The organism is Planctobacterium sp. AWM4_229 (genome assembly GCF_056160305.1).
Genome location: NZ_JBSWWX010000003.1, coordinates 454,854 through 512,524 on the forward strand (window position 1 = coordinate 454,854; position 57,671 = coordinate 512,524).

The 57,671-nt window shown below is 44.5% G+C and carries 53 protein-coding genes, 2 tRNA genes, 2 pseudogenes and 1 riboswitch (1 of these 58 only partly in view); of the genes and pseudogenes, 43 read left to right on the forward strand and 14 right to left on the reverse strand.

Annotation, left to right across the window (positions count from 1 at the left end; translation table 11 throughout):
* Positions 1 to 115: 115 nt before the first annotated feature.
* Together ACXAGP_RS08535 and ACXAGP_RS08540 are read left to right on the forward strand one after the other, a co-directional pair.
* A complete protein-coding gene (locus ACXAGP_RS08535; RefSeq protein ID WP_475260770.1) occupies positions 116 to 814 on the forward strand; it encodes an AAA family ATPase in 699 nt (232 codons plus the stop codon).
* Positions 774 to 1,091 carry a ribbon-helix-helix domain-containing protein gene (locus ACXAGP_RS08540; RefSeq protein WP_475260771.1) on the forward strand — a complete coding sequence of 106 codons (318 nt, stop codon included), beginning with the start codon at positions 774 to 776 and terminating at the stop codon, positions 1,089 to 1,091. The genes ACXAGP_RS08535 and ACXAGP_RS08540 overlap by 41 nt, the downstream gene beginning before the upstream one ends.
* A gap of 45 nt (positions 1,092 to 1,136) precedes the next feature.
* Here ACXAGP_RS08540 and ACXAGP_RS08545 read toward each other — a convergent pair whose 3' ends face one another.
* Together ACXAGP_RS08545 and ACXAGP_RS08550 are read right to left on the reverse strand one after the other, a co-directional pair.
* Entirely contained in the window at positions 1,137 to 2,291 is a 1,155-nt protein-coding gene (locus ACXAGP_RS08545) for a DUF4785 domain-containing protein (protein ID WP_475260772.1), read from the reverse strand.
* Between the two features lie 9 nt (positions 2,292 to 2,300).
* The gene (locus tag ACXAGP_RS08550; protein WP_475260773.1) at positions 2,301 to 3,158 is read right to left on the reverse strand and encodes a hypothetical protein; all 858 of its coding nucleotides are present in this window, start codon (positions 3,156 to 3,158) and stop codon (positions 2,301 to 2,303) included.
* Between the two features lie 367 nt (positions 3,159 to 3,525).
* Here ACXAGP_RS08550 and ACXAGP_RS08555 point away from each other — a divergent pair, with 367 nt between their 5' ends.
* Entirely contained in the window at positions 3,526 to 4,701 is a 1,176-nt protein-coding gene (locus ACXAGP_RS08555; RefSeq protein WP_475260774.1) for a hydroxymethylglutaryl-CoA reductase, read from the forward strand.
* Here the strand turns inward: ACXAGP_RS08555 and ACXAGP_RS08560 are convergent.
* On the reverse strand, positions 4,698 to 5,555 hold the full coding sequence (locus ACXAGP_RS08560) for a peptidylprolyl isomerase (protein WP_475260775.1): 858 nt from the start codon (positions 5,553 to 5,555) through the stop codon (positions 4,698 to 4,700). The genes ACXAGP_RS08555 and ACXAGP_RS08560 overlap by 4 nt on opposite strands.
* 111 nt (positions 5,556 to 5,666) lie before the next feature.
* Between ACXAGP_RS08560 and ACXAGP_RS08565 the strand changes: the two genes are divergently transcribed.
* The 3 genes from ACXAGP_RS08565 (at position 5,667) to ACXAGP_RS08575 (ending at position 7,659) form a co-directional block, all read left to right on the forward strand.
* Positions 5,667 to 5,897 (forward strand): DUF2789 family protein, encoded by a 231-nt coding sequence (locus tag ACXAGP_RS08565; protein ID WP_338292350.1) that lies wholly within the window; start codon positions 5,667 to 5,669, stop codon positions 5,895 to 5,897.
* A gap of 123 nt (positions 5,898 to 6,020) precedes the next feature.
* Positions 6,021 to 6,962, forward strand: a complete 942-nt coding sequence (locus tag ACXAGP_RS08570) for an aldo/keto reductase (RefSeq protein ID WP_475260776.1) — start codon at positions 6,021 to 6,023, stop codon at positions 6,960 to 6,962.
* A gap of 13 nt (positions 6,963 to 6,975) precedes the next feature.
* Positions 6,976 to 7,659 carry a hypothetical protein gene (locus ACXAGP_RS08575; RefSeq protein ID WP_475260777.1) on the forward strand — a complete coding sequence of 228 codons (684 nt, stop codon included), beginning with the start codon at positions 6,976 to 6,978 and terminating at the stop codon, positions 7,657 to 7,659.
* Positions 7,660 to 7,666: 7 nt separating this feature from the next.
* Here the strand turns inward: ACXAGP_RS08575 and ACXAGP_RS08580 are convergent, their stop codons facing one another.
* On the reverse strand, positions 7,667 to 8,896 hold the full coding sequence (locus ACXAGP_RS08580) for an EAL and HDOD domain-containing protein (protein WP_475260778.1): 1,230 nt from the start codon (positions 8,894 to 8,896) through the stop codon (positions 7,667 to 7,669).
* Between the two features lie 355 nt (positions 8,897 to 9,251).
* Between ACXAGP_RS08580 and pheS the strand changes: the two genes are divergently transcribed.
* The 7 genes from pheS (at position 9,252) to ACXAGP_RS08615 (ending at position 16,369) form a co-directional block, all read left to right on the forward strand.
* The gene (gene pheS / locus ACXAGP_RS08585) at positions 9,252 to 10,232 is read left to right on the forward strand and encodes a phenylalanine--tRNA ligase subunit alpha (RefSeq protein ID WP_475260780.1); all 981 of its coding nucleotides are present in this window, start codon (positions 9,252 to 9,254) and stop codon (positions 10,230 to 10,232) included.
* 11 nt (positions 10,233 to 10,243) lie between these two features.
* Positions 10,244 to 12,631, forward strand: coding sequence for a phenylalanine--tRNA ligase subunit beta (pheT, locus tag ACXAGP_RS08590; RefSeq protein WP_475260781.1), 2,388 nt, complete (start codon positions 10,244 to 10,246; stop codon positions 12,629 to 12,631).
* A gap of 3 nt (positions 12,632 to 12,634) precedes the next feature.
* Positions 12,635 to 12,934 (forward strand): integration host factor subunit alpha, encoded by a 300-nt coding sequence (gene ihfA / locus ACXAGP_RS08595; protein ID WP_338292356.1) that lies wholly within the window; start codon positions 12,635 to 12,637, stop codon positions 12,932 to 12,934.
* Positions 12,935 to 13,025: 91 nt separating this feature from the next.
* Positions 13,026 to 13,487, forward strand: coding sequence for a GNAT family N-acetyltransferase (locus ACXAGP_RS08600; protein ID WP_475260782.1), 462 nt, complete (start codon positions 13,026 to 13,028; stop codon positions 13,485 to 13,487).
* A 71-nt stretch (positions 13,488 to 13,558) separates the two neighbouring features.
* A complete protein-coding gene (locus tag ACXAGP_RS08605; RefSeq protein WP_475260784.1) occupies positions 13,559 to 14,491 on the forward strand; it encodes a YbgA family protein in 933 nt (310 codons plus the stop codon).
* Positions 14,492 to 14,994: 503 nt separating this feature from the next.
* Positions 14,995 to 15,447 carry a LytTR family DNA-binding domain-containing protein gene (locus ACXAGP_RS08610; RefSeq protein ID WP_475260954.1) on the forward strand — a complete coding sequence of 151 codons (453 nt, stop codon included), beginning with the start codon at positions 14,995 to 14,997 and terminating at the stop codon, positions 15,445 to 15,447.
* Between the two features lie 94 nt (positions 15,448 to 15,541).
* Positions 15,542 to 16,369: a hypothetical protein gene (locus ACXAGP_RS08615; RefSeq protein ID WP_475260786.1), complete on the forward strand. Its 828-nt coding sequence runs from the start codon at positions 15,542 to 15,544 to the stop codon at positions 16,367 to 16,369.
* Between the two features lie 65 nt (positions 16,370 to 16,434).
* Here ACXAGP_RS08615 and ACXAGP_RS08620 read toward each other — a convergent pair whose 3' ends face one another.
* The gene (locus tag ACXAGP_RS08620; protein ID WP_475260787.1) at positions 16,435 to 16,806 is read right to left on the reverse strand and encodes a hypothetical protein; all 372 of its coding nucleotides are present in this window, start codon (positions 16,804 to 16,806) and stop codon (positions 16,435 to 16,437) included.
* A gap of 131 nt (positions 16,807 to 16,937) precedes the next feature.
* On the opposite strand from ACXAGP_RS08620, the gene ACXAGP_RS08625 reads away from it, so the two are divergent.
* Complete coding sequence (locus tag ACXAGP_RS08625; RefSeq protein WP_475260789.1) at positions 16,938 to 17,693, forward strand: Nif3-like dinuclear metal center hexameric protein; 756 nt, start codon at positions 16,938 to 16,940, stop codon at positions 17,691 to 17,693.
* Here ACXAGP_RS08625 and elyC read toward each other — a convergent pair.
* Entirely contained in the window at positions 17,690 to 18,442 is a 753-nt protein-coding gene (gene elyC / locus ACXAGP_RS08630) for an envelope biogenesis factor ElyC (RefSeq protein ID WP_475260790.1), read from the reverse strand. The two genes, ACXAGP_RS08625 and elyC, sit on opposite strands and share 4 nt — an antisense overlap.
* A 15-nt stretch (positions 18,443 to 18,457) precedes the next feature.
* Between elyC and ACXAGP_RS08635 the strand changes: the two genes are divergently transcribed.
* Complete coding sequence (locus tag ACXAGP_RS08635) at positions 18,458 to 19,246, forward strand: methyltransferase domain-containing protein (RefSeq protein WP_475260791.1); 789 nt, start codon at positions 18,458 to 18,460, stop codon at positions 19,244 to 19,246.
* Between the two features lie 85 nt (positions 19,247 to 19,331).
* A riboswitch (Lysine riboswitch) is annotated at positions 19,332 to 19,532 on the forward strand.
* 70 nt (positions 19,533 to 19,602) lie between these two features.
* Positions 19,603 to 20,949, forward strand: a complete 1,347-nt coding sequence (gene lysC, locus ACXAGP_RS08640; protein ID WP_475260793.1) for a lysine-sensitive aspartokinase 3 — start codon at positions 19,603 to 19,605, stop codon at positions 20,947 to 20,949.
* 10 nt (positions 20,950 to 20,959) lie between these two features.
* Here the strand turns inward: lysC and ACXAGP_RS08645 are convergent, their stop codons facing one another.
* On the reverse strand, positions 20,960 to 21,955 hold the full coding sequence (locus ACXAGP_RS08645; protein WP_475260794.1) for a 2-hydroxyacid dehydrogenase: 996 nt from the start codon (positions 21,953 to 21,955) through the stop codon (positions 20,960 to 20,962).
* Between the two features lie 21 nt (positions 21,956 to 21,976).
* A complete protein-coding gene (locus ACXAGP_RS08650; RefSeq protein ID WP_475260795.1) occupies positions 21,977 to 22,465 on the reverse strand; it encodes a glutathione peroxidase in 489 nt (162 codons plus the stop codon).
* Positions 22,466 to 22,576: 111 nt separating this feature from the next.
* Between ACXAGP_RS08650 and ACXAGP_RS08655 the strand changes: the two genes are divergently transcribed.
* Complete coding sequence (locus ACXAGP_RS08655) at positions 22,577 to 23,473, forward strand: NAD(P)-dependent oxidoreductase (protein ID WP_475260955.1); 897 nt, start codon at positions 22,577 to 22,579, stop codon at positions 23,471 to 23,473.
* A gap of 24 nt (positions 23,474 to 23,497) precedes the next feature.
* Here ACXAGP_RS08655 and ACXAGP_RS08660 read toward each other — a convergent pair whose 3' ends face one another.
* The 3 genes from ACXAGP_RS08660 to ACXAGP_RS08670 all read right to left on the reverse strand — a co-directional run bounded on the left by ACXAGP_RS08660 (position 23,498) and on the right by ACXAGP_RS08670 (position 27,113).
* Positions 23,498 to 25,153 (reverse strand): DUF342 domain-containing protein, encoded by a 1,656-nt coding sequence (locus tag ACXAGP_RS08660; protein ID WP_475260796.1) that lies wholly within the window; start codon positions 25,151 to 25,153, stop codon positions 23,498 to 23,500.
* Positions 25,154 to 25,315: 162 nt separating this feature from the next.
* Positions 25,316 to 26,764 (reverse strand): exodeoxyribonuclease I, encoded by a 1,449-nt coding sequence (gene sbcB, locus ACXAGP_RS08665; protein ID WP_475260797.1) that lies wholly within the window; start codon positions 26,762 to 26,764, stop codon positions 25,316 to 25,318.
* A gap of 70 nt (positions 26,765 to 26,834) precedes the next feature.
* Positions 26,835 to 27,113: a glutaredoxin family protein gene (locus ACXAGP_RS08670; RefSeq protein WP_475260798.1), complete on the reverse strand. Its 279-nt coding sequence runs from the start codon at positions 27,111 to 27,113 to the stop codon at positions 26,835 to 26,837.
* A gap of 189 nt (positions 27,114 to 27,302) precedes the next feature.
* On the opposite strand from ACXAGP_RS08670, the gene ACXAGP_RS08675 reads away from it, so the two are divergent.
* From ACXAGP_RS08675 to ACXAGP_RS08700, 6 genes are all read left to right on the forward strand, one after another.
* A complete protein-coding gene (locus ACXAGP_RS08675) occupies positions 27,303 to 27,509 on the forward strand; it encodes a dodecin (protein WP_475260799.1) in 207 nt (68 codons plus the stop codon).
* A gap of 106 nt (positions 27,510 to 27,615) precedes the next feature.
* Positions 27,616 to 28,035: a CBS domain-containing protein gene (locus ACXAGP_RS08680; RefSeq protein ID WP_475260800.1), complete on the forward strand. Its 420-nt coding sequence runs from the start codon at positions 27,616 to 27,618 to the stop codon at positions 28,033 to 28,035.
* A gap of 82 nt (positions 28,036 to 28,117) precedes the next feature.
* The gene (hrpA, locus tag ACXAGP_RS08685) at positions 28,118 to 31,990 is read left to right on the forward strand and encodes an ATP-dependent RNA helicase HrpA (protein WP_475260801.1); all 3,873 of its coding nucleotides are present in this window, start codon (positions 28,118 to 28,120) and stop codon (positions 31,988 to 31,990) included.
* A 172-nt stretch (positions 31,991 to 32,162) separates the two neighbouring features.
* Positions 32,163 to 32,462: a PilZ domain-containing protein gene (locus ACXAGP_RS08690; protein WP_475260802.1), complete on the forward strand. Its 300-nt coding sequence runs from the start codon at positions 32,163 to 32,165 to the stop codon at positions 32,460 to 32,462.
* A gap of 93 nt (positions 32,463 to 32,555) precedes the next feature.
* On the forward strand, positions 32,556 to 32,831 hold the full coding sequence (locus ACXAGP_RS08695; RefSeq protein ID WP_475260803.1) for an acylphosphatase: 276 nt from the start codon (positions 32,556 to 32,558) through the stop codon (positions 32,829 to 32,831).
* Between the two features lie 26 nt (positions 32,832 to 32,857).
* Positions 32,858 to 33,826, forward strand: a complete 969-nt coding sequence (locus ACXAGP_RS08700; RefSeq protein WP_475260805.1) for an NAD(P)H-quinone oxidoreductase — start codon at positions 32,858 to 32,860, stop codon at positions 33,824 to 33,826.
* A gap of 19 nt (positions 33,827 to 33,845) precedes the next feature.
* Here ACXAGP_RS08700 and rnhA read toward each other — a convergent pair whose 3' ends face one another.
* A complete protein-coding gene (gene rnhA / locus ACXAGP_RS08705; RefSeq protein ID WP_475260806.1) occupies positions 33,846 to 34,322 on the reverse strand; it encodes a ribonuclease HI in 477 nt (158 codons plus the stop codon).
* 146 nt (positions 34,323 to 34,468) lie between these two features.
* On the opposite strand from rnhA, the gene dnaQ reads away from it, so the two are divergent.
* The 4 genes from dnaQ to ACXAGP_RS08725 all read left to right on the forward strand — a co-directional run bounded on the left by dnaQ (position 34,469) and on the right by ACXAGP_RS08725 (position 37,076).
* A complete protein-coding gene (gene dnaQ / locus ACXAGP_RS08710; protein ID WP_475260807.1) occupies positions 34,469 to 35,176 on the forward strand; it encodes a DNA polymerase III subunit epsilon in 708 nt (235 codons plus the stop codon).
* Complete coding sequence (locus ACXAGP_RS08715; RefSeq protein ID WP_475260808.1) at positions 35,176 to 36,648, forward strand: TIGR03503 family protein; 1,473 nt, start codon at positions 35,176 to 35,178, stop codon at positions 36,646 to 36,648. Before dnaQ ends, ACXAGP_RS08715 begins: the two co-directional genes overlap by 1 nt.
* 243 nt (positions 36,649 to 36,891) lie before the next feature.
* Positions 36,892 to 36,968: transfer RNA gene (locus ACXAGP_RS08720), tRNA-Asp, on the forward strand.
* 31 nt (positions 36,969 to 36,999) lie between these two features.
* Positions 37,000 to 37,076 (forward strand) — tRNA-Asp (locus tag ACXAGP_RS08725).
* A gap of 355 nt (positions 37,077 to 37,431) precedes the next feature.
* On the opposite strand, the pseudogene ACXAGP_RS08730 reads toward ACXAGP_RS08725, so the two are convergent.
* Together ACXAGP_RS08730 and ACXAGP_RS08735 are read right to left on the reverse strand one after the other, a co-directional pair.
* Positions 37,432 to 37,725, reverse strand: a pseudogene (locus tag ACXAGP_RS08730) (hypothetical protein); the annotation flags it as partial.
* A 187-nt stretch (positions 37,726 to 37,912) separates the two neighbouring features.
* A pseudogene (locus ACXAGP_RS08735) lies at positions 37,913 to 38,968 on the reverse strand (transposase).
* Positions 38,969 to 39,389: 421 nt separating this feature from the next.
* Between ACXAGP_RS08735 and ACXAGP_RS08740 the strand changes: the two are divergent.
* From ACXAGP_RS08740 to ACXAGP_RS08815, 16 genes are all read left to right on the forward strand, one after another.
* Positions 39,390 to 39,827 carry a nuclear transport factor 2 family protein gene (locus tag ACXAGP_RS08740; protein ID WP_475260809.1) on the forward strand — a complete coding sequence of 146 codons (438 nt, stop codon included), beginning with the start codon at positions 39,390 to 39,392 and terminating at the stop codon, positions 39,825 to 39,827.
* Between the two features lie 262 nt (positions 39,828 to 40,089).
* Positions 40,090 to 40,665, forward strand: a complete 576-nt coding sequence (locus ACXAGP_RS08745; RefSeq protein ID WP_475260810.1) for a hypothetical protein — start codon at positions 40,090 to 40,092, stop codon at positions 40,663 to 40,665.
* A 114-nt stretch (positions 40,666 to 40,779) separates the two neighbouring features.
* Positions 40,780 to 41,034 carry a DUF3862 domain-containing protein gene (locus tag ACXAGP_RS08750; protein WP_475260811.1) on the forward strand — a complete coding sequence of 85 codons (255 nt, stop codon included), beginning with the start codon at positions 40,780 to 40,782 and terminating at the stop codon, positions 41,032 to 41,034.
* Positions 41,035 to 41,045: 11 nt separating this feature from the next.
* Complete coding sequence (locus tag ACXAGP_RS08755; protein WP_475260812.1) at positions 41,046 to 41,720, forward strand: SIMPL domain-containing protein; 675 nt, start codon at positions 41,046 to 41,048, stop codon at positions 41,718 to 41,720.
* A 209-nt stretch (positions 41,721 to 41,929) separates the two neighbouring features.
* A complete protein-coding gene (locus tag ACXAGP_RS08760; protein ID WP_475260813.1) occupies positions 41,930 to 42,394 on the forward strand; it encodes a GAF domain-containing protein in 465 nt (154 codons plus the stop codon).
* Positions 42,391 to 42,672, forward strand: coding sequence for a hypothetical protein (locus ACXAGP_RS08765; RefSeq protein ID WP_338292418.1), 282 nt, complete (start codon positions 42,391 to 42,393; stop codon positions 42,670 to 42,672). The genes ACXAGP_RS08760 and ACXAGP_RS08765 overlap by 4 nt, the downstream gene beginning before the upstream one ends.
* 30 nt (positions 42,673 to 42,702) lie before the next feature.
* Positions 42,703 to 43,359 (forward strand): RNA chaperone ProQ, encoded by a 657-nt coding sequence (proQ, locus tag ACXAGP_RS08770; RefSeq protein WP_475260814.1) that lies wholly within the window; start codon positions 42,703 to 42,705, stop codon positions 43,357 to 43,359.
* 4 nt (positions 43,360 to 43,363) lie between these two features.
* Positions 43,364 to 45,400, forward strand: coding sequence for a carboxy terminal-processing peptidase (gene prc / locus ACXAGP_RS08775; protein WP_475260815.1), 2,037 nt, complete (start codon positions 43,364 to 43,366; stop codon positions 45,398 to 45,400).
* 112 nt (positions 45,401 to 45,512) lie between these two features.
* Positions 45,513 to 46,847 carry a sodium-dependent transporter gene (locus tag ACXAGP_RS08780; RefSeq protein WP_475260816.1) on the forward strand — a complete coding sequence of 445 codons (1,335 nt, stop codon included), beginning with the start codon at positions 45,513 to 45,515 and terminating at the stop codon, positions 46,845 to 46,847.
* 30 nt (positions 46,848 to 46,877) lie between these two features.
* A complete protein-coding gene (gene nhaC / locus ACXAGP_RS08785) occupies positions 46,878 to 48,377 on the forward strand; it encodes a Na+/H+ antiporter NhaC (protein ID WP_475260817.1) in 1,500 nt (499 codons plus the stop codon).
* A gap of 12 nt (positions 48,378 to 48,389) precedes the next feature.
* Positions 48,390 to 50,984: an aminopeptidase N gene (gene pepN, locus ACXAGP_RS08790; RefSeq protein ID WP_475260818.1), complete on the forward strand. Its 2,595-nt coding sequence runs from the start codon at positions 48,390 to 48,392 to the stop codon at positions 50,982 to 50,984.
* A gap of 29 nt (positions 50,985 to 51,013) precedes the next feature.
* Positions 51,014 to 51,235: a DUF2835 family protein gene (locus ACXAGP_RS08795; RefSeq protein WP_475260820.1), complete on the forward strand. Its 222-nt coding sequence runs from the start codon at positions 51,014 to 51,016 to the stop codon at positions 51,233 to 51,235.
* A 193-nt stretch (positions 51,236 to 51,428) separates the two neighbouring features.
* On the forward strand, positions 51,429 to 53,513 hold the full coding sequence (locus ACXAGP_RS08800) for a DUF1302 domain-containing protein (protein ID WP_475260821.1): 2,085 nt from the start codon (positions 51,429 to 51,431) through the stop codon (positions 53,511 to 53,513).
* A 9-nt stretch (positions 53,514 to 53,522) separates the two neighbouring features.
* On the forward strand, positions 53,523 to 54,890 hold the full coding sequence (locus tag ACXAGP_RS08805) for a DUF1329 domain-containing protein (RefSeq protein ID WP_475260956.1): 1,368 nt from the start codon (positions 53,523 to 53,525) through the stop codon (positions 54,888 to 54,890).
* 56 nt (positions 54,891 to 54,946) lie between these two features.
* Entirely contained in the window at positions 54,947 to 55,939 is a 993-nt protein-coding gene (locus tag ACXAGP_RS08810) for a WD40/YVTN/BNR-like repeat-containing protein (RefSeq protein ID WP_475260822.1), read from the forward strand.
* A gap of 15 nt (positions 55,940 to 55,954) precedes the next feature.
* On the forward strand, positions 55,955 to 57,671 hold the 5' portion of the coding sequence (locus tag ACXAGP_RS08815) for an efflux RND transporter permease subunit (RefSeq protein ID WP_475260823.1). The gene runs 602 nt beyond the window's last position; only the first 1,717 of its 2,319 coding nucleotides appear in the window; its start codon is at positions 55,955 to 55,957; its stop codon lies beyond the right edge, outside the window.

Below are 57,671 nucleotides of genomic sequence, written 5' to 3' on the forward strand. Positions count from 1 at the left end.
GTATTCAAATCCATTCCTTACAGATTTTACCTATGCCTATCGGCACTTCCATTGTTTCCAATAAGGACTAAGGTTGAAATGTGGTTGTATTTTAAACAGTTCGATGGGGCAAACCATGATTATTGCAGTAGGTGGAGAAAAGGGCGGTAGCGGTAAAAGCTGCCTGGCACAAAACATCGCCGTTTATATTCGGCATGCACTGAGTGATTCTATTCTTTTGGTTGATTGTGATCCGCAGCGTACCACTTCCAGCTGGATTCAGGAGCGTAACGACAATCCTGATGTACCTAAAATTAATTGTATTCAGTTGTTCGGTAAGGTGCGTGAGGAATTATTGAGCCTTAGCCGACATTATGAGTACATGGTTATTGATTGTGGTGGACAAGATAACTTGGCCCTGCGCTCAGCCCTTGCCGTTGCGCAGTATGTTCTGGTGCCTATCAGGCCTAAACGTCGCGATTTAAAAACGGTGGCCCACATGGAGGACATCATCAGTACCTGCAAGATGGCAAACCCCCACATGAATATGGCGTTTGTTTTGACTCAGTGCCCGGCTTTGCCGACGATGGTAAACCGTATCATTGAGGCGAAAGAGGTGTGTGAGTCTTATGATTTGGCAGTGTTAAATGCCATTACTTACAGCCGAAACATATATGATGACAGTGAAGAGGATGGCATGTCGGTGTTTGAACGCGATCCCAATGGCAAAGCCGCAGGAGAGATCCGCGCCGTATTTAATGAATTAATCGACCTTAAAGCCAAGGAGAATGTGCATGCCATTTACCAGCCTAAAGCGCAAGTTGCCTGTCTCTGAAAAACGAAATCTGTCGCTGGATGCGTTTATTGATGAGGCAGAGCGTTATGCTGCTGGTTTGGATAATGTATACCCGATAGTGCAAGGGAAAACTCAACTAAAAGCGAGTAAAAAGAAACTACGGGCGACATTTTCACTGTCACTTGAGGCAAAACAAAAGTTAGATTTGTGTGCGCAAAAGACAGGTATTGCTCGTTCCAGGTTAATTCGTATTTGGCTGGAAGGGTTAGATGAAGAGCAATTACAAACTCAATATTGCGGGAGTGAAGTAGAATAGCCTCACTGGTGAAGTCGTGTTTCACCAGCGAAGCTATGGTTGTTTTTATAGCGCCGAATGCACTTCAAGCGTCATCAAGCGACTTTGATCAGTGAGTTTAACATCCACCAATGAAAAGTTTTTGAATTGACTGAATTTACTCAAATCAAAAGGTAGAACCAATTGTTTGTTCTGAGACAAAGTCTCGGCGACATCCGCGGTTTGCAAGCGTTGCAGATTGCCTTGGTTATCAATTCCTTGCAAGGTTGCACTAACGTTATATCTGCCCGAATCAAACACATTGATATCGAGGGCTATTTGCTTATCAATTTGAACTTCACCTAAACTGGCAGTTTTGGCGACGTTAATAAACGGCAGTTTCACCGAGCGTTTAACCAGCTTACCACCTGCATTACCTGAAGTGTGAAGTTCCAACTGATACAGTCCATTTCTTGCTCCAAACTCAGTGAGGGGATTGTTGAATATCACCTGGTTATCTCGCAGTTGGGCATCAAGTTCCTCACCAGAGGGCGATAGCAGCTTTATTTCGGTGCTAAAAGGAACCAGCTTTTGATTATGCAAAGAGGCGTTGATAGTCAAGCTTGTTTCGCCGTCGAAATGTGAGGGCATAGCCAGCTTCAGCTGATAGGGGCTGTTTTTTTCTTTAACGTGTAGCAAATATTCGCTATCAGCCGCCAGTTTGTTCTGGCTCTGAATAAGCAGTGGTTTGTTGCTTACATTACTGATTTTAACAGCCACACTGCCATCGTTAAAACCGGCGTTTTGCATCTCTTGCTGACCAGCTATCAGGTTTAATTTGGCCGGCGTACCATCCGGTTGTGTAATCGATAACTGGTTCAGATTGATGCCGGGAGATACCTGGCGTGCCCCAGAGCTATAGCGGGCCTTCGGGGCCAATCTGATCAGTGCTTCTTCGGAGATATAAACAGGTACGCCGCGATTGATTTGCTCGCCGGTGATGGTTTGCCAATATTCATCACTGGATGCTTCCTGCTGCTCTGACATTAGTCGGGCTTCTTGCATTACCGCTGGCCAGATGTATTCAACTCGCTCTGTTTCCATTTGTTCAGACGCAGGCAAGGCAATGTTAGCAACATTCTTTGCTTTAAATTCCATCTGGGTTTCAGCATGGCTATTTATTGCAATAAAAGCACTCAACAGACCAACAGTGGAAATTTTTGTTAATTGACTCTTTTTCATGTTGGGCTCCTAAATTCTGTCTCGTACTAATTTATCGAGATTGAAGCAATCTCGGCGGCTTTGTTGATGGCTTAATGGTTCGCTGCCTTTGGTTTTTTGCTTGTCTTTAAACCACAAAGAGCCTGCCGCTTGTTGCGATGAACAATTCAGAAAGCCGTCGGAGCAGGAGTCTAACCAATTTTGCGTGACCTCCAGAGCTACCTGATTTTGGTAACCCGCACAATAGCTATCACCGTCCCAAATTGCAGAGTCGACATCGCTGCCCACAACCGATTCAAATATAGTGGGTAAGGCAGGGCGACCTGAGGTACCTGCAAGATAATTGTCATTGTAGAAGGCCATCCAGCTTTCTTGCTGCTGACGTACAGCGTCTGATTGATAACCTAATAGCCAACCTAATGTCGATTCAAAAACATTGCCGTTCATAACCGCATCGGCCAGCGGTGTGCCACCACTTGAAGGAGCCAGCGCGATAACTCGGCTGGTTTTAGCAATGATGTCTGGATAACGGCTGTCCCATGTAGGATTACTTAAAATCCAACGCATTACGTTACCGCCGTTTGAGTGAGTGACCACCTTAAGGTCAGAGATTTGATTTTGGCTGATAAATTGACTCAGCTCACCAGCGAGACAGCCAGCAGCGTCACTGTCCCACATGTATTTGTCAAAATTACAGTTAATCACCAGTACCAGTGATGGATTACTCAGTCCTTGTTTCACTGAGTTTACAAAATCACCAGTCCAATAATCGTTGTAAGCATCCGATGGGTTTCCGGTGCCATGCACTAAGGCGAGGCCAGTATTGGCCGAGGCAGAAGTGCTAATACTAAAAAGTAGCAGCAAGGCTAAAATGTAGGGTCGTTTCATTTGTTATGTTCCTGTTTTGTTTTTTTATTGAGTCAGTAGCTAATTCAGCAGCAAAGAAAAATGCATTCTGGTATAAGCTCTGACCAGTGCAGGTTATAGAGGGTTAAAAAATGAACTTCAAGGATTTATAACTGCATATTGTGAATTGATATAAAGGTTAAAATATTAACCGTATTTTGGTTATATTATTTCCACTTAACAATTTGTGAGTCTGTGAAACGCCGTGTGAAAAGCAGGGAATAGACATCAGACTTCTACAACTCTGATGAGCTAACTATTGGTTAAAATGTCATCCCGTTGCAATAGCCGCTGTTGTAGAGTGAAGAAGCACACACTCAAAAACACAAAGCTTCCGGGACACATTATTATGAAAGTAGCAGATCGCATCCCCAGGAATGGGAAAACCAACTATACCCATGAAATGGCGAAAAAACGCCGGGATTTTCTAACTGAGAAAACAGGGGAGGCTCTGGAACATACGGGACAATTTAGTATTGATCCGGCATGTTTACCCGGCAATATCGAAAATTTCATTGGTGTGGTACAAATGCCGCTTGGCGTTGCCGGGCCAATTACTATCAATGGCGAGCACGCACAAGGCGATTTTTATGTACCGCTTGCGACAACCGAAGGTACGCTGGTTGCCAGTTACAGTCGCGGTATGCGGGTGATTAGTGAATCTGGTGGTTGTAAAACCACGGTGGTAGAACAGTATATGCAACGCGCCCCGGCATTCATTTTTAATGATGCGCAAGAGGCAAGGGCCTTTGGGGATTGGGTCAAAGCAAACTTTGACACCATCAAAGAGGTTGCAGAGTCTACTACCAGTATTGGAAAGTTGGTGAATATTCAGCAGTGGTCAGTAGCCAAGATGCGTTATTTGCGTTTTAACTACACCACAGGTGATGCCGCTGGACAAAACATGGTGGGCAAGGCAACGCTTGCTGCATGTGAATGGATTATTGCCAATTATAAAACTCCAACGCGATATTTGCTGTCGGGAAATATGGATACTGACAAGAAGCATAGTCACCTGAATATGTTGGGCTCCAGAGGCAAGCGGGTGATTGCCGAAGTCGTCATCAAACGCGATATATTAATGCGTTACATGCACACGGATACCGTTGCTATGGCCCGTGCCTGCGTTATGGCCAATACCGGGGCTATGATGGCCGGTGCTGCCTACAATGGCCCTCATTCTGCCAATGGCATTGCTTCGCTATTTATCGCTACAGGTCAAGATGAGGCTAATGTGGTTGAGTCTCATGCGGGCATTCTTTCTCATGAGCTATTGGACAATGGCGATCTCTATCTTGCGGTTACTTTGCCATCACTAATCTGCGCCACCTATGGCGGTGGAACAGGGTTGCCAACCCAAAAAGAATGTCTGAATTTGTTAGGCTGTTATGGTAAAGGCAAAGCCAATAAATTTGCTGAGATAGTGGCCGCAACGGTGTTAGCTGGTGACATCTCCTTGGGCTGCGCGGTGATAGCGGGTGACTGGGTAACCAGTCACGACAAGTATGGCCGAAATCGCGATTAATTAGTTGTCTCAGGTGCTTCAAACTCAACCGCGAGAGGCACCTGACATACATCTAATACGGCTGGCGGTTTTTCGAAGAAGAATGCGTGATTACGGTTTTTGCGAGCCTGTAGTTTTTGTTCAAACACATCCCCCTCGGTTTTCTCAACGCGAATAGCTGGACGGTGTTTTTCGGGTAATTCGCTGGCTAAATAAGTTGTCAGAATGGTCGTGGGTTGCTGCTGGTTTGGGAATAAACCGTTTTCTCCAGTAACGCCACGTTTAGTGCGTTGTACTACATCCATACCATAAACTACCCGGCCAAAAATGCTCATTATGCGATCCAGGTATCTGGGGGCTTGACCAATAGTTATATAAAAGTCACTGGTGGCAGAGTGGGCATCGTTGCCTCTTGCCATAGCCACTACTCCGGGGCAGTGAGTTAGCCAATATTCTGATTTGTCTTGATTAAAGGCGATAGCAAAACCCTTGCTAAATGCCGTAAATGGGGCAAACAAGTCATTGCTCTGCACAAGGGTATAGTCTAAATTTTTGCTGCTGTTTAGCGCTTCAAGTTGCAATGGTGCCAAAGTCAGGTTTTGCTTGCCTCCCGGGCCTGCCTGAGCCACGAAGCCATCAATCACTCGATAAAACTCCGTTCCCTGATATTGTTTACCGCGGCTTATTTGAATTATCCGCTCCACGTGCTTTGGCGCAAACTCAGGGGCAAGTTCCACATAAATCTTGCCTTCGTCTGTCTCGATAATAAATAGATTGTCATCTGCAATGTTTCTGAATTCCTGAGCATAAGCGCTACCTGAAAAAAGTAGAAAGCAGCTCATAAATAGTAACAATATAGTTTTAATTGTTGTCATTAAATACTCCATCGAAGCAAAAATAGCGAAGCAATCCGAAGCTTCAGGCAAAAATAAGTAACTTAACTATACTGTACTGAACAACTAAGTCATACAACTGAGGTTGGTATTATGCTTAACACGACTCCTACCTTAAAAGATTTATTTTCCCAATTGGGGCTGGACTCCAGTGACGAAGGAATGGACTACTTTATCTATCAAAACAATGGTTTACCTGAAGAAGTACATATCGAAGATGCAGAATTTTGGACGGATTCCCAAAGGGCTTTTATCAAGTCCGAATTGGAAGACGATGCTGAGTGGTGTGAGCTGATTGATCAACTTAACGCCATGTTGCACTGACCAACCAAAAAACGGCGGTTAATGGCGTTTGTCTTGTTAACCATACTGTTCAACGAATACACAAGGTAGGAAATCTGCACGGGGTGTAGTCTTATCCTTAGGCGAGTGAATTAAGGGTATTCGATGACAACGTTCCAGGGCCACCAATATTTTGACCGAAGATGGTGTTTGAAGGCGCTCGGGAGTCTGTCGCTTTCGGCTAGCCTGCCTTTTTCTTTTGCTAATCAATCCACCGATTTTCCCATGCTCATGGGGAACATTCCCTCCACAGGAGAATCTGTGCCGGCTATTGGTATGGGTACCTGGATTACGTTTAATGTGGGTGGCAGCGTGGTACTGCGAAACGCCCGGACAGTAGTATTACGCGCTTTTTTTGAAGCGGGTGGCACATTCATCGATTCTTCACCTATGTATGGCTCATCAGAGGAAGTAATTGGCTATGCACTGGGTAAAACAGGGGCTGAACAAACCTTTACCGCAACTAAGACCTGGACGGGCTCAACCACAGAAGCCAGGCAACAGCTTTCAGATTCACAGCGTTTATGGGGTAGAAACCAGTTCGACTTGCTTCAAGTGCACAACCTGGTGGGCTGGCGAGAGCATCTGCCTTGGTTTAAAGAGTTAAAACATGCGGGGATTATTCGTTATGTTGGTATCACCACCTCTCATGGTCGTCGTCATGATGAAATCGAGCAGATTTTAAAAACACAATCGCTGGATTTTGTTCAGCTTACCTACAATCTCATTGATACAGACGCACAGCGGCGTTTAATTCCTCTTGCTCTTGATAAAGGGATCGCGGTGATTTGCAACAGGCCGTTTCGGGGTGGGGGCCTGACAAGGCAAACTGAAAGGAAAAAGGTACCCAACTGGGCTAATGAGCTACAGTGCCGAACCTGGCCGCAACTCATGCTTAAATTCATCATCTCCATGCCTGGTGTGACGGTTGCCATCCCAGCCACCAGTCAAGTGGCCCACATGAAGGAAAATATGCAGGCCATGTATGGTGTTTTGCCGGATGAAAAGCAAAGAAATGAAATAAGACAAGCCTTTAGTAACCTTTAGGGGCTTGGATAAAATGCAGACCTTGTTGAGTTATTCATTGCAGGATTTTTTACTATTTTCTAAAGACACCTGGATGGTACTTTACAATGAATATCTGACTGTCTGGTGGTGGCTATCGCTACTGGTTAGTATTTGTATAGCCATTAATATACTTTGGCAAAGCTCCAGAAGAACCGGGTACTGGATGATGCTATTAACGCATCTGCTCATCTTGTTTTCTTGTCTGTGCTATTACCATCTTTTCTATCGGCAGATAAATGGTTATGCCGATGTTTTATCTGTCCTTGTTGTAATACAAATATGCCTGCTATTGGTGTTAGCTGGTATGAAGCTGCTTGCCGGGTTTCCACAAAATGCCGCGTTTGAAAGGGGATTATTTCATCGCAATGGCATTGACGCTTGGCAAAAGATTTTACTTTATTTGGGGGCCGCTCTATTAGCGTTTCTTAGCGTTGAACTGTATTTTTTTGAGCAAGATAAGGTTGTGATGCTTCCTGGAGCCCATCCGCTAATTAGCTTATTGGTGCTTATCTACCTTGCTAAACATCAGCGGCAATTTCCTGCAATCTATTACATTACGCCAACTATCTTGCTGATTGTTGAAATTCTGACACTTTATGTGCTCGAACTGTCTTTTTGGTGGGGGTATTCAATGGCCATGTTAATAGCGTTTTTGCTTCCAAGCCGTATCCGGTGACAGGCCCTTATTCATCCGGCTCTTGTGTGGCTTCGTAGCTCTCAGACCAGCTCACCGCATCTTGATAAATACCGGGTAACGCCTTTTCTTCAATCCGCACCACATTGGCAAATTTTTGGGTGTTGTACCAGCTGCCACTTTCATAGGCTTTAATGAGTTGCATGATATGAAATAGTGGATTTTTGTAGCCGAGTAACGCCTCTTTTATCTCGTCCTGCAAGGGCAATGTCATCACTATATCTTCCATGGACTTATTGAGGATGATGTCAATCAGTGAAAAAAGCCCTAATAAAAAGCCGGCATCGTTACTGCCTGCTTTGGTGCGTGACACTATGACCTCGCACATTCTGGCGCGAATTATCGACATACGGACAAGCTCCGCTGGCTTTTGCTCAGCCAGATGGGCGGTCGCTATTAACGCAATGAATTTGCGCGCTTCCGCTTCACCTAAATAAATCAGGGCTTGTTTGATTGAACCGACTTTTTCTTGTAGCTGAAATAAACTGGAATTAATAAATTTTAGCAGCTTATAGGTGAGCGCCATATCTAACGCAAATTGCTCAGTAAGCCTTTCAAAGCTGAATTGAGGTCGCAGAATCTCAGCCAGTATCGCTACTACAACAGCATAATTGGCGCCAATATCTTTTGCATTCATCATCTCGGGTTTACAAAAAAAGTAACCCTGAAAGAATTCGAACCCCATCATCTTGCACTGCTCAAACTCTTGCTCAGTTTCTACTTTTTCTGCTAAAAATTTGAGGTGCTTGTGGGACTTTAATTGGGTGAGTTGTTGCTGTATTTCGTCACAGCTTAGCTCTGTTAAGTCAAACTTTATCAAGCGCACATATTGAAAATAGTCATCCCACTCAGAACTATAAGAGAAATCGTCGAGTGCCAGTTTGTAGCCTTTATCAGCGAGTTCCTTACAGGCTGCCAGTAACTCTTCACTGGGTTTGGCATCTTCTAATATTTCAATGATGATATCTTTTGGTGATACCAGCGCAGGTAATCGCTCTAAAATGCCATCCTTACAAAAGTTAATCAGGGCTTTCTTGCCTGAAGTTATGTGGGAAAAACCAATATTTAAGTGATGGTTCAGGATCAAGCGAGAGGTAGCCGTATTGGATTCGACATTGGCGGGATACACATTGGCACTTCCTTCTCTAAACAGCAGCTCGTAAGCTACGGTTTGTTTTTTGTTGTTGAGTACCGCCTGTCTGGCTACAAAAATGTCCATTCGTATACTAATTTATTGATTTATCTACTGATATTATCTGACACATTGAAATATTTTAACCGAAAATTGATTCTCTTAAGTTCAAGCGATTAAATAAGCAGCAAACCAAAGTAAAAAACCGGATTAACAGCATATTTAAATGTGACACAGAACACTCCGTTAAACCAGTTTTCCGGCTCTGGTAAGACTTTGTAGTACAACTGCGGGGGATTTTTGATGATTTTTGTTGTGAAAAACAGATTAAATGGCTGTATATCAAACAAAAATAGGGACTTGCACTAGCCCCGTTCCCTGGCTTTCGTGTAGAATTCCGCCTTCATCATTTTCCTTAAAATTTTTAGCGTTCGGGGAGTATATGGATCTCGAAGCCATAGTGAATAAAGCGCAGGAAGAAATTGCGTCTTGTAATAGCGTTAATGCGCTAGACGAAATCCGTGTTAACTACATGGGTAAAAAGGGCGAGTTAACCGCACTATTAAAAGGTCTGGGTAAGGTCGCACCAGAAGAACGTCCCGCCATGGGACAACGCATCAATGAAGCTAAGCAGCAGGTGCAGCAAGCCATTCATGCTCGCGGCGAAGCGCTTAAAGAAGCAGAGCTAAATGCCAAGCTGGCCAATGAGTCCATTGATGTCACATTGCCTGGTAAGAAGACTGAACTGGGTGGTTTGCACCCTGTAACCCGCACCATTAAGCGTATTGAACGATTTTTCGGTGATCTGGGTTTTGAAGTTAAATCAGGACCTGAGGTGGAAGACGGGTTTCACAATTTTGATGCCTTAAATATTCCCGCTCATCATCCAGCTCGTGCAGATCACGATACTTTCTATTTTAATCCTGATGTGATGTTGCGCACCCAAACATCGGGCGTGCAAATCAGAACGATGGAAGTGGAAAAGCCGCCACTGCGTATTATATCTCCCGGGCGTGTATATCGTAACGATTACGATCAAACTCACACCCCGATGTTCCACCAGGTAGAAGGCCTGATGGTAGACAAAAATGTTAACTTCGCTGAGTTAAAAGGTATTTTACACGATTTCCTACGTAACTTTTTCGAGCAAGACCTACAGGTTCGTTTCAGACCCTCCTATTTTCCATTCACTGAGCCTTCGGCTGAAGTGGATGTCATGGGTGAAAACGGCAAATGGTTGGAAGTCTTGGGCTGTGGCATGGTTCACCCCAACGTATTAAAAGCCGTCAATATCGATCCGGAAGAGTACACCGGCTTTGCATTTGGTATGGGAGTTGAAAGGCTTACCATGTTGCGTTATGGCGTAACCGATTTGCGCGCGTTCTTTGAGAACGACTTACGCTTCCTGAAACAATTTAAGTAATAAGTGTCAGTATGAAATTCAGTGAAAAATGGTTAAGAGACTGGGTGAACCCAGCAATAACGACAGACGAATTAGTTGCGCAAATCACTATGGCGGGCCTGGAAGTCGACGGAGTTGATCCGGTGGCAGGTGAATTTAGTGGTGTTGTTGTCGGTGAAGTGGTTGAGTGTGGTCAACACCCTGATGCCGATAAGTTACGAGTCACAAAAGTGAATGTCGGTGCTAAAGAGTTATTGGACATCGTTTGTGGCGCACCCAATTGCCGTCAAGGCATCAAAGTGGCGGTGGCTACCGTAGGTGCGGTGCTTCCGGGTAACTTCAAAATTAAGAAGGCAAAACTACGCGGGCAACCATCCCATGGCATGTTGTGTTCTTTTTCCGAACTGCAGATTTCCGAAGATCACGACGGTATTATCGAATTGCCAGTAGACGCGCCTGTAGGACAGGATATTCGAGATTATTTAAATCTTAACGATGTCGCTATTGAAGTTGATTTAACGCCCAATCGCTCAGATTGTTTAGGCATTCGCGGACTTGCTCGTGAAGTTGGGGTGTTAAACAATACGGATGTTTGTGAAGTTGAAGCGGCACCGGTTACCCCTGTAATCGAGGAAAGTCGTACTATTACTCTGGAAGCGCCAGAGGCTTGTCCGAGATATCTGGGGAGAGTTATTAAGGGCATCAATTTAGATGCACAGTCTCCATTATGGCTGACAGAACGTCTTCGTCGCAGCGGTATCCGCGCCATTGATCCGGTAGTAGACGTTACCAACTATGTTTTGCTAGAGCTAGGTCACCCAATGCACGCTTTTGATTTGGCAAAACTGGACGGTGGCATCAAAGTGCGCTTCGCACAGCAAGACGAAAAACTCACCTTGTTAGATGGCAACGAAGTGGCATTGCAGAGTAATACCCTGGTGATTGCTGATGAGAACAAACCGCTGGCGATGGCAGGCATTTTTGGTGGCCTGGACTCGGGCGTATCTGAAGGTTCAAAAGACATCTTCCTGGAAAGTGCTTTTTTTGCGCCACTGGCGATTGCGGGTAAAGCACGTCAGTATGGATTGCATACCGATGCGTCTCATCGTTATGAGCGCGGTGTTGATCCGCAATTACAAAAAACGGCAATGGAACGCGCTACACAGTTGTTATTAGATATCGTAGGCGGCGAAGCTGGCCCTGTGGTTGAAGCCGTTTCTGAAGCCCATATTCCTGCGGCTAAGAACGTGACGTTGCGCCAATCCAGATTGAAGCGTGTCTTGGGTATCGACATTGCAGCGGAGCAGGTCTCAGAGTTACTGATGCGTTCAGGTTTTACTACCAGCCTTGAAGGCGAAACATGGCACTGTGTCGTTCCAGCTTATCGCTTTGATGTGGCTATTGAGGAAGACTTAATTGAAGAAGTCGCGCGCATTTATGGATACAACAACATTCCCAATGTTGCGCCCGTAGCGTCTCTTGCCATGCCAGAGCACCGGGAAAGTGCACTTGATCTGAACCTGTTTAAGGATGTGTTAGTCAGCAACGATTACCAGGAAGCGATTACTTATTCGTTTGTCGATCCAAAAGCGCAAGCAATGCTATTCGCTGATGCAGAAAGCATGGTATTACCGCATCCAATTTCAGCGGATATGTCGGCAATGCGCTTGAGTCTGTTACCGGGTCTATTGAAAGCGGTAAGTTATAACCAAAATCGTCAGCAGAGTCGTATTCGTTTGTTCGAAACCGGATTGAGATTTGTTCCCGATGAAAATTTCAAAGTGGGTGTGCGCCAGGAAAATATGATTGCGGGTGTCATCGCAGGAGACAAAGCACCAGAGTACTGGGCTGAAAACACCCAGAAAGTCGACTTTTTCGATATTAAGGGTGACGTAGAGCGGTTATTGGCACTAACTGGTAAATCAGGCGAATATACCTTTAGAAAGGCACAACACAGTGCGATGCATCCAGGTCAGACCGCTGCGATTTATTGCGCTGAAGAGCTGGTTGGCTATGTCGGCGCAGTGCATCCTAAGTTTGAAAAACCGTTGGCATTAAACGGCAGAACGTTTGTGTTTGAATTGCAATTAACGCATCTGTTAGAGGCCAGGTTGCCAAAAGCACAACCATTATCGCGTTTTCCTGCTAACCGTCGTGACATTGCAATCATCGTAGATGAGCAAATAAATGCATCAGATGTCTTGCAAGTCATTGAAAAATTTGGCACAAATCAATTGGTTGGCCTAAACTTGTTTGACGTGTACCGTGGTGACAACATCGGAGAGGGCAAAAAGAGCCTCGCATTGTCTCTGACACTGCAAGATGTGGAGCGTACACTTGAAGAAAGTGAAATCCAAAACATTGTTAATGGTGTGGTAGAAAAACTCACTGAAGAATTTAGTGCATCCTTGAGGGAATAACCTATGGCTCTGACCAAAGCAGATATGGCAGAACACCTGTTTGAAAAATTGGGTCTCAATAAACGAGATGCCAAAGATCTGGTGGAGCATTTCTTTGAAGAAATGCGAGAAGCGCTGGAAGCAGGTGAGCAAGTTAAATTGTCGGGTTTCGGTAACTTTGACTTGCGGGAAAAGAATGAAAGACCTGGTCGCAATCCTAAAACCGGTGAAGACATTCCCATTAAAGCCCGTCGCGTTGTCACATTCAGACCGGGTCAGAAGCTGAAAAGCAGGGTGGAAGGCTCTAAGCCTACAGATCTGTAAGGATAAAATAGATACTTAAAAAAAGCCTCTTTTGAGGCTTTTTTTGTGTTCATTTGAATCGATTAAAAAACTTAAGGACAAGTAGTAAAGCATGTTTATCAAATTAGATAATTCCTCTGTGAATGTTGCCCAGCAGATATACCGGGTATTTCAAAGCGCTTACAAAGTCGAAGCCGGGATTATTGGTGTATCAGATTTTCCGCCTTTAAAGCGCTCTATTGAGCACATCACGATGTCTGATACTTGCTTCACTGGCTTTTTAGAAAATGACACTCTAGCCGCTGTGGTAGAAACCCTATTAGCAAATGAAGTCCTGGATATTCACAGCTTAACGGTAGCACCAGAATTTTTCGGCCGGGGCATTGGTAAAAAACTAATGCAGTATGTGCTCGAGAAAGAAGGATATGAAAGGGCCTATGTTGAAACGGCGTTGCTTAATGTGCCCGCCATTAATTTGTATAAAAAGCTGGGTTTTGCCGAAGTAAAACGTTGGATACCCTCTCATGGTATCGAAAAAATAGCGTTTCACAAAATTATCAAAAGCTGTGAATAATGTCTGTTAATTGAATTATCCTGTTGATCTCAGGAACAGTAATTCTCGTAAATTTCACCTGGAGGTAAAAAATGATAAAAATAGGTACCAGTGCCTGCGTGTTAGGTGAGAAAGTAAGGTTCGACGGTGGCCACAAGCGATCATCTTTTGTGGCTAGTCACATCTCAGAGTATTACCAGCTAGTGCCATTTTGCCCAGAAGTGGGTATTGGCATGTCTGTGCCCAGACCGGCTATACAGCTGCGGGAAATTAACGATGAGATTCGCCTCGTTGACTCCAAAACGGGTAGTTCAGATTACAGCGATAAAATGGCTAATTACTTCGAACGGCAACAGAGTTCATTGGAACCTCTGGATGGTTATATTCTGGCTGCAAAGTCGCCAAGTTGCGGTATGGAGCGCATCAAAATCCATAATGCAGAGGGTAAACTCTTGCATCGCGATGGACGCGGTATGTTTGCCGAAGCGCTGATGAAAAATTTTCCTGACTTGCCTGTCGAAGAGGATGGGCGATTGAACGATAAAGGCATCAGGGAAAGCTTCTTTACACGCGTAGAAGCTCATGCACTGTTTAGAAAGTTAGTGATGGAAGATCTTCAGGCCTCATCCTTGATTGAATTTCACACTCGCTACAAATATTTAATATTGGCCTACAACCCGAAAATTTATTATGAACTTGGCCCCATAGTGGCACAATGTGCTGATGATATTCAGCAGTCGGTGAGTGATTATCGCAGTAAGATGATGGTGGCCTTAGCAAAGCCCACTACACGCAAGAAACATACTAATGTATTAATGCACCTGCAAGGCTTTTTCAAAAACGATCTGGATAGTAAATATAAAAAAGAACTGTCTGATGAAATTGATAAGTACCACAGTGGTTATGTTCCGCTGTTGGCACCTTTAACCCTGATCAATCATTATTTGCGGGAGTTCCCCAATGAGTTCTTGCAAAAACAGGCTTACCTAAAACCCTTTCCCTTAGAGCTCGGTTTGCACGCTTAAGTTGAGCGTTAGTTACATTTTAATGCAAGGCCTGAGATTTATTCACGGGCTTTTTTTGGTCACTGCTATCATAATGATACTGCCATTTACCCTTAACGTTTTCGATGCCAGATTCATTACAGTTGTATTCAATTTCTCCAGCAATCAAAAAATGGCTATCTCTTTCAAGCGCATTTTACATTATTGTTGTACTGAATTTATTTGAACCCTTCGCCATAAAATTACAGGGATTCAATCCGGTCTATCATTTTACTTTAAGCACTTATGGCCCGGTCACAGGCGCAGTAACCTGGATGTTATTGAGCTTTGTTTTTCCTTTCTGTTGGCGTCACTTGGGGCAAAAGGTTTTTGGCTATCAAATTTTTTGGTGGGGGATGCTGGTGCTACTGATAAGTATCAGCAATTGGGCCTATAGCTTACTGTTTCACTATACGCTTAGTGGTTGGCAAAACATGTATGTGCCTGTACGTGGTTTTTTTGAACTAATGCCACAATTTCTCGTCATGTTTACTGCTTGGGGATTGCTGAGTTGGGGTAACGTTATTTTGCTCCAACGGCACAAAACAATTCAACTGCCCGAAAAAAACACGCGGTTACTGAGTTTGTATTCCGAAAACCGGTCAGATAGATTTAGAGTCGAAGCAAAGGCGATTATTTGTTTCCAAACATGTGACAACTACTTACAGCTTTATTATCTCAATGAATCAGGTTCGCTAAGCAAAAGGTTGCTCCGCTCAAGTATGAAAAAAATGGTAGAGCAGCTCGCATTGAATAACGTTGAGTTTTTCCGCTGCCATCAGTCTTATCTGGTAAACCCTGACTACATCAAAGGAGTGCATAAAGGTCCACAACAGGCAACATTGGAAATCGCCTGGCTAGACTTTCCGGTTTTGTTATCCCGAAAAAATGTAAGAACCAGTTTAAACTTGCTAGCGCAAACCACCAAATCAACCTAAATCAGGACATAATCTCCCAGAAGCCTTTAACTCCCTGAAATTTAATGAGAAAACGTTCTCTGTTAACAGCGTTCATCAGAGGAGAAAGCAATAAATGCGGTTGTTATTTTTAGTGATATTTGCAGTGGGTTTTGCGTCAATTACCGATGCAAGCCCAGACTATGCGAATGAACAAACAAAAAACATCATTGAGAAAATGCTTGAAGCCCATGGTGGTTACAAAAACTGGGAAAGTAAAAACATCATTCAGTTTGATGCGATAATGCATAACAACTATCACGGTAAGAGTGAGCTGGCGTGGTGGGCTGCCACAGAAACCATTGATAAAAGAACATTACAGGTTCATCAAGATTGGTTTCTTGATAAAGCCAGTCTTGGCTTTGATGGTGAGCAGGTTTGGTCTGTCAATTGGCGAAAAGCCAATCCACCGACTGCGATGCTCTATTTTTTCTATTACTTTATTAATCTTCCGTTTTTGACTCAGCAGGATTCAGTGCAGTTGTCTGAGGTGGCAGAGTTTGAATGGCCCGGCCATGGTGGCAAAAGTTACTATGAGATAAAAATGACTTTTAGCGATAAGCCGGTGATTGGTAAAAGTGCTATAGACTATTTTGTCTTGTATGTTGATAAGCAGACTTACCGCTTGGTTGGCTATCAGTATGCCATTGGTAATCGCGCGTTCCTGGACGCCTTAGGTCAGCCTGCTGAGCGCAAACTATTTGGGCCTTTGTGGCGAATTATAACTTCATATCAAACGGTCGATGGCATTGTGTTTCCTGCGACGTTTCGCACTATGCCTGAGCCTGACGAGCGCATCGTGGGTAACCATATAATACGCAATATCAGATTTATCAAAGACGTAGCAAGTGGTTTTTGGGAAAGTCCCGAAACAGCGGTTATAGATCCACCATCCAGGCGTTAATCCATAATCGGCACAAATAAAAAAGGCAGTGATAAATCACTGCCTTTTGCTAGTCACTTTTTACCTTAGCGAGGCAAGGTAGAGCCGGGGTGCTCTTTGTCCAGCTTCTCATTCCAGAATGCTTTTACAGAGAAACTTGATTTTGCCGCCTTGGCTTTTTTAGGAGCTGCAGCCTTAGGCGCTTTTTCAGCTTTTTTCGCTGCTGGCTTGGCTTCTGTTTTAGTGGCTTTCTTAGGTGCTTCAGCTTCTTTAGGTGCTGCCGCTTTGCCTCCTGCCAACTCATCCGCCATTTCGTCTAATTGTGCCAGGCGCATGTTTTTGCCGCCATCTACACTGTACCAACCGCCTTTAGCTTCAATTTCTGGCGCTTTGCCATTTGCTGCTGTGTAGGCTTCTGTGAATTTAGCAATTACCTGATCTTTATCCAATTTACTCATATTAATCTTAACTATTTTGTTTTTAATATTTGAATGCGAAAATACAGCCAGTTGTTATACAGGGTTTTAGCTATAAAGTCTAATTTTCGTACTAGATTAGCTATTTTTTACTGCATATGTCGAGGAATTACATGAAAAACACGGCACTTTTGGCGTGGCTTGATGAGCAATTGAAGCCACAATTAATCAAAGATTATTGCCCCAATGGATTACAGGTAGAAGGCAAGTCTGACATCAAAAAAATAGTCACTGGCGTGACAGCCAGTCAGGCACTTATTGATGCCGCTATTGCTCAAAAGGCAGATGCTATTTTGGTGCATCATGGCTTTTTTTGGAAAAATGAAAATCCCGTCATTGTTGGCATGAAGCAGCGGCGCATTAAGGCGTTACTGCAACATGATATTAACTTGTATGCTTATCACCTTCCTCTAGATGTACACCCAATATTTGGCAATAACGCCATGCTTGGTAATTTATTGGGAGTGACTGACATTGAGCCCGTTGAGGGAATAAAACCGGAAGGTGTGGTGATGCGCGGACGCAATCCCGGTAAGGGTAATCTGGAGCTGTTTGCCGCCAATGTAGCCTCAGTATTGCAACGCCCCCCGTTAGTACTAGGAGAAAGTGACAAAACTATTGAACACGTTGCCTGGTGCACTGGCGGCGGTCAGAGTTTTATTGAGCAGGCGGCAGACCAGGGCGCAGATTTGTTTATTTCCGGGGAAGTGTCTGAGCAAACCACACATATTGCCAGAGAAATGGACATTGCTTATATTGCTGCCGGGCACCACGCAACTGAGCGCTATGGCGCCATGTATCTTGGCCAGCAGATAGCAGAAGAGTTGCCACTAGAGGTGGAGTTTATCGACATACCCAATCCTGTTTAATGGGCTATTTTTTGCCATAGCTGCCCGATATACTCGTAGATGGCTCGCTCTGTTTTGTGCAAGTAATTGGCATCAGGCAAATATTGATAAGACAATAGCGGGCCTTCATCACGGTATAAGTGAGCTGTTGGCGCAGGGATTGGAGTCAGTCCCTGTTGCTGAAAATAGAGCAGTGCTCTTGGCATGTGACTGGCCTCAGTAACCAGGGCAAATTGCTTATCCTTGAGAATAGGTGTCAGCACCTGAGCTTCTTCTCTGGTATCTTTTGGCGTGGAGTAGGTGAGTATGCGGTAGTCTGGCACTCCCAGCGCCAGTGCCAATTCTTTATTGGTTTCAGCGTTACTCAATGGTTGATTACCACCGTAACCTGTGAAAACCAGTTTGGCGTTCGGATGGCTTTGAAACAGTCGAATACCCTCTGTAACCCGATATAAACTGCAGCTGTTGACTTGAGAGGTTATGGGAACGCGTCGGTCGTTGACATGACCACAACCCAATACAACGATATAATCCAGTGCTTTCGCGTCGTCAAACTGAACAGTATTGGCCTCAATGGCTCTCGCTGAAAAATTAGCAAAAGGTGGAGTGGTGACTGCGACAAAAAAGAGTATCGCGACACTTTGCAACCCTATTGCCGCACGTTTTTTTCCGCGCAAAAATAAAAACAGGGTAATTAATAGTAAGATCAATATTAGCGGTAACGGTTGCAACAAGGCACCAAGCCATTTTTTAATAGTAAAGCTCAACATAAGTTAGTGTCTGAAATGTCCGATAAAAAAACACAAAATTCCAACTCGCCACCGTCACAAGATATTAGCTTTGACAATATAGCGAATAAGTTCGATAAGAATATTTATGGTACCACCAAAGGGCGCTTAAGACATGAAATGCTACTGCACAATCTGGCTTTTCTGTGGCCATTGCTGAACAAAAATGCCTGCGTATTAGATGCAGGTGGGGGAACAGGAGAGTTTACCAAAGAGTTGTTGGCCAAAGGCTATCAGGTATTGTTGAATGATATTTCTATGGACACCCTTAAAGTGGCTGAACAAAAGCTCGCTGACTATGATGGTTTGAGCTTAAACCACGGCGCCATTCAAGATATTCCCACCAATTCACCGTTTGATTTGGTTACCTGCCATGCTGTATTTGAATGGCTGGACAACCCTCAGGCAGTGTTATCTCATTTGTTTGAACTATTAAAGCCGGGTGCCTATCTGTCGCTGAGTTTTTTTAATCAAAACGCCAATCTGTTCGGCAACGCTTTGTACGGCAATTTTGAATTGATCAACAACGGCATGAAGCAAAAAAATCGACTGCGGCTTGCCAACCATAACCCCCTTAAGCCTGAAACAGTATTGAGCTGGTTAACCGCCTTACCTTGCGAAGTACTGAAAAAGTCGGGCATACGCTGTTTTCATGATTACCTGAAGGATAAACAGCAGCAATCCGATAATTACCAAGACATTAAACAACTTGAACTGCAATATGCAGACAAGGAACCTTATCTGTGGTTAGGCAAATATTTTCATATTGTGATAAGAAAGAACTAAAAAGTGCTTGCATGCCAGCCCGTAATTTCTTCTAATCCAGAGGATGTTACGCCAGCCAAATCTATTTCCTTAGATTTTATCTGCGTGTATCAGAAGAGGTGCGTTGGCCAGATAGCTCAGCAGTGATAGTTTGCGTATTGGGTATTTGTTACGAGCAAATACCAACTGTTAGAGTGACGGGGACCAATGCCGAGGGTCCGATTAATGCAAACAAGGTCGGGTTCGGTTACTTGAGGTGAAACTCTGTAACTGTCACTCCTGAATGGAGTGTTGGGCTTCTGGTATTGAGACGTATTAATGCAATGCGTTCCTGCCAGTGTTAAATTTTCTAATCGCTTACTCGGAAATAAATTGATATGACAGGACTGATAGTCGCGAAGTTTGGCGGCACCAGTGTTGCCGATTATGACGCAATGTCTCGCTGTGCCAGTATTGTAGCCAGCAACCCGGAAACAAAAATTGTAGTGGTGAGTGCCTCTTCAGGCGTCACGAATTATCTTGTACGCCTTGCCAAGGGCAACTTACCAACAAACGAAAGGGATGCCATATTAGCTCACATTGCTGATATTGAATTTTCTATATTGAAAAAACTGGGCCATAAGCCAGAAATGGCGCAGGCACTTGAGCATCTGTTGAACGAATTATCTGCATGCGCCAAAGAAGCAGAACTGTCGTCGTCACTCGCTTTACAAGATGAGTTGCTGTCTTTTGGTGAGCGCATGTCTTCGCTGCTTTTTTCTGAAATACTCAGAGAGCAGGGCACACATGCCATAAACTTCGATGTGCGCCAGGTCGTCAAAACCGATGCCAGTCACAGTAAAGCCACACCAGACATTGCCCTGATAAAACATCAGGCTGAGACCCTGCTAATGCCAGAATTGGCTCATAGTGTGATTGTGACGCAAGGCTTTATTGGTGCCTGCGAAAATGGCAAAACTACTACATTAGGACGAGGCGGTAGTGACTACAGCGCCGCATTATTAGCTGAATCGGTAAAAGCTGAGGCATTGCAAATATGGACAGACGTGAACGGCATATACACCACAGATCCTCGCTTAACAGCAAAGGCTCGCCCCATCAATGAGATCAGTTTTGATGAAGCCGCGGAAATGGCTACTTTTGGCGCCAAAATTCTGCATCCTGCAACTCTGGTGCCTGCCATGCGCGCCAGTGTCAGGGTGTTTGTTGGGTCAAGTAGAGAGCCGGAGGCTGGCGGGACCTGGGTTGCCTGGAAAACCGAACATAAACCCGCCTACCGCGCTATTGCGCTGCGAAAAGAGCAAGTTTTATTGACTCTCAAAAGTCCAGATATGTTGCACGCAACGGGTTTTTTGGCGGAAGTATTTACGATTTTAGCACGTCATAAAATCAGTGTAGATTTGATCACCACTTCAGAAATTAGTGTCGCACTCACCTTAGATGAACCCACTAACGGGAATAGCAGAAAAATCACCGAGGCTTTACTGGATGAACTTAAAGCGGTTGGTGAAGTGACTGTCGAAGAAAATCTATCGTTAATTGCGGTGATAGGTAATCACTTGCAGGCAACACGTGGCGTAGGTGGTAACGTGCTCTCCGCTTTGGAAAAATACAATCTGCGCATGATCTGCCACGGTGCTAGTGCCCATAACCTGTGCTTTTTGGTGCAAAGCGAAGACGCGCCCGGCATTGTAGAGCACCTGCACAATTGTCTGTTTGATTAGTGCTATTAGACTACACCTGAACAATATTGTCAGGATGTAATGCTCCTTTGGGATAATTAATGAGATTGCTCACGGTTGTTTGAGCAATCTCTTTTAATGCCTCTTGGGTGAAAAAGCCCTGATGGCCGGTGATCACCACATTGGGGAAGGTCAATAATCGCTGAAATACATCATCTTGAATAATTTCACAGGACAAATCCTGGAAGAAGAGTTCCGACTCCATCTCGTAAACATCCAGCGCAAGGCCTCCAATCTTTTTGGTTTTCAGGGCCGCAATAATTGCTTTGGTATCCACCAGTCCACCACGAGAGGTATTAATTAACACTGCGCTGTCTTTCATTTTGGCAATGGATTCTTGATTGATGAGGTGCTGCGTTTCTGTCGTTAACGGACAGTGCAGGCTAATGATATCGGAATGTGTAAAAAGCGTGTCTAACTCGACATACTCAACGCTTTGTTGTTGCAATGTGGGGCAAGGGTAAGGGTCATAACATAACACATTGCAACCAAATCCCTGGCAAATGCGAACTACGGCTTTACCGATTTTACCTGTGCCGATGATACCTACGGTTTTACCGTGTAAATTAAAGCCCATTAAGCCCTGTAAAGCGAAATTGTTTTCTTTAACACGATTATATGCTTTGTGAATTTTTCTATTCAGGCTTAACAGGAGGGCGAAGGTGTGTTCCGCCACGGATTCTGGGGAGTAGGCGGGTACTCGAGTTACGGTGATATCCAGTGCCTTAGCGGCGTTAAGGTCTACGTTATTGAAACCAGCACAGCGCAGACTGGCATGGCTTACATTGTACGTATTAAGCTGTAGTAATACCTCAGCATCCAGGCTGTCATTAACAAAACAATTTACCGCGTCATAACCTTCAGCAAGTGAGACGGTTTTACTATTCAAAGTGGTATCAAAAAACGTGAATTGTACATCTGTACCACCGGCTTCCTGACAAAGAAAGGTTTTGTCATATTCCTTGGCACTGAAGACCGCGACTTTCATATGTGTTGCAATTCCCTAAGCTCAAGCGTTAATGGCGGCTTCTATGTCTGATTTTATTGCTTCAGGCTTGGTATTCGGGCCATAACGCTTGATGGGGTGCCCATCTTTGTTTATTAAAAATTTAGTAAAGTTCCATTTAATGCTTTTGCTGCCCATTAAACCAGGTGCCTCAGTTTTAAGATAATTAAATACTGGTGCTGCGTTTTTGCCATTCACTTCAAGCTTTTGGAATAGTGGAAACTTTACGCCGAAGTTGAGGGTGCAAAACTGTTCGATTTCGTCATCACTGCCAGGCTCCTGGTGACCAAACTGATCACAAGGGAATGCCAGTACTTCAAACTGTTCACGATCGTATTCATCATACAAGGCCTGGAGACCATCGTATTGTGGGGTAAAGCCGCATTTACTGGCTGTGTTTACCACGAGTAGGACTTTACCTTTGTATTGCTCAAGGTTTATCTCTTCACCTTTATTGTTCTTCACTGAAAACTGATAAATATTATCCGACACGATTTGCCCCTTATTTTTGTCTGCGTGGTAAAGCATAGAACGTTTGCAGGTAGAATGCAGTGAAAATATTTCCGCTTGAATTTCCTGCCACCTGTAACGCAGAATGCGTCCATATTATTAAAATGCAATGTCAGAGATATGAAAATGAAAAAAATCGCGTTCCTCGGGTTAGGAGTTATGGGCTATCCCATGGCAGGACACCTGGCAAACTCAGGTTTTGATGTCACCGTGTACAATCGCACTACGGCCAAAGCTGAAACATGGTGTCAAACTCATACCGGTAAACTGGCCCTGACTCCCGCAGAGGCGGTAGTTGACGCCGATGTGGTCTGTATTTGTGTGGGTAATGATAGAGATCTAAGAGAGGTTTGCTTAGGCGCTCAGGGGGTTATTGAAGGCATCAAAGAGAATGCCGTTGTCATAGATCACACCACAACGTCTGCAGAGGTAGCCGTTGAGGTTGCGCAAGCTCTGGCAGAAAAATCGGTAGCATTTTTAGATGGCCCCGTATCAGGAGGCCAGGCTGGCGCGGAGAATGGTAAGTTAACTGTCATGTTAGGCGGTGATGAAGCTGTCTATCAGGCGATAACCGAGGTTCTGGATGCATATGCTCAATATCACCGCTTGTTGGGGGAGGTCGGTGCCGGACAAAAAGCCAAGATGATGAACCAAATCTGTATTGCTGGAGTGGTGCAAGGTTTAGCTGAGGCGTTGTCATTCGGTCAAAAAGCCGGACTTGATTGTGAGGCTGTGGTGGATGTCATTTCTCGAGGTGCAGCTCAATCATGGCAGATGGAGAATCGCCATAAAACTATGTTGCAGGACGAGTATGAATTTGGGTTTGCTATTGACTGGATGCGCAAGGACCTTGGGATTGCTCTGCAAGAAGCTTCCAACAACGGTGCGAGTTTGCCATTAACGGCTTTGGTGGATCAATTTTATGCAGATGTGCAAAACAAAGGGGGAGGCCGCTGGGATACGTCCGCCTTGTTAACCCGATTTAAGTGAAAAACGAGATAATTTTAGAACCGGTTACCTGGTAACCGGTTCGTATTGCCACTGATGGCCTTCGTATTTTATCTTGGCGCGGGGATACTCTCGCTCCGCTTTCCATGAGCGATTGTTAAGCTTTACCACCACGCCGGGGTAGATTTTGTTTTTTGCTTCCAGACCAATTACACCTACATAATCGTCTTTCGCTTTTTTGATATCGATGATTTTTTGCTGCAGCCATTCCAGCGTGCGCTTTTCATTGTTGAACAGATGAATTGCTTCATTAACTTTATCTGCCAGTGCTCTTGGGATCTTTTTACTTTTGATGAAGTTAATTTTGCTTTCGTGAGATTTATTGTTTTGCTGCAATTGCACCCACAACTCGTCTAGTTGGTCTTTTTTCTCCATCAACTGGTTAAAACCGCCGCTGAAATCAACAGACAGTGAACTACCTGAAACTGCTCCTAATGTGCCAGCGCTGATTTTTCCATAACACTCTATGCGACAGGCAAAGAGATTGCCGTTGGGATTGTGTAAAGGGCCTGCGGTTACCGTGCCTCGACAGTTAATTTTGCTGTACGCAAGTTGTCTTCCTACGGTGACGTTACCATTGCAACGTATGTCCAACCCTTGACCATGAGCTACATGAACACTGCCGCCAGCTTCAAGAATAGTACTGTATTCGTCGGACGATTCGTGATGCTTACCAGTAGCACCTTCGGTGATGATAATATCGCCACCCGCTTGAACAAATGCGGATTCGCAGAAGCCATTAATAGTAATATCGCCAGTGGCAACAATCTGCATTTTTTCCGTAACATCACCGTTTACCAGTACGGCGCCATCGTAGTTAACGTTACCTGTACCCACATTTACACCTTTGCAAATAAAGGTATCGTCAACCCACATGCGATCTTGCTTGAATTTGGGCATGCCATTGATTTCGGCAATCAACAGATTCTCATCATCTGGGCTAATTTCCGTTCCAGAGCCAGGTTTAAAACTCACCCAGCTGCCAGCCGTCGGCTCCAGCGGGGTACCAGTTACAGTAAAACCTTTGCGACCGTCAGTGGGTGGGACGCGACGTGCGACACTGGTACCAGCTTTTACGCAAATAATATCGCCAAGGTCGCGCATGTCCACGCGGCCTTCTTTTTCTTTCGGTCGAAGAATGCGCTCCAGCGCATTGTCAACCAAGGGTTGGATCCTTGAATTTTTGCCATTTTTGGCGGGTAAACCTTTGGCTACCACCTCATCAAGTACAGTGCCAGGCTCTGCGTTGCGGGCATTGTCCACCATTTCTACTAGTTTCTTTTTCCCCAGACCACGCACTATACCGAGTTTCTTGGCTTGTTTGATTAAAGCTTTAACAGAGGCTTGTTTACCTGCAAATGCAGCGGTAATCACCAGGTTGGCGCGCATTTCATCTTCCGAAAGACGAAAATTAACCTGCGCATCTCTGCGCTCACCAATGCGTTCAGTAATGGGATCCGATGAGTCAATACGCTCTGAATTCTTATAGGTGCCGACAGCTGAAGCAATGGCTTCTTCAAAAATGAAGAAGTTGCCGTATTCACTCTTTTTGACAAAGGCCATGATCGCCTTCTCTTCCAGACGGCCCTCTATCTCCGATGGCATGATCATCAGATCCAGGTATTCGTCGGTAGGGTCGATCTCTAAGTAAATTCCATTCATCTGTTGTACCGCTAATCGTTTATAATAATTGTTTTTGACTTCAGATTAACCGCATGAAGTATTGCGTCATCGGATGCGCTTATCATCTTTAACCGTATAAAGTGATCCCGAAATAATCAGTTCGCTCTCATTGCTATCGGCATCATTATCTAAAACTCAAGATTACAGCTGTTGGGCATAGCGATACAAGTCTTTTAGTATGCTTATATGGCCTGGATTATTGCTATTTGAGGCCAGTAATTGCTCCACTTCCCACATGTATTTTTCCAGAGTCAGGCTGGCTGGGGATTGCGGGTCGGTTAAGCGGAAATGTCTATGCCTTTGCCACTTCTCCAGTTCCTGAGCCGTAAAAGTGTTGGGGTAGTTTCGTCCTCGATATCTGAACAGTAGCGTGTTCAAACGAGGATCTTCAAATTTGTTATTGAATGAATCTAGCGATGCAGGGGCAGTATCTTGAATTTGCACACAAAGCTGCTGATCGGCGTTGGACAAAAAACCACCTGAATAAAGGGCGTGATCGGCATCCAATTCTTGTTGTTCACTGGCTTCGTAAAGCGCTGATAGCTTTTGTTCGAGTCCCGTTTGTTGTTGCAACCATTTTAAGTTTTTCAGGCATTGCTCACGGTCGATGTTGAGTCTTTCAGCGTTTTCCTGCGAGAGGGTTTTTGCTGGAGCCACCACAGGGCATTTGTTCAGGTGCACAAGCTTTACAGGCAATCGTTGCTCGTTGGGGGCCATATCTTCGCTGCGTTGGTAAAGCTTTTGCTGCAACTCTTCAACAGACAAATCTAATAGGGGCTCAACAGGCAAGTTCAGGTTAATGCAAATAATGGCGTTTTTGTTGCTGGGGTGGGGGCAAAGTGGTGCTATCCAGGTACAACAGCCATTTTCAGAGGGTAACTTAGAGGAAATGTGCACCAACGGACTTTTGGTGGCCATATTGAACTGCTCTGCCACTTTATTTTTAAGTCGAAGTGAAAACAGGTAGTCGTATAACCTGGGTTGCTGTTGTGTAATTAACTTCGCCATGGCGATGGTGGCATAAACATCTGACAATGCATCATGTGCATCGAGGTGTTCTATCTCATTGGCTTGGGACAGTCGTTCTAACTTGAAACTGGGTTTGCCGTCTTCATTGTATACCCAGTTAATGCCCTCAGGGCGCAGCGCATAACAGGCCCGCACCATATCAATAATATCCCAACGACTGTTGCCATTTTGCCATTCGCGGGCGTAGGGGTTGATAAAGTTTCGGTAGAGAGAAAAGCGTGTCAGTTCATCGTCAAAGCGAATGTTGTTGTATCCCGCGACACAGGTGCCGGGTTGACTCATTTGCTCATTTATTTGACGCATAAACTGCGCTTCTATCATGCCGTCGCGCAACGATTTTTGCGGGGTAATCCCAGTGATTAGACAAGCCTGAGGATGAGGCAGATAATCGTTGGGTATTTGACACATCCAATTGATCGGTTCGCTGATTGGATTCAAATCCAAATCTGTACGCACGGCTGCAAACTGGTTGGGATGATCTTTTTGGGGTTGGGCGCCCCAGCTTTCGTAATCATGCCACAAAATTGAAGGTTGGGAATTATACTGATTGGCAGCGCTCAATTTAGACAAGCCTTTGTAAAAACAGACCGCGATTCAACCAAAAAACACTATACAGCGCAACCACAAAGCCTCAATTTTGCCCGGCAGCATAGTGCTTTTTAAGGTACTCAATGATGTCTAGTGATTCATACATCCATTCAGGTGCTGTGTTGGGCTTGTTGGATTCGATGCGCAAGCAGGGCACGGTTTTTCTGCCACCGCCGTTAATGAGTTCTTTCATATACACCTGCTTTTGATGAATATTGCGCAGTTCAATTTCTAATCCCAAGCGCTGCAGTTGTTTGAGTACCATACGGCAGTAGGGACAAGCACTGGAATAATATAAGCTAAGGTGATTGATTCTGCGCAAAGCTAAAGCTGGCTGTTTTTTTCTTTTGAAACTGGAAAGTTTAAACAAAGGGCTATTCCATTGGTGACAAGTGCAAGGATAGAACGGAATAAAGTGCAAATAATTTCAAGCTCTAATACTGGTGTAATCGCTGTGCTGTTCTAGAGTTAAGCATATCTAATGCTTTTAAATCTTAACGGAGGAATGGACATGAGTGACCATACTTATAAATTGATAGAGTTAACAGGATCATCGCCAAAAGGCATTCAAGCAGCAATAGAGAATGCCATTGCGAAAGCCAGTGAATCTTTGCACAGTCTACGCTGGTTTGAAGTGACAGATACCAGGGGGCAGATAGTGGATGGCAAAGTTGCCCACTGGCAAGTGAGTATCAAAGTGGGCTTTACACTGGACTAAATTGTAAAAATATTTGTTATTAGACGAAAAGTAGCGCTATCTTTAACAATAGAGGGAGATATCCCAGCTCCAATGCACTAAAAGTCCACATAATTAAGGAGGCAGAATGGAGTCATTACAGGTTTGCGATTATATGAGCCAACGCCCTGTTACATTTACCACTGAAATGCCAGTTGCTGAAGCGGTGGAAAAACTATTGCACAGCCATCAAACTGGGGGTCCGGTTGTCAACGAAAGAAAACAATTAGTGGGCTTTTTATCAGAGCAGGATTGCCTGCGTCAAATGATCGAATCCAGTTATTACCGAGAGCAAGTAGCCCGCGTAAAAGACATCATGGTGAAAGATGTTTTGTCGGTAAAACCCTATACTTCTGTGTTGGAAGTGGCTCAGAAAATGATTGCAGAGAAACCCAAGGTTTACCCCGTGGTTGACGATGATGGCGTCCTCAAAGGCAGCATCAGTCGTGCTCAGGTACTTAATGCCATCGATATCCAGCTTCAGGATGGTTATAAAAACGCCGGCTAAAGGCTGGCGCGCCATAAAACACTGGTAAACAAAGGCGCAATTTTCTAGGATCTGTTGCACTAATCGCGACAGGTTTTAGATTTTGCCCAAAGTTCAGTCTCTTCAATATTTACAAAGCCAGATATCTCAATGCCGAATCAGTGAACAGCACGGCTTACGCAAAAAAGCCGAGCGTATCGCTGGCCGGGGAACTGGTGAAGTTGATGTCCCTGACAATCTGTTAAGTTCTATCATCAATAGCCAAAACCAGGTGTCACAGCGACGTGAAAATCTGCCTGAGCTAAAGTATCCGGATTTACCCGTCTCTCAGCAAAAGCAAGAAATTTTGGAGGCGCTTGCTAGCCATCAGGTGGTTATTGTTGCCGGTGAGACCGGGTCGGGCAAAACCACTCAGTTGCCTAAGATCTGCCTTGAAGCTGGTTTGGGCTGCAAAGGACTAATTGGTCATACTCAACCCCGTCGTCTTGCAGCGCGCAGTGTCGCTAGCCGAATTGCCGAAGAACTAGATTCCGGCATTGGTGAAGCTGTAGGCTTTAAAATTCGTTTTACCGACCAGACTTCCGAACACTCCTATATCAAATTGATGACTGACGGTATTTTATTGGCGGAAATACAAGAAGATCGTTATCTCAACCAATACGAAGTGCTTATCATTGATGAAGCTCATGAGCGTAGCTTGAACATCGATTTTATCTTGGGTTATTTAAAAGCGTTGCTACCCAAGCGTCCTGATCTAAAGGTCATCATTACCTCGGCAACCATTGATCCTGAGCGATTCTCAAAGCATTTTAATGATGCACCTATGATTTTGGTAGAAGGGCGAACCTATCCTGTTGAAGTCCGCTATCGCCCGTTAATGGGGGAAGACAACCAAACGAAAGACCAACTTGAGGGAATTCTGGAAGCCGTCAATGAGTTACAACGGGAGGCCCCCGGCGATATTCTGGTTTTTCTCAGCGGGGAGCGAGAAATAAGAGATACCGCTGAATACCTCGGTAACGCGAAATTGCGACACACTGAAATTGTGCCTTTGTATGCGCGCTTATCCGCTTCTGAACAAAATCGCATTTTCCAATCCCATTCTGGCAGGCGAATTGTATTGGCCACAAACGTTGCCGAAACCAGTCTGACAGTGCCGGGAATACGCTATGTTATTGATACCGGAACTGCGCGCATTTCCCGTTATAGCTCTCGCAGTAAGGTACAGCGATTACCTATCGAACCTGTATCGCAAGCCAGCGCTAATCAGCGCGCGGGACGATGCGGTCGAGTGGCTGAGGGTATTTGTATTCGCCTCTATGACGAGGACGACTATCTGCGCAGACCTGAGTTTACCGATCCGGAAATACTGCGCACTAATCTTGCTTCAGTTATTTTGCAATTAACGGCATTACGCTTGGGCGATATTGAAGGCTTTCCCTTTGTGCAGCCACCTCAATCCAGGGACATTACCGCTGGCGTAAAAATGCTGGAGGAATTACAAGCTGTAAGTCGAGGCAAACGCAATATCTTGCGACTAACGCCGATTGGACGCGCCATGGCAAGATTGCCTGTGGATCCCAGATACTCTCGGATGTTAGTGGAGGCAGACAAATTAGATGCCCTTAACGAAGTGATGATTATCGTCGCAGGCTTGTCTATTCAAGACCCCAGAGAAAGACCTGCAGAATTCAAACAAAAAGCCGATGAGTTACATAGTCAGTGGCACGACAAAGAATCTGAGTTTATTGCCTATTTGAACCTCTGGCGCGGCTTTAAAGAGCAACAAAAATTGTTGTCGGGTAATCAGTTGCGCAAATGGTGTAAAGAGCAGATGCTCAATTATCTGCGCTTGCGAGAGTGGCAAGATATTGTCAGCCAATTAAAGCAGGCATTTTCTTCCCTTGGTTGGGGAATTCGCAATAGCAATGCCGAATACGATGGCATACATCGCGCTTTGGTGCCGGGCTTGCTGTCTAATGCCGGTTTTATGGAGCAGAATAAAGAATATCTTGGGACCCGGAACAATAAGTTTATGGTGTTTCCTGGCTCTGCGCTTTATAAAAAGCCACCCAAGTGGTTGATTGCCGCCGAACTGGTGGAAACCAGTAAGCTGTTTGCGCGCACTATTGCAAAGGTGGAGCCTAAATGGCTAGAAGAAGCCGGCAAGCACCTGTGTAAATATCGCTATGCAGAGCCCTTTTGGAGTAAGAAAGCGGGGGCGGTTAAGGCCAAAGAATCGGCTTCGATGTTAGGACTACCCGTGGTGAATCAGCGCACGGTGTTGTACAGCAAAATCGACCCTGTGGTGTGTCGACAATTGTTTATCGCTGAAGCGCTGGTGAATGGCGAAACCAAACTCAATCAAGCCTTCTTGAAAGCTAATTTAGAAAAAATAGCCGAAGTGGAGAGCATGGAAGAGAAAATTCGTCGCCGAGATTTACTGGTAGACGAACAGTTGCTGGTGGATTTTTACGATGAAAAGCTGCCCGATGACGTTTGCACGGAAGTGGATTTTAAAAAATGGTGGCAGAAACAAAACAAGGCTGAACAAAAACGCTGGTTTATCAGCAAAGACTTTTTACTCAAAAATGATGCCTCACAAGCTTCGGAAGTACACTTTCCAGAACAATGGCGTAGTGGCAATTTGGTATTGCCGTTGCTTTATAGTTTCGATCCGGGGGCAGCAGATGATGGTGTGAGTTTGAAGATCCCATTACCCTTGCTTAACCAGGTCAGTGATGAAAACTGTGATTGGTTGGTTCCGGGGTTAAGAGAGGAACTTGCCACTACCATGATCAAATGGCTACCTAAACAGTGGCGTCGTAATTTTGTGCCGGCACCTGACTACGCCAAAGCCGCGGTTAATGCCCTGGAGAACGATGGTGAATCTTTCGTCAAAGCCTTCACTAAAAAGTTAATTAAAATGAGTGGTGTAGTCTTGCCTGACGACATCTGGCAGGAATTAACCTTGCCAGAGCATTTGCTATTCAATTTTAAACTGTATGACGAAAACGATCAGTTTTTGGGTGAGTCTCGTGATCTTCACGTTTTAAAAAACAAGTTTAAAAAACATTTAAAACAAACGTTGCAAGCAGTTGCCACTCCAGAACTGGAAAAACAAAATCTGGATTCCTGGGACTTTGACGATCTGCCGCAGCAGTGGACAAACAACGATGCCGCCTGGACTGTGAAGGCTTATCCGGCTTTGGTAAAAGATGGCAATAAAGTGCATTTGAAACTGTTTGACGATGCCATTAAAGCAGAGTTATCTCATCTTATCGGCCTGCGCCAATTGCTCATCAAACAGTTACCTTCACCTATCAAGTATTTACAGGAACGCTTGCCTAATAAATCTAAGCTGGGATTGTACTTTAACCCGTTTGGTCAGATTCGGGCGCTGATCGGTGACTGTATTGACGCGGTGGTTGACGCTGAAATTAGTCAAAGTAATTTGAATTTACGCAGTGCCACAGGATTTGAAGCCTTGTGTAAACAACTAGCTGGCGAGCTCAATGACAAAGTGCTGGCGGTGGCGATTCAGGTGGAAAAAGGACTGACTACTGCCCACGGTATTAGCAAGAAGTTAAAAGGTAAAACGCCTCTGAACATGATCAATGCTTATGCCGATGTGAAATCCCATTTGAATGCCTTGGTTTATCCAGGCTTTGTTGCTGATATTGGCGTGCAACGTTTAAAGGACTGGAACCGTTATGTGGAGGGGTTGGCAAAGCGTTTGGAAAAAATACCAGTAGATCCCATCCGAGACAGAGCACAGCAGCTTCAAATCGAAAAAGTGCAAGATAGATTTGCTTCTGTGTTACAGAAATATCCGCATGAAAGCACAATTCCAGTTGAGTTACTGGAAGTCCGCTGGCAAATGGAGGAACTAAGGATTTCCTTGTTTGCTCAGCAGTTGGGAACAAGTATACCTATTTCGTCTAAGAGAATTGAAAACTATTTAGACAAGTTCTAGTTTTTCAGATGCAGTTAACAGTAAATTTACATAGAATGAATTTCGGGTCGTAAAGACCTGAGTGGGTTAAACTTTACCGTGCAAGCTGCGCAGCAAAGCTCAATGCGCTCGAATGGGAATGACTTCCCACATAATAATAAGTCGATGTTTCAACTAGCCAAGAGGTAACGCAATGCTGGGATACGACGACAAACGCGCTTTCTTTCGGATGATGATGAATTCACCCTGCACATTATTAGTTAATGATGCCGGGACGATGCAAAAGTTATCCGCTACTTGCCGTGATATCAGTGCTACTGGAATGTCTTTTGAAGTTCCACAAGCTCTTGTGATTGGCTCCGAAATGGAAGTCAATATCGAATCAACAAGCTCTCAAATTTCTTCACTGTGTGCCATTGTAAAAGTGGTTCGCCAGTTTGAAGAAGGTGAAAGCAACTATGTGGTTGGCACAGAAGTCGTACAAATGATGTAGTTAGCGCTGCATCAACAGTTTCTTCTGTCTATATCTGATTTTTGTCGCGCAATGCGGCAAGGTTTTCTTTTCCCAAAAAACAGGATAGTTTGTGTGGCTGCAATTATTAAAAAGGCGATAGTAAAGGGCAGGGTACAAGGCGTTTTTTATCGTGCCAGTACTCGTGAAAAAGCCTTATCCCTGGAACTCTGCGGTTATGCGAGAAACCTCTCTGATGGCTCTGTAGAGGTGTTAGCTCAGGGGGAAGGTGACAAAGTAGATGAGCTAATGCAGTGGCTGTGGACTGGCTCACCGGCATCTGATGTTAGTACTGTGACATTTCTGGAAGCGGTCGAAGAACCTGGTTTTACCTCTTTTACTACTGCTTAGACATTAAGCAGCCGGATAGCAGACAAATGCAATTTGTTAATCATACAGAAAACCAAGATGAATGTTTTATGGCTGAGTGTACACCACCACTGCCAGGTAATAATGAAGTGCTGGTGGCTGTCGCAGCTTTTGGTATCAATCGCGCTGATTTACTGCAGAAACAAGGCAAATATCCACCACCAGGTGGCGCCAGCGACATTCTGGGGATGGAGGTCTCCGGCGTTATTGAATCTGTCGGACAAGGTGTTGACCCGGCACTTATTGGCAAGAGGGTTTGTGCCATGGTGACCGGAGGCGGTTATGCACAGTTTGTTTGTGTACCTTATGACCACTTGTTGCCTGTACCCTCAATGATGGACACCGTCACTGCTGCGGCGTTACCGGAAGTGTTTCTTACTGCCTATCAGGCCCTGTTTTCAATTGCCAATCTACAGCCCCAGCAAAAGGTCTTGATACACGCTGGTGCCAGTGGTGTTGGCACGGCTGCCATTCAATTAGCGCAACACTCTGGCGCAGGGGTTGCGGTGACGGCTTCCAGTCAAGCTAAGTTACAGCAATGTGAGGCTTTGGGAGCGCAATTGGCAATAAACTATCAAACACAAGATTTTGCTGAAGCGTTAAAGTCAGCAAAGTTCTTTCCAGACGTGATCATTGATTTTGTTGGGGAAGGGCATCTGCAAAAAAATCTTCAGATCATTGCACTTGATGGCAAAATTGTGCAACTGGCGATGTTGGGTGGACGATTTGTGACTCAAATGGATATGGCTAAAGTGTTGGCTAAAAGGGTAACGCTTTTTGCCAGCACGCTACGCAATCGCAGTGATGAATACAAAGCACAACTGGTGAATGAGTTCACCAGAGACTTTGGCGCCGCGTTAGAAAGCGGCGCTGTAAAGCCTTTGGTTGATACGGTGTTTGCGGTGCCCGAGATTAATATCGCCCATCAACGCATGGCAAAAAACGATAATATCGGTAAATTTGTTGTTAAATGGTAATGACAGTACGAGTTAAAAGTCAGTTGACCTGAGCCAAATAACCCTCGTCGGTGCGGCTACTATCGTTTTCTGCAGCTGTTCTCGCCAACTCGTCACATCGCTCGTTTTCAGGATGCCCTGAGTGTCCCTTCACCCAGTGCCATTGAATATCATGAGGTTGACAGGCTGCATCAAGGCGTTGCCACAAGTCTTTGTTTTTCACAGGTTGCTTGTTTGCGGTTTTCCAGCCTTTAGCCTTCCAGCCTTTTAACCAGGACATTATGCCTTGTCTGACATACTGACTGTCTGTTGTGAGATCAATTTGGCATCCGGTTTTCAGTGTTTCCAGTGCAATTATTGCTGCAAGTAGCTCCATGCGATTATTGGTAGTAAGCTCAAAACCTTGGGACAATTCCTTGCGTTGCTTTTTGTAAATGAGTATTGAGCCATAGCCGCCGGGGCCGGGGTTGCCCAAACAGGAACCATCAGTGTAAATAGTGACGTGTTTTTTGGTCATTAGTTTCTTAGATTTTATCTTTTTACCGATCTTAACCCGAATGGCGGATAGCTTCAGCTTTAAATGCACAGGTATCACTTGATTTCTGGTTGTGGGTTGTTGTTAGATCAAGGTAATAGATAATTTGTTTAAAGACGGAAATATTAATGCGTCAAATCGTGCTGGATACCGAAACGACGGGTATCGACCCAAAACAAGGCCATAAAATTATTGAGATTGGTTGCGTTGAACTGGTAAACCGCCGGCTTACCGGCAACCATTATCACGTTTACCTCAACCCTGAAAGAGAAGTAGAGCAAGAAGCAATTGACGTACATGGTATCACCAACGAATTTCTGGAGGATAAACCCTTATTTTCCCAGGTTGTTGATGAGTTCTTAGATTATGTTGCCGGCGCGCAATTGGTTATCCACAACGCGCCATTTGACGTTGGTTTCTTAAACCACGAACTGTCACTGTTACCAAATCACAGAAAAACCCGTGTTGACGAAATCTGTACCGTGCTGGATACCTTAGCACTGGCGAGAAAAATGCATCCAGGGCAGAAGAATAACTTGGATATTCTGTGTAGACGTTACGGTATCGATAATTCTCATCGGGAATTACACGGTGCATTATTAGATTCGGAGATTCTGGCCGACGTTTATTTGCAAATGACGGGTGGACAAACGCGCTTTAATCTCTCGGGCAACGAAAAAAATGAAGGAGAAGATACTGGTATTCGACGTTTGTCGATGAATAGGAAACCATTAAAGATTGTGCGTGCTTCAGCCGATGAATTAAAGCAACACGAAGAACGACTTGATATTGTCGAAAAAGAGGGTGGGAAATGCCTCTGGAGAAATGTGCATTGATGAAACGATGTGTCGTAGCTTTATTTTTGATTTGCCTCAGTGCTATGCCTGTTTTGGCACAGCAGGGTATTAACACGTCTGAACAAAATCAAAGTGACGATAAAAGCCCGCTAGTTGAGTTGGGCAATGATTATTACAACGGCATAAAGTTACTGCAAAATCGTTTCCGAATTGACTACAAAGTGGAAGAGATCACCATGATTTTCTTTCGCGAATTTGGCTCAACTCCCGTAGTGTTGGTACAGCCTGACGGTAGTAAGATATTTCAGAATCAGGCTGATGATATGGGGATTGATTGGTTTGATTCTCAAACCTACGATATGATCCGCATCCGAAATCCCATGCCTGGTCCATGGCAGGCTGTCGGTCAAATCCTGCCAGACAGCCGGGTCATGGTGATCAGTGACATCCAACTGGAAACCAGACCGTTAGCGCCCATCATCTTCTCTGGTGAAATAATTAAACAAACTGCCTTCCTGACCAATGGCGGCCAGCCCATCGACTACAACGAATTTCGCGATGTCGTGCAACTCACCATGGAATTTAAAAGTACCAACAATCCTAACTATGCCAACTTCGGTGCCCAAACGGAATTGATTGCCACCTTTCAGGATGATGGTAAAGGTTTGGATGAACGCCCATTAGATGGCACCTTTACCGGACAGTTTAATTTGCGTATTGCCTCTGGGGAGTGGACGCCGATATTTACCATTGTCACCCCTATGTTTACCCGGCAGAAAGTGGGTGAAGACATTCGACTTCTGGATAATCCTATCAGTATTGATGTTGAACTGGACGAAGAGGGCGACGGATTCCATCTGCTGCAAGTGGATGCCGACCGCACAACGGTAGACATGTCTAGTTTGTTGGTCGACGGAAAAGTCAGGTTTCCCAATGGCGATGTACAGAACTTCTCAATAACTGACATTACTGACAAGGTACGTACCTACGAGATTGTCAATTTCGAGTATGGTGTATTCAGGGTCAAATTGACGGCATATGGCAATACCGTCGATGGAAGAGACTTTATCCTGGATGTGCCGGAATATACCTTCGTCTTCGAAGAGCCGTTGCTTGAAACTACACTTGATGACTTAAGCGCCTTACCCGGCGATGCTCAATCGGCAGAAGCTTTGGCGTTGCAAGAATTGGAGAGGCTTAAAGCTGCACCAGTTGAAGATGAGGGCATGCCACGCTCGCAACTCATCGGTATTGTGGTGGGGATAAACCTATTTATTGTAGTTGTCGGTGTGTTCTTGCTGTGGTTTTTCCTGGTAAGAGGTAAAAAGCCTGTAGCAAGCTCCCCTCAAGTTGAAGCTGACCAGGAAAAAGAATCTTTGATGGTCAAGCTTGTCGCTTTTTTTAAAGGCCTCATGCCGAAAAAGAAAACTGATGATGGCGATGGCAAAAAATTACGGTCGCCAGACGATGCAGGTGATTCAGGTATCATAGAATTATCGATGCCCGAGTAGTGGCGGTTTATTGAGCAATGTTTGTTGTATTTTTTGTCACTGAACAGAAACAAAACTGTAATCGTTTAAATAACAAGCTGTTAAACGAAATTACCAAATAAATTTAAAAAAAGCGGTTGACTCGATATACCTGAACCCGTATCATCTGCGCCGCGGTTGAGACAACGGATTCGGAAAAACGAATAAGTTGTTGAAAGTAAAAAGATTTATTAAATTTATTACAAGTTTATTAAGTCTGGATGCGGAGTGGTAGTTCAGTTGGTTAGAATACCGGCCTGTCACGCCGGGGGTCGCGGGTTCGAGTCCCGTCCACTCCGCCAATTTACTTTCAGCTCAACTTCAAATTATCGCGGAGTGGTAGTTCAGTTGGTTAGAATACCGGCCTGTCACGCCGGGGGTCGCGGGTTCGAGTCCCGTCCACTCCGCCACTAATTTGAAAGCACATAAGCCACCTCAGGGTGGTTTTTTTGTTTCTATACTTGCCTTACGAGGGACGAGAACACGCGAAGCGGGTCGACAAAAATGTACGGAACATTTTTGAACGTGCTTTAGCGCGGCCCCGAAGGGGCGAAGTACAGGATGTACGGAGTAATCCCGTCCACTCCGCCACTAATTTGAAAGCACATAAGCCACCTCAGGGTGGTTTTTTTGTTTCTGGCGTTTATCCTCAAGCCTATTCATTACCTGTCTTGGAACAGGTTTCCACCTTATACAGCCCATTCTGAATTTTAGTTGCAGTTCGTTCTGTCCTCTTCAAAAAACTATCATTTTAATAAATGAGTAAAGTGGTGTTCCCTTACACAGCTGATGCCAACGTCGAATCACTTCTTCAGTATCCCAACTATCTGATAACTCTTTGTGTATATGTAATACCAGATGGGTGTGATTGCTCATCACCGCATAGGCGCAGATATCAATGGCAAAAACCTGAGACAGGAAATGAATACGGTCTTCAACCCACTTGCGTCGATGCTCATAACTCATCCCTGTGTGTTTATCCTCCCCACACAAGAAAGCTCGCCGCACACAGCGGGATGAACTAAAAAGGACATCCACCTTAAAAATGGTGTGCACCAGTTAACGTGATTTTGTTTTTGGTTTGCTGATAACGGAGCTTAAGGGCTAAAAAGCGCCTTTTTGATTCAGGTTTTGCTTTTTGGTGAGGTGTGTTTATTTATCTAAGGTGCAAAAGGTTGGGGGAAGGCCATGACCAGGGCTTACCTTTCGATAATCTTGCTAAAAACGATTTGCTTGATGGTGATTGTCAGCCAAATAGCCGGATAGCTGTACTTTTGTCCTTAAGTCGTTTTAATTTGTGCCTGTGTCGATATGCCTCAAGATAGGGCTCACTGCCAGCAGCATGATGAAAACAGGTCTCAAATTGCGTAGTAAGTTCCTGCCATTGCTCAGGTTTGAGGTTGAGGCGTTCCAATATTGCAGGTGTTGATTCTGCAATAGCGCCGCGTTTATCAGGCAAGATGGCTCTGCCCGTGATATCTACCAGCTCCAGATAATCGGATAAATGAAAAGGTAAGCCATGGGGCATCTCCTCTTTGATATTTCCGGCAAAAGGTAAGAGGTACTTGGGTGTTTTACCTGTTTTGGCTGAATTGATGCGGTACTGAATACTTGTATGGTCGGACTGTTCTGGTGTTTTAGCCATTCCTGCCCGGACGGGATTTAAATCTACATAGGCCATACAGGCGGTTAACGCAGCTTCATCTAATAGTGCCTGAGATTTGAATCTGCCTTCCCACAAATTTTTCAGGAAAAAATTTGAACAGCTTCAGCTGGCCCGAAGGGTGAGCGCCAGGGATGGCGGCGAGTAAAAGCGCCCGGTGCACTTATCTTCCTTGTTTGCTTCTCTGGCAATGTATTCATTCAGGCAACGCATAAACCAGCTAATATCCGTTAATCGATGTCGCCAGATAGTCGTGGTTTCTTCAACGGCGATAAGTTGAGATTCATACATCTGCTTTCGTTGTTGTGGATTCAGGTATTGTCGGCTCAACAGTGTTCCCTTACACAGCTGATGCCAGCGTCGAATCACTTCTTCAGTATCCCAACTATCTGATAACTCTTTGTGTATATGTAATACCAGATGGGTGTGATTGCTCATGACCGCATAGGCGCAGACATCAATGGCAAAAATCTGGGACAGGAAATGAATACGGTCTTCAACCCACTGGCGACGATGCTCATAATTCATCCCAGTCTGTTTATCCTCCCCACACAAGAAAGCTCGCCGCACACAGCGGGAAACACAGTGATAATAGGGGGTATCTTCAATACTGATTTGTGCCTTCCTGGCTTTTGGCATGTGGACTCTTCCTGAGCAAGATTAATTGATCTTCTATTTTTCACAAATCAGTGAGTTTGGAAACTGTACTGAAGTACAGTTGTGATGGCTGTCCCGATTAGTTCCCCGATTAGTTCCCTTCCTGAGCAAGATTAATTGAGCTTCTATTTTTTTCACGAATCAGTGAGTTTAAAAACAGTACTGAAGTACAGTTTTGATGGCTGTCCTAATAGTTAATAGTTACTTTGTTTGTTCATATTTCATTATCTTTACTCACTGATACCTAAAAAATCATTCGCTCGTAAAGAGACGAATCATCTTCCATCCCATTTTTTTTCCAAAATTATAATTCCGGATAACGAAATTATAGCTTCGGATTTTAATCTTTCTTTGTGCCGGGCAAGTTAATTCTGTCCGTAACATTTATCAATCAGGAGAGAGTATGAGATTGTCAAAGTTTAATTCACTATGGTCCTTGACAGGAGCACTAACTTTTATTTTGGTCTTGCAGAGCTCGGCGTTTGCCCAGACGAAATCAACGAGCATTGCTGACATTACTACTACAATACAGTTTTATTTCGATGGGACTCAGTATGGTGAACCGGAATTGGTGTCAAAAGCTTTTGCCGAGACTTTATTCGTACAATGGATTGATGCTGATGGAAACTTCCGATCTCGAGATGCGAGTTCTTACATAGAGCGCATTGAAAAGGGCAGACAAATCGCCAGGTATGGTAAAATTGTGTCTTTAGATGTCACAGATAATGCTGCCAGTGCAAAGGTTGAAATTTCTTTTGGGCAAAAACTTTATACAGATTATCTTCTGCTTTTAAAAATTGATGGAGTTTGGAAGATTACCAATAAAATAGCCACTTTCTGAAGCAACCATCAAAAGAGGTAGGTCAAGCTCAAACGCTGGAGGCCAAGATCTCCAGTTTTTGATGTTCTTAGTCCGTCAATAAAATCTGAAGGTGCGGGTGAGGAAAAGCTGCATCTGTCTGTTATACTGTTGCTCCGCAGTAAATCATAAAAAGAAAAATATGCTTATTGGCCAAAAGTTTATCTTTATTCATTATCCTCGCACGGGCGGTACCTCAGTTCGAAATCATTTATCCCGTTTATTCCCGGATAATTACCTCCCAATGTCTGACCCTCGATTGAGCCGTGATCAACAAGTGAACTTGATGCATCAATCATTAGTGGTTTGCCATCAATACGCCAGGCAAAGTGGTATTAATCCCTCGTTATTGCCCACACTTGTGTGTATTCGCAACCCTTACAGTTTGATGTTATCCGAGTATATGTACCTTAAACAAAAATGGGGTAAGAAAATAAAAGATCTGGATAAAACGTTTTCCGGGTATCTGAATACGCTGGCAAAAAAAGTAACGGCAGAAAAGAAGCTGCGATGGAAAGAAAGCCATTACGGTCGTTATCAGGACTTCTTGTGCATCAACGGCAACGTTCCTGCCAATTTAACGATTGCACGCTATGAGACGCTGGAAGAAGACGTAAATCGTTTCATTGCTGAAAAACTCGGGGTATCAGACAGTAAAGCTAAACTCCCTCATAAAAATGCCAGCCGTCATGGCAAGGTGGCAGCCTATTACACTGAAAAAGATGAGCAACTTGTTTACGACATGTGGCAAAACGTTTTTGATAACGGCCTTTATGAGCGCTATGACGGCTTGGAAACCGATAACAAATCCTCGTCTTAATTAGATTATCGCCTTTTGAAGAAGTGTGAGAGTTGGTCGAGCCAAGTTCAACATTGAAGTTAGACATAGATAAAATACTGGTTTACTGTTTAAGTTTTTACACGAGGCAACAAAATGAAAAAGCTATTTGTTATTTTGGGGGCGGGGTTATTGTTAACCGCGTGCTCAAAGTTAACTAAAGAAAACTACGAATTACTGGAAATGGGCATGTCACAAGAAGAAGTGCAGGCGGTAATCGGTACACCCGATAATTGCTCGGAAACCTTGGGAACTAAATCTTGTATATGGGGTAGCGAAGAAGGTAAGAACATCACAATCACCTTTATCGGTGATAACGCAACTACCTTCAGTAACGACGGATTACAGTAAAGATAATTGCCATGAAGTTGTTACATATTCTGATAGTTGTTTGGCTCGCTGTTTCTTGTTCAACTGCCAATGGGCAAAACATCATACAGGTGGTGGGCAGTGGCCAATTAAATGTACAACCGGACGGGCTTGAGTTTTCTATTCATATCAGAGAACGCGGTCCGTTGGTCAGCAAACTCTTTGCCTCTGCAAATCAGAAAACAACACTCATCGTCAATACATTGCAAAAACAAAAAGTAAAACCCAAGGACATTCAGACTATGCAAATGCGAGTGACTCCTTGGTTTGTTTACGAAAATCAAACCCGACAGCAAAGAGGGTTTGAATTGTCTCGTCATATTCAGGTGACAGTGCGCAATACTGAAAAAGTAGCAGTGCTCTTTGATGAAGTTTTTCGTATTGGTAACCTGGAAATTACTGATATCTCTCTATTGGTGTCGCAACAAGAAAATTACTATCGAGAAGCGCTGGTTAAGGCGTTGCATGATGCTAAGACAAAAGCCTATTTGATGGCTGCACAATTAGATGCCAAAGCGGGCAAAGTGGTTTCTTTAATAGAACTTACCAGTCAGAACGCCGCACCTGAAATGAGAACTATGATGAGAAGTTCTGGTGGCTCGGAAAGCTTTTTGCCCGGTGAAGTAACAGTGAGCGCACTGATAGAAGTACAGTTTGCTATAGATTAGTTTACTTCGATATATGGCTTTCTTGTTTTTGGCTTGAAGTCAGGCGATTATCCCCAATATCAGATCCCCGTTTTTAATTATGTGAATAAGCAAACTCATTACCTTTTATTATGAGTGTTAGCTTACGCATACGAATGCAAATCAAAATCTGTTTAAAATTAATAGAAAAGCGATTAGTTTAGCGTTCTATAGAATTACCAGGAAAAATTATGGCTAAAACAAAATCTCAATTGTACGACGAACTTGCGCAGGAAGTGGAAGCAATCCTGGCTGGCGAAACCGATATGATTGCCAATCTGGCAAATGTGGCCTCTTTGGTTTGGAATAAACTTCCTGCAGTAAATTGGGCTGGCTTTTACTTGTTAAAAGAAGACGAACTGGTACTTGGGCCATTTATGGGCAAACCAGCCTGTGTGCGAATTCCTGTGGGCAGAGGCGTATGTGGTGCCGCTGCAAAAACTCGATTTCCGCAATTGGTAGAAGATGTGCATCAGTTTGAAGGGCACATTGCTTGTGATGCGGCATCCAATTCAGAAATCGTTGTTCCGGTTTTGGTTAACGATGAGCTAATCGGCGTTTTGGATCTGGATAGTCCAGAGATTGCTCGCTTTGACAAAACCGATCTAGAGGGGCTGCAGCGAGTGGTTAAAAGCGTAGAGGCGGCACTGGCTTGAAAGAGTTCTTTGACATCCATGTCGTGCTAGCTACATCTGAAGATATGGATATCTTCGATGATGAGCAAGCAGAGGAGGCTGCGGAGCAGCTCAATACTATTTTGCACATGCTCTATGACAAAGCAGATGAAGACACCTCTGTTGAGAAATTAGAGAATATGGTGCAGCATGTTTGGGATAATTGGCGCGAAGATGGCGATTTATTGTCGATAGATCTGCAGGATTTAAGCGATTGGGTTGACCAATTGCTGGCAACTTGGGATGATGCGCACATCTAAACAATCAATAACAGAAGACATTCTCCATTAATGGATAATCCAGAAAAATTTTCTGACTCAAAACAAGTCATCCAATTTCTTTCCGATACTTTTCCCGCTTGCTTCACTGTTGAAGGTGATGCCAAGCCGCTAAAGATTGGTATTTTTCAAGATCTCGCAGAAGCACTAGCGGAAGAACCTCGTGTTAGTAAAACCCTGTTGCGTTCATCTTTGCGACATTACACCAACAGCTGGCGCTATTTGTATTCGATAAAGGCTGGTGCCGACCGCGTAGGTCTAGACGGTAGTGCGGATGCTAAGGTGGAGCAAGACCACGAAGAGCACGCCCAACAGCAGCTCAAAGAAAGTAAGCAGAAAGTCGCGGAGCGCAAAAAGGCAGAAGCGAAGGCTAAGCCACAAGACGGTGTAAAGAAAAATTACAAAAATAAAACAAAACCTGATAGCAAATCGGGTGCAGATAGGTCTAAGCTTAAGGAACGAAAAGCAACAGCGAATCGTCCTAAGCCAGAAAAGCTCACTGATTCTGATTTGGTCGCAGGTACAGAGGTTACTGTCAAGGTTGGCAAATCACCGATGCCAGGCACCATCTCCGAGGTAAGCAAAGATGGCATACAAGTGGTTTTAAACTCTGGTATGCAAATCAAAGTGCAACAGGACAACCTGAGACTCGCAGCGAAAAAAAGGTAGTTGTATGAAAAAATGTGTTCGTGTAACCGTGCTGTCAGCGATTATGGCAGCGATGATCCCCGGTGTATTGTCGGCCTCTGAAAATGCACCACAAGCTCTGCCAGAGTTGAATCCTGAAGGACAGCACAAGGTAGCAGCAAAACGAATTTCGGATCTGTTTACTCGGGCACATTATAAAGAGGTCTATCTCAACGACAGTACCTCAGAAAAGATATTCGAGCGTTATTTGCGTTCATTAGATGCCAACAAGTCAGTATTCCTCAAATCTGATATAGACCAAATGGTCGCTCACAAAGATGCCTTTGACGAAGCATTGTCAAAGGGGGATATGTCTGTTGCTTACGATATGTACGAGCTGAACCTGGAAAAACGCCTGGAGCGTTTTCAATTTGCGTTGACTCTGCTGGAAAAGCCCTTTGATTTTGAAAAAGAAGGCGACAAATACTTTTACGACAGAGAAGACGCCACCTGGCCTGCAAATAAAGCTGAACTTGATGAAATCTGGCGCCAACGCATTAAATACGATGCGTTGAATTTAAAATTGGCCGGGAAAAATCAAGACGAAATCAAAGAACTACTTACCAAGCGTTACGAGCGAGCGATTAAACGGTTACATCAAACCAAAAGTGAAGATGTTTTCCAGACGGTAATGAATGCCTTCGCTCGTAGTATTGAGGCACATACAAGTTATTTGTCACCGCGCAATGCAGAGCGTTTCCAGATGGAAATGAATCTCTCCTTTGAAGGCATTGGAGCAGTACTGCAACTTGAAGATGATTTTACGGTAATTCGCAGCATCGTACCCGGTGGTCCGGCAGATTTATCCAAGAAAATTAAGCCAGAAGACAAAATTGTCGGTGTAGCTCAAGAAGGTGAAGAGTTCATTGATGTTATCGGCTGGCGTCTTGATGAAGTGGTCGAATTGATTAAGGGCCCTAAAGGTACTGAAGTGCGTTTGCAGGTGGTGAAAGCGGCTGGTGATGTTGCAGCCCCTGAAGTGGTTCCCATTGTCAGAGATAAAATTAAACTTGAAGACCGTGCTGCGCAATCCAAAGTTTATGTACCTGAGTCTGGTATTCACCAAGGTAAGAAAGTAGGGGTGATTAGCATTCCCTCGTTTTACAACAACTTACATCAGGATGTTCGCAACGAGCTTGCAAACTTAGAAAAAGAAAATGTCGAAGCCGTTATCGTTGATTTGCGTGGCAATGGCGGTGGTTCGCTCACTGAAGCGACATTAGTATCTGGTTTGTTTATTGATGAAGGTCCAATAGTGCAAGTGCGCTACAGCACCGGAAAAGTCAGTGTTAATAGTGATACGGATGGTATTACATATTACGATGGACCACTCACCGTGATGGTTGACCGTTATAGTGCCTCAGCGTCGGAAATATTCGCAGCTGCAATGCAGGATTATGGGCGCGCATTAATTGTTGGTGAGCAAACCTTCGGTAAAGGCACCGTGCAGCAACACCGAGGTTTGGGCAGAATCTATGACTTTTACGATAACCCCCTTGGCAGCGTACAGTTTACCATCGCCAAATTCTATCGAATCAATGGCGGTAGTACGCAACACAAAGGTGTCGTGCCGGATATTCTTTTCCCATCGCCAATAGAGGCATCTGAGTGGGGCGAAAGCCAGGAAGACAATGCCTTACCTTGGGATAGTATCTCACGGGCGAAATACACCACGTTTGGTGAAACAAGCACTGCGGTAACTCAGGTGAACAGTCAATATAAAGAGCGCATCGCCAAAGATCCTGAATTTGCCTACATATTCAACGATATTGAGCGCTACAAAGAAAATAAAGATAAAAACTTTATCAGTATTGTGGAGTCTGAACGTAAAAAAGAAAAAGAAGAGCAAGAAGCTAAGCGATTAACGAGAGTGAACGAGCGTTTAGTTCGCATGGGCAAAGAAAAAATTGCGTCTCTGGATGATGTTCCGGAGGATATGGAAGAAATCGATCCGTACCTGGACGAAGCGGTAAATATTACGCTAGATGTGGTAAACACTGGTAAGTACGCGATAAATCGTTAAACTATTTCTGTTCCTAAAAAGGGTCGTTGAGACCCTTTTTTATTGGTTGCAAAAAAACGCGTACCCGGTGAAGATTGCAAATTAATTAAAAAAATAACAACAAGGAATTTACATGAACAACAGAGGCGAGTTCTCAACGAGAATAGGTTTTATTCTTGCCGCTGCTGGGTCTGCTGTAGGCCTGGGTAATATTTGGGGTTTCCCAACGCAGGTCGCCAGTAATGGTGGTGCTGCATTTGTATTGGTTTATATCATTTTGGCTTTTGTCTTGGCATACCCGGTATTAATGGCTGAGTTGATCATTGGACGCGCCACTCGTTCAAACATGGTAGACGCGTTAGGTAAGATCACCGGCCATAAAATCGGTCGCGCCACCGGTGTTTGGGGATTTATCACTGTTTCACTAATTCTGTCTTTTTACGCCATTGTTGCAGGCTGGATGATCTCTCATTGTATTGAGGCCCTCTTTTCATTCTTGGGCCAAGACGCTGCTTCGCAGTGGTTGATTACCCAATCAGAGACCCGCAACCTTCTGTTTTGTGCCATTTTCATCTCGCTAACGGCGTCCATTGTTGTTGGCGGTGTTAGCGATGGTATTGAAAAATGGTCGGTGCGTTTGATGCCAACCTTGTTTGTTATTGTGGGCATACTCATTCTTTATGTTGCCATGCAAGATGGCGCTAGTGAGGGAATGCGCGCCTATTTATTACCTGATTTTAGCAAAATCACCAATCCCGACTTACTGATAAGTGCAATGGGCCAAGCCTTCTTTTCCATGTCGCTCGGGGTAGGGACAATGCTGGTATATGGCTCTTACATCAGCAAAAATGAAAATCTTCCATCCTTAGGCGTGTCCGTTGCTTTAGTGGATATCGGCGTGGCCATTTTGGCTGGCTTGTTGATTATTCCTGCCATGTATGTGGCCATGCACAATGGCGTTACCATATTTAACGAAAATGGCGTGCTCATTGAGGGCTCAAACTTAATATTTGCCGTGCTTCCAGAGCTGTTTAATACCATGGGTGATATTGGTAACCTTGTGGCGTTTGCCTTTTTTGCTTTGATGATTATTGCTGCATTAACTTCATCTATTTCAATGCTTGAGGTACCTGTAGCCTATGTGGTGGAAAGTAAGAACGTGGCCAGAACCAAGGCTGTATGGATCATCGCTGCAGCAATATTCTTAATCAGCCTGACTTTGATTTTTAACTTCGACTGGCTGTTTGGTTTGGTAGTGTCATTGACAACGGAATACAGCCAACCTCTCTTGGGGCTCGTGCTTTCAATTTATGCGGGTTGGGTATGGAAACGCAATGAAATCTTACAAGAACTCAAAAACGGCAATGAAGCTGCTGAGCACTCTTTTTTCTGGCGTGTCTGGCCTTGGTACATTAAGTTTGTATGTCCGGTGATTATTATCGTAATGTTTGTTCGCTCATTCTTTTAATGTAGCCCGTATTTCCAAAGAGTATTTAAGATGTCAGAAGCACAATATAAAGAACCGTCTTTGCTGGACTCTATCATTCCTATAGTTGTATTGGTCACCTTGTTGGGTACCTCCGTATGGGTTTTTGGTAGCGATTCTTCAAGTGGCCCTAACCAAATCGCCTTACTACTGGGCATGGCTGTAACCGCAATAGTCGGCCTTAAAAATGGCTTTAGCTGGAAAGAAATTGAACAGGGTATGATCAATGGCATTTCCATATCTTTGGGGGCCATTCTGATCCTATTAGCTGTGGGCTCATTGATAGGTACCTGGCTTTTATCCGGTACGGTTCCAACATTGATTTATTATGGCCTCGAACTGCTTAATCCTACGGTGTTTTATGCTGCGTCAGTTGTCATCTGCGCTATTGTTGCCATGAGTATTGGCAGCAGTTGGACTACTGCTGCTACCGTGGGTGTAGCACTTATTGGCATTGCTAACGGAATGGGAATGTCAGAGGCGATAACCGCGGGGGCAATTATTTCCGGAGCTTATTTTGGTGACAAAATCTCACCACTTTCTGAAACAACAAATCTGGCGCCTGCTGTGGCGGGTACAGACTTGTTCTCCCATATTCGCTACATGTTGTGGACCACCGTTCCCAGTATTGTTGTGGCGCTTTTGCTGTTCGCCTTTTTGGGTGTTAATGCCTCGGATAATGTGGACGCTGAAAACATCGCTAAGATGCAGTCGCTGTTGCAGCAAGAGTTTAATATTCAGTTTCACATGTTGGTGCCGTTTTTTATCCTGCTGGCGATGGCTGTTAAAAAGGTGCCTGCTTTTCCCTCGGTGGGAATTGGTGCGCTGTTAGGTGGTGTTTGGGCGATCATTTTCCAACCGGAAGCGGTAGCCACCATGGCTGAGGGTGAAGCTTCAACCTTCGCCGCTGTTAAAGTGGTATGGATAGCGCTGTTTGATGGTGTAGCCTTCACAACCCCTGATGCCAACCTCAATGATTTGTTATCCGGTGGCGGCATGTCCAGCATGTTAAATACTATTTGGTTGATCATGTCAGCCATGTGTTTCGGTGCTGTTCTGGAAAAAGTGGGTTTATTAAAGCGCGCTGTGTCCGCCATCCTGAAAGGGGCCAAGTCTGCAGGGGATATGGTGAGTCGCACAATTATGACCTGTTTCGGCACCAACCTTATTACTGCGGATCAATACATTTCTATTGTGATGCCCGGCAGAATGTACAAAGAAGAATTTAAAAAGCGCGGCTTGCATCAGTTAAACTTGTCTCGCAGTTTGGAAGATGGCGGTACCATTACTTCGCCTTTAATTCCCTGGAATACCTGTGGTGCCTATATGCACAGCGTTTTGTTAGTGCATCCGTTTGAATACGCGATGTTCGCCTTTTTCAACCTCATCAATCCGATATTAGCTATTATTTATGCTTACCTGGGCATTAAGATCTTGAGATTAGATCCACCTGAACATATACACGTAGGTGTAAAAGAGAACAAACAGTCGAGTGTCTCGACCAGTAATTAAGACAGGATAGCTATGGATAACTCTGTTGTATCTCCGACAGCCAGAAGGCTGTCGGATTATAAGCCTTTTGGTTTCGAAATCCGCTCCGTTGATCTGACCTTTGAACTTGAGCCCGTAAATACTCGGGTAACAAGTAAACTCAAAGTTAAGAAACAAAACTTACGTCTTAATAAGTTATTTCTCGACGGCTCTGGTCTGGAGCTTGTTTCATTTAAAATAAATGGGCAAGTTTACGAGTCCTTCAAAAGAACGGCGTCTGGCCTTGAGGTGGTTTTCCCCTTTGAGAGCGCAGATGTTGAAATCGTGACTCAGTGTAATCCAGAGCAAAACAAAAGCCTGGAAGGCCTATATTACGCGGCCAGCACATTTTGTACTCAATGCGAAGCTGAAGGCTTCCGAAAAATTTCATATTATCCAGACAGACCAGATGTGTTGTCAGTTTGGTCAGTGAAGATAGTAGCCGATAAGCATACTTACCCCTATTTGTTGTCCAATGGTAATAAAACCGGAGAGGGTAGTTTGCCTGATGGTAAACATTGGGTGTCGTGGCATGATCCTTTCAAAAAGCCCTGTTATTTGTTTGCGCTTGTGGCGGGAGACTTTGATTTACTCAGTGATGAATATACAACGCAGTCCGGGCGCAATGTTAGCCTGGAACTGTATGTGGACAAAGGCAATGCTGGTCGAGGTAGTCACGCCCTTGAGTCGTTGAAAAAGTCCATGAAATGGGATGAGGATACCTTTGGTTTAGAATACGACCTGGATATCTACATGATAGTCGCCGTTGATTTTTTCAACATGGGGGCTATGGAAAACAAAGGCCTGAATGTATTCAACAGCAAATTTGTTTTAGCAGATGAGGAATCTGCCACAGATGAAGATTACTTCAATGTAGAATCCATTATTGCTCATGAGTATTTTCACAATTGGACAGGTAATCGAGTTACTTGCCGAGATTGGTTCCAATTGAGTTTGAAGGAAGGTTTGACAGTCTTCAGAGATCAGCAGTTTAGCTCTGATATGTCCTCTCACATTAGTAATCGCATTAAGCAGGTAAGAGTGATGAGAGAGCATCAATTTGCTGAAGATGCCGGTCCCATGTCACATCCTATACGCCCCGAAGAAGTTATCGAGATGAATAACTTTTACACGGTAACGGTTTACGATAAAGGGGCTGAGGTGATAAGAATGATCCATACCTTGTTGGGAGCCGAGGGGTTTCGTAAGGGCATGGATTTATATTTTGAACGACACGACGGCCAGGCCGTTACCTGTGATGATTTTGTCGCTGCAATGCAAGATGCAAGCGGGGTTGACCTTGAGCAGTTCAGGCGTTGGTATAGCCAGTCTGGCACGCCTGTGGTCACTGTCGGCAAAGAGTATCAAAACGATACTAATAAACTGGTGATTAGTCTGGAGCAGTGCACTCCCGCCACTGCGGATCAAAAACAGAAGCAAGATTTGCATATTCCGATTGCTTGGGAGCTGTTTGATAAAACTTCGAACAAACATACTTCGGGGGTTTTTGACTTTAAACAGCAAGCCGATCAATTGATCATTGACGATGTGGAGCCGCAGCAGGACATCGTGCTATTCACCGACTTCTCGGCGCCAGTAAAGTTGAAGCAGATTACCTCCACCGAATCTGCTATTGAGGTTATGCTGCACGCCAATGACAGTTTTTCGCGATGGGATGCGGCACAAACGGTTTATTCTGATTTAATCTGGCAAATCAATGATTCTCCGGATAACAACAGCGCTGAGGTAGAGTCAGCGATCAATGCGATTGTACAAAGGCTTACCTCTGCCGACATTTCCGACCTTGGTTTGTTGTGTGAGTTACTGTCCTTACCGGGATTTGATTATCTGTCTGAGCAGCGAGAAACTCTCGATGTTTTGGCCTTGTATCAGGCAAGAGAAAAAGTACAACAACTTTTGGCATCAGCGCTGACGGAATATGCCGCTAAAGTGATTTCTGAGGATTCGCCAGCGATATACCGTTATGCTACTGAAGATGTGGCCAGAAGACGGCTGAGAAACCTGATGTTGCAATACCATGTGCTGGCCACTGGACAAAGCGGTCATGCAGAGCAGCAATTTGCTAACGCCTCTAATATGACGGATAGTCTTGGTGCACTTAGCGCATTGCGAACCCAGAATACACTGCCTCAATTTGAGCGACTCATGGTGGTTTTTGAAGAGCGTTGGCGTCAAGACGTATTGGTGTTAGATAAATGGTTTGCACTGCATGCAGGCACTAACAGGGACGATATTCTTGCTACGATGGATTTGCTCACCAGTCATCAGCGCTTCAATTATGACAATCCGAATCGGGTTCGCTCAGTGGTTGGAACCTTTGCTTTTTACAATATTCCACAGTTCCACAAAGTCGATGGATCAGGATACCAATATGTTGCAGACAACATAATCCGTCTTAACAATGTTAATCCTCAGGTGGCTGCGCGCATTGTTACGCCGATGCTGCGCTGGAAAAAGCTAATGGGTGAGCGCAAAGATAAGATGCAAAATCAGTTACTGAGAATTGCTGATACACCAGACTTGAGCAAAGACTTGTTTGAGAAGGTGAGCAAGAGTTTGGCTGAATAATCAGCGTTTAACGTAAAAATTGCGTAAATATGAAAAGTTATTTTTTCAGTCTTAATATTAATTATGTTGATTGCGAGAATCTTTATTTGCCGCAGTTGAACACCTGCATGGTGACCTCAGATTCTGGCGAACGGGTACAGCTACCTACGAAAAATTTGCGGCCATTTGTGACGAAAACCGGGATACAGGGAAGATTCCGGTTGCTTGTCGATGAAAATAACAAGATCAAATCCTTTGAAAAAATTGCCTAGCCAGGCTATTACTTCCTGTACACAAAATAAATAATTCTTGATATTACCGAATCTTACCATCGTTTTAACTGGTACGATTAGTTCTTGCGTCCGTTTTAAAATGATGTAATCATTTTGTTAATTATAAGCATGCTTTATGTGTTTATAGGGTACACACAACACCAGCCTGCAGAGACAGGGGAGAATAAAAATCATGATCAAAGGGCCTCGTATCTTCAAAAAGTCGCCTCTCGCCATTGGATTGGCTGCTGCCACCGTAATGTCGGTTCCAGCGCATAGCGCCAATTGGGAAGTGGGTGATTTTAATATTACGCTAGACTCAACCTTTTCGCTTGGTACCAGTTACCGGGTCGAAGACAGAGATTTCAGTAAGATTTCCAACAGTAGCCAGCCAAACCTGGATTGGACGGGTTACAACATGACAACCAACGTAATTTATCAAGGCGAGGATATTTGGCGTCTTAATGATGGTGTTGGTTCCTATTCAGCGAATGGCGATTTAGGGAACCTTAACTTTGATAGCGGTGAAGCTTTTTCTACTGTCTTTAAAGGTGTACACGAATTAGACATCAACAGAGGTGACTGGGGTGTTTTCCTTCGTGGCATGTACTACTACGACTTCGAATTAATGGATGATGATCGCCCATGGCAAAATCCACTCAGTAGCCAATTGAGTGGCAATGATGGGCGCAGTGATATCTGTAATGACCCTCGAGCGAAAGAAAATGCCTGTGCAGACGTACGTCTGTTGGATGCTTTCTTCTACTGGGATACCTACATTGGCGATAAGCCATTCAGTTTACGCGTTGGTGACCAGGTAATTTCCTGGGGTGAAAGTACTTTTATCCAACACGGGATCAATACTATCAACCCGGTTGACGTTGCCCGTGCCAGAGCGCCTGGTGCAGAACTGAAAGAAGTATTTATTCCAGTAGGAACAGTGTTTGCCTCTTTGGGAATTACGGATTCTTTTAGTGTTGACGCGTATTACCAGTATGAATTCGAGCGCAGTATCCTGCCTGTTTCAGGTACTTACTTTGGTACCAACGATTTCGCCGGTGACGGTGGTCACTTAAACAACATTCAGCTGAGCTTTACCCGCAACCCTGATATCGACCAAGCGTTTTTAATTGACTCATTAAACCAAATTGGTGCTGGGTTACGCGCTGGTGCCGATGCGGGTGCAATGGGCAGTGCGTTGATAGGTCATGCTACTAAAGTGGCTATTCGTGCCGAGGGCGATGCCTTCTATAATGACGCTAGCGATAGCGGTCAATACGGTTTGAAATTTACCTATTTCTCTGAAGAATTAAACAGCACCGAGTTCAGCTTTTATCACTTGAATTACCACAGCAGTCGTCCTCTGTTGTCTGGTATTGCTGCAAACTATACAAATGAAGCGGTTGGTCGTGATTTGGCCAGACTAGCAAGTGGTCCTGTTACGGCCGCGAATATCACAGACCTTGAGGTCTTTCCTAAAGCTGCGGCTTATTTCCCGGAAGATATCAAGTTATACGGTATGAGCTTTAACACAAGTGTGGGCGAAACCTCCATTGCTGGTGAAATCTCCTTCCGTCCTGATGAACCAATGCAGATTGATGATGTAACCTTATTGTATGCGGCATTCCCAGAGCAGTTAGCCGCAACGGGTGCGCGCCCTGATCTAGCGGGGATTTCACAATACGACGCTTACTCAGGTGGTGCACCACAACCGGGTGATTTTATCAACGGTGTTATCGAGTTAGATAGCTTGCAGTTACAATTGACCGCATCTCATCTATTTGGACCTGTTGGTTTCATTGATAACCTGATTGTCTTAGGTGAAGTAGGCTACGTAGAAATTAACGATATGCCAGATCCGAGTGTGTTAGCTTTGGAAGCGCCTGGCACTTTCCGTTCAGTTCCGTTGGTACCAATCAATGGCAATACCCGTGAAGGTTTACATGTTGCTCTATCCAATGGTCCAGAAACCGGCGCGCAGTTCGCCACAGACAATGCTTGGGGTTATCGCTTGTTAGCCGTAGCTGATTTCAACAACGTCTACAGCGGTGTGAACTTACGCGTTCGCTCTACTTTTGCTCACGATGTTGATGGAACAACGCCAAATCCATTGTTCTTATTCACAGAAGACAGAAAGTCTGGCAGCGTGAGTTTAACCTTTGATTATTTGAGCAAGATGTCGGCTACGTTCTCTTACAACGCCTTCTGGGGTGGTGGTCAAGCGAACGATTTGTCAGACCGTGACTTTGTTTCTTTATCCTTCAACTATGCTATCTAAGGAGCGAATATAATGAAAAAACTGGCCCTTATTGCATCTGCAATTACCCTGGCATTGTCAGTTAATGTAGCCAATGCCAAAGTCTCTGAAGCAGAAGCTGCCAAGTTAGGTAATGAATTAACTCCATTAGGTGGTGAAAAGGCGGCTAATGCAGACGGAAGCATTCCAGCCTGGAATGGTGGTATTACTACTCCTCCTGCAGGTTATACACCGGGTGATTTCCATCCGGATCCGTTCACTGAGGATAAACCTTTGTTTGAAATTACTTCAGCCAATCTGGAGCAATACAAAGCGTTTTTATCACCAGGTCAGGTAAAACTGTTTGAAACCTATCCAGACACCTATCGTATGCCTGTTTACCAAACTCGCAGAACAGCATCTAATCCACAGTGGATTTACGATCAGGCTAAAGTCAATGCCGTAAATGCTGAACTAGTTGAAGGCGGTAACGGTGTTAAAAATGCGTCCGGTGCGATCCCTTTCCCTATTCCGTCTAACGGTCTGGAAGCGATTTGGAACCACTTGTTGCGTTATCGCGGTCAAGGGGTACAGCGTTTCGGTGGCCAGGCAGCGCCTACGGCGAGTGGCGCCTATACCGTGATCGGCTTTGATGATGTACTAATGATCAAATACTCGCAAAGAGATGCGACGCCAGAGTCTTTATTCGAAGAGAACGTGCTGTTCAAGTTCAAGCAAAAAGTAACTGTGCCTGCGCGTTTGGCTGGTACTGCACTTCTGGTTCACGAAACCATGGACCAGGTAAAAGAGCCGCGTAAAGCCTGGACTTACAACACTGGTCAGCGACGTGTGCGCTTAGCACCTAACGTAGCCTATGACGCTCCGGGAACAGCAGCTGATGGTTTGAGAACCAGTGATGACCTGGACATGTTTAACGGTGCACCGGATCGTTACAACTGGGAGCTGAAAGGTAAGCAAGAAATGTATGTTGCTTACAACAACTACAAGTTACACAGTGATCAGGTTAAATACGATGACATCCTCAAGCCGGGCCACATTAATCCTGATTTGACACGCTTTGAGAAACACCGTGTATGGGTGGTTGAAGCGACATTAAAAGAAGGTGTGCGTCACATTTATGAGAAGCGTGTATTCTTCCTTGATGAGGACAGCTGGCAAATCCAGGTTGCCGATATGTACGACAACCGTAACGAACTTTATCGCGTAAATATCGCTTATGGCGTAAATTATTATGAAGTTCCTACGCATTGGTCTACGCTTGATGTTAACCATGACCTTAATTCACGTCGCTACCTGGCTGTGGGGCTTGATAATGAAGAAAGCATGTACGACTTCTCAGTTGAACTGCAAGATCAAGACTTCACTCCTCAAGCGCTAAGAAGAGAAGGACGTCGTTAAAAACTTCTAATGTTCGGTGGTCCATAAGGGCCACCAATTTCTGTGTTGAAGGGTTTATGAAATCAGCAAAAACTTTACTTTTTTCTTGTCTACTCTGTTGCTCTGCCATTTCGGCAACCGAATCCTCCTATATCGCGCCTCTTGCCTCTAAATCCATGTTGCTGGATATTACTGCTACTGAGCAAACTTTGCTGGCTGTCGGTGAAAGAGGGCATGTTTTAATTTCAAATGATTCTGGCAACTCATGGTCGCAAAAGGTGGTGCCCACCAAGTCAACCTTAACCGCTGCATTCGCACTTGACGACAATATCTGGGTGGTAGGACATGATGCGGTTATTCTTCATTCTGCTGACAAAGGTGAGACCTGGTCACAACAACAGTTTTTACCAGAATTAGAGCGCCCACTGTTGGATGTGTACTTTTTTAATGCCGAACAAGGTATTGCAATCGGTGCTTATGGTGTGTTTTTCAGAACACAAGACGGCGGGCAATCATGGGAACGCGAATATCATCCAACGTTTTTACATCCCGATGATCAGGCTTATGTTGAAGAGTTAAAAGCGGAAGATGAAGAGTTTTATCGCCAGGAGATGGCTTCAATCTTACCCCACCTGAATCGTATTACAGCTGATGAACAGCGTTTGATCGTTGTTGGTGAATCCGGTTTGGTAGCCTTCAGTGATGACTTTGGTGAGAGTTGGCAGCGAGTGGAAACAAATTATTATGGCTCTTTTTTCGGGGTGGCGAAATTAAACGATGGCACCGTTATGGCTGCGGGCCTGAGAGGGAGTTTGTACGTGTCGAAAGATAATATGGAAAATTGGACCAGGGCAGAAACCAATACTACTGCTACCTTTAATTCAGTTATTCCCGTGACGGAACACAATGCTTTACTCGTTGGTAACAACGGGGCCGTTGCCTTCTATAACGATGGAGCAATCAAAGTGACCAAACAAAAAGACGGTGAAAATGTTATAGATGCTGTAACCATGGATAATGAAGCAATTGCGGTATCCGCCGTGGGATTTAAATCTTTTCCTCTGAATTAAGGACATTCACCTGATATGAATTCGTTAACTGATCTTCTAGAAAAAATTGTATTCAGACACCGTATGGCGGTGATTGTTCTTTTCCTTGCTGCGACAGTGTTTTTGTTGATGCAGGCAATGCAACTAAAGCTGGATGCAGCCTTTACAAAAAATATCCCACTAAACCATGAATACATGGTCAATTATATGAAACACCAAAAGGATTTTGGTGGTGCCAACAATGTACTCGTTGCTGTATGTGACAAGAATGGCGATATTTTTAATGAAAACTTTTTCATAACCTTGAAGAATGTTCACGATCAGTTGTTTTTTATCCCAGGAGTGGATAGAAGTCTGGTGACTTCTTTGTATTCACCTTCGACACGATTTACCGAGATCGTTGAAGGGGGATTTGCTGGCGGTCCCGTTATTCCTGCAGACTTTTCGCCTTCATCACCAGCGGCATTGCAATTAGTATCTGAAAATATCACAAAGGCCGGAATAGTTGGTCGTCAGGTTTCAAACGACTTTCAATGTGCCATGGTTACTGCACAGCTTTTGGAGTTGGATCCTGAAACCGGTGAAAAACTGGATACCTTAAAGCTTGCTGCGCAATTTGAAGAGGAATTGAGAGGCCAATACGAAAGCGACCAGATTAGTATTCATATCATTGGCTTTGCGAAAATGATTGGCGACGTTGCCAATGGTGCTAAAGACGTTGTGTTGTTCTTTACCATTGCCATCGCTATTACGGCCGTAATGGTATATTTCTTCTCCAAATCCATCATGTTGACCTTCTTGCCATTGCTTTGTTCTGTGATTGCTGTGGTGTGGCAATTAGGTTTGTTAACCGTTATTGGCTTTGGTCTTGACCCCATGTCTATTTTGGTACCGTTTTTGGTATTCGCTATTGGCGTGAGTCACGGTGTGCAAATGATCAACGCCGTGGGCAAAGAAGTGGCTCATGGCTCTACAGCGAAAATCGCTTCGCAAAACGCCTTCAGAAAACTGCTTATCCCCGGCGGTGTGGCATTAATTTCTGATACCGTAGGCTTTATGACGCTACTGGTGATTGATATCGGTATTATTCGTGAGTTAGCCATCACTGCATCAATGGGTGTGGCGGTTATCATACTGACCAACTTAATGTTGCTGCCTGTCTTGATGTCCTACCTTAAGCTTAAACCTGGTTGTGCAGAGAAAGCACAAGAGATCACGGAAAGCCGGGTCGATGCCATTTGGCAAAAAGTATCTGGTTGCTCTTCAATGAAAGTTGCCAAGTACATTCTGGCGGTAACAGCAGTGCTATTTGTGCTGGGTTGGATTCAATCTAAGGAAATGAAAATCGGTGATTTGCACGCGGGTGCTCCAGCCTTGCACGAATCTTCTCGTTACAATCAGGATACCTTCTTAATTACTGACAAATTTGAAATTACTGTAGATTATATGTCGGTGCTTGTTGAAACCACGGCAGAGGCATGTACTGCTCATGATGTTATGAGCGCTATTGATGAGTTTCAGTGGAAGATGACAAACGTCGAAGGCGTGCAATCAGCCATCAGTTTGCCGTCTGTGGCCAAGCGAGTTAATGCCGGATACAACGAGGGTAACTCCAAATGGAAGGTGTTACCACGTAATGAACAAACCATGGTACAAGCCATTGGCAGAGTGCCTACTTCATCTGGCTTACTCAATAGTGATTGCTCGGTTATGCCCGTCATTCTGTTTATGGAAGATCACAAAGCCGAAACCA

Excerpts from the sequence above, each read along its gene's own strand:
- ACXAGP_RS08535 (WP_475260770.1), top strand. The coding sequence starts at position 116 with ATGATTATTGCAGTAGGTGGAGAAAAGGGCGGTAGCGGTAAAAGCTGC.
- ACXAGP_RS08540 (WP_475260771.1), top strand. The coding sequence starts at position 774 with ATGCCATTTACCAGCCTAAAGCGCAAGTTGCCTGTCTCTGAAAAACGA.
- ACXAGP_RS08545 (WP_475260772.1), bottom strand. The coding sequence starts at position 2,291 with ATGAAAAAGAGTCAATTAACAAAAATTTCCACTGTTGGTCTGTTGAGT.
- ACXAGP_RS08550 (WP_475260773.1), bottom strand. The coding sequence starts at position 3,158 with ATGAAACGACCCTACATTTTAGCCTTGCTGCTACTTTTTAGTATTAGC.
- ACXAGP_RS08555 (WP_475260774.1), top strand. The coding sequence starts at position 3,526 with ATGAAAGTAGCAGATCGCATCCCCAGGAATGGGAAAACCAACTATACC.
- ACXAGP_RS08560 (WP_475260775.1), bottom strand. The coding sequence starts at position 5,555 with ATGACAACAATTAAAACTATATTGTTACTATTTATGAGCTGCTTTCTA.
- ACXAGP_RS08565 (WP_338292350.1), top strand. The coding sequence starts at position 5,667 with ATGCTTAACACGACTCCTACCTTAAAAGATTTATTTTCCCAATTGGGG.
- ACXAGP_RS08570 (WP_475260776.1), top strand. The coding sequence starts at position 6,021 with ATGACAACGTTCCAGGGCCACCAATATTTTGACCGAAGATGGTGTTTG.
- ACXAGP_RS08575 (WP_475260777.1), top strand. The coding sequence starts at position 6,976 with ATGCAGACCTTGTTGAGTTATTCATTGCAGGATTTTTTACTATTTTCT.
- ACXAGP_RS08580 (WP_475260778.1), bottom strand. The coding sequence starts at position 8,896 with ATGGACATTTTTGTAGCCAGACAGGCGGTACTCAACAACAAAAAACAA.
- pheS (WP_475260780.1), top strand. The coding sequence starts at position 9,252 with ATGGATCTCGAAGCCATAGTGAATAAAGCGCAGGAAGAAATTGCGTCT.
- pheT (WP_475260781.1), top strand. The coding sequence starts at position 10,244 with ATGAAATTCAGTGAAAAATGGTTAAGAGACTGGGTGAACCCAGCAATA.
- ihfA (WP_338292356.1), top strand. The coding sequence starts at position 12,635 with ATGGCTCTGACCAAAGCAGATATGGCAGAACACCTGTTTGAAAAATTG.
- ACXAGP_RS08600 (WP_475260782.1), top strand. The coding sequence starts at position 13,026 with ATGTTTATCAAATTAGATAATTCCTCTGTGAATGTTGCCCAGCAGATA.
- ACXAGP_RS08605 (WP_475260784.1), top strand. The coding sequence starts at position 13,559 with ATGATAAAAATAGGTACCAGTGCCTGCGTGTTAGGTGAGAAAGTAAGG.
- ACXAGP_RS08610 (WP_475260954.1), top strand. The coding sequence starts at position 14,995 with ATGTTTACTGCTTGGGGATTGCTGAGTTGGGGTAACGTTATTTTGCTC.
- ACXAGP_RS08615 (WP_475260786.1), top strand. The coding sequence starts at position 15,542 with ATGCGGTTGTTATTTTTAGTGATATTTGCAGTGGGTTTTGCGTCAATT.
- ACXAGP_RS08620 (WP_475260787.1), bottom strand. The coding sequence starts at position 16,806 with ATGAGTAAATTGGATAAAGATCAGGTAATTGCTAAATTCACAGAAGCC.
- ACXAGP_RS08625 (WP_475260789.1), top strand. The coding sequence starts at position 16,938 with ATGAAAAACACGGCACTTTTGGCGTGGCTTGATGAGCAATTGAAGCCA.
- elyC (WP_475260790.1), bottom strand. The coding sequence starts at position 18,442 with ATGTTGAGCTTTACTATTAAAAAATGGCTTGGTGCCTTGTTGCAACCG.
- ACXAGP_RS08635 (WP_475260791.1), top strand. The coding sequence starts at position 18,458 with ATGTCCGATAAAAAAACACAAAATTCCAACTCGCCACCGTCACAAGAT.
- lysC (WP_475260793.1), top strand. The coding sequence starts at position 19,603 with ATGACAGGACTGATAGTCGCGAAGTTTGGCGGCACCAGTGTTGCCGAT.
- ACXAGP_RS08645 (WP_475260794.1), bottom strand. The coding sequence starts at position 21,955 with ATGAAAGTCGCGGTCTTCAGTGCCAAGGAATATGACAAAACCTTTCTT.
- ACXAGP_RS08660 (WP_475260796.1), bottom strand. The coding sequence starts at position 25,153 with ATGAATGGAATTTACTTAGAGATCGACCCTACCGACGAATACCTGGAT.
- ACXAGP_RS08675 (WP_475260799.1), top strand. The coding sequence starts at position 27,303 with ATGAGTGACCATACTTATAAATTGATAGAGTTAACAGGATCATCGCCA.
- ACXAGP_RS08680 (WP_475260800.1), top strand. The coding sequence starts at position 27,616 with ATGGAGTCATTACAGGTTTGCGATTATATGAGCCAACGCCCTGTTACA.
- ACXAGP_RS08690 (WP_475260802.1), top strand. The coding sequence starts at position 32,163 with ATGCTGGGATACGACGACAAACGCGCTTTCTTTCGGATGATGATGAAT.
- ACXAGP_RS08700 (WP_475260805.1), top strand. The coding sequence starts at position 32,858 with ATGCAATTTGTTAATCATACAGAAAACCAAGATGAATGTTTTATGGCT.
- rnhA (WP_475260806.1), bottom strand. The coding sequence starts at position 34,322 with ATGACCAAAAAACACGTCACTATTTACACTGATGGTTCCTGTTTGGGC.
- dnaQ (WP_475260807.1), top strand. The coding sequence starts at position 34,469 with ATGCGTCAAATCGTGCTGGATACCGAAACGACGGGTATCGACCCAAAA.
- ACXAGP_RS08715 (WP_475260808.1), top strand. The coding sequence starts at position 35,176 with ATGAAACGATGTGTCGTAGCTTTATTTTTGATTTGCCTCAGTGCTATG.
- ACXAGP_RS08740 (WP_475260809.1), top strand. The coding sequence starts at position 39,390 with ATGAGATTGTCAAAGTTTAATTCACTATGGTCCTTGACAGGAGCACTA.
- ACXAGP_RS08745 (WP_475260810.1), top strand. The coding sequence starts at position 40,090 with ATGTCTGACCCTCGATTGAGCCGTGATCAACAAGTGAACTTGATGCAT.
- ACXAGP_RS08750 (WP_475260811.1), top strand. The coding sequence starts at position 40,780 with ATGAAAAAGCTATTTGTTATTTTGGGGGCGGGGTTATTGTTAACCGCG.
- ACXAGP_RS08755 (WP_475260812.1), top strand. The coding sequence starts at position 41,046 with ATGAAGTTGTTACATATTCTGATAGTTGTTTGGCTCGCTGTTTCTTGT.
- ACXAGP_RS08760 (WP_475260813.1), top strand. The coding sequence starts at position 41,930 with ATGGCTAAAACAAAATCTCAATTGTACGACGAACTTGCGCAGGAAGTG.
- proQ (WP_475260814.1), top strand. The coding sequence starts at position 42,703 with ATGGATAATCCAGAAAAATTTTCTGACTCAAAACAAGTCATCCAATTT.
- prc (WP_475260815.1), top strand. The coding sequence starts at position 43,364 with ATGAAAAAATGTGTTCGTGTAACCGTGCTGTCAGCGATTATGGCAGCG.
- ACXAGP_RS08780 (WP_475260816.1), top strand. The coding sequence starts at position 45,513 with ATGAACAACAGAGGCGAGTTCTCAACGAGAATAGGTTTTATTCTTGCC.
- nhaC (WP_475260817.1), top strand. The coding sequence starts at position 46,878 with ATGTCAGAAGCACAATATAAAGAACCGTCTTTGCTGGACTCTATCATT.
- pepN (WP_475260818.1), top strand. The coding sequence starts at position 48,390 with ATGGATAACTCTGTTGTATCTCCGACAGCCAGAAGGCTGTCGGATTAT.
- ACXAGP_RS08795 (WP_475260820.1), top strand. The coding sequence starts at position 51,014 with ATGAAAAGTTATTTTTTCAGTCTTAATATTAATTATGTTGATTGCGAG.
- ACXAGP_RS08800 (WP_475260821.1), top strand. The coding sequence starts at position 51,429 with ATGATCAAAGGGCCTCGTATCTTCAAAAAGTCGCCTCTCGCCATTGGA.
- ACXAGP_RS08810 (WP_475260822.1), top strand. The coding sequence starts at position 54,947 with ATGAAATCAGCAAAAACTTTACTTTTTTCTTGTCTACTCTGTTGCTCT.